The organism is Shinella sp. BE166, assembly GCF_051201095.1.
Taxonomy (GTDB): domain Bacteria; phylum Pseudomonadota; class Alphaproteobacteria; order Rhizobiales; family Rhizobiaceae; genus Shinella; species Shinella lacus.
In genome coordinates, this window is record NZ_JBPEHL010000011.1 from 111076 (window position 1) to 166964 (window position 55889).

Here is a 55889-nt window from a genome sequence, read left to right on the forward strand (position 1 = left end):
GAGCACCATCCTCACTGGCCTCGCCGGCGCCCGCCGTGCGGGTCGTCCCTATGGCATCGCCTCCATCTGCTCCGCCCATCCGACCGTGCTGCGCGCCGCCCTGCGCCGTGCCGCCAAGAACGGCGGGCCGGTGCTGATCGAGGCGACCTGCAACCAGGTCAACCAGTTCGGCGGTTATACCGGCATGACGCCGGCCGATTTCATCGCCTTCGTCGAGAGCATCGCCCGCGAGGAGGGCGTCGCACGCGAGCAGATCCTGTTCGGAGGCGATCATCTCGGCCCCAATCCGTGGCGCAAGGAGCCGGCGGAGATCGCGTTGAAAAAGGCTGCAGACATGGTGGATGCCTACGTCGCGGCCGGTTTCACAAAAATCCATCTCGACGCCTCGATGGGCTGCGCGGGCGAGCCCGTAGCCCTCGACGACGGCACCGTGGCCGAGCGCGCCGCAGCCCTTTGCGCTGTCGCCGAAAAAGCGGCCGCACGGGCAGGTCTCGCTCCGCCCGTCTATATCCTCGGCACCGAAGTGCCGGTGCCCGGCGGCGCCGACCATGCGCTTTCGACGGTCGAGCCGACATCGCCCGCCGCCGCCCGCGAAACCATCGCCGTGCACCGCGCCGCCTTCGCCAAGGCAGGGCTCGACGCGGCCTTCGCCCGGGTCATTGCCTTCGTCGTGCAGCCCGGCGTGGAATTCGGCAGCGACAATGTCATCGCCTACGATCCACCGCGCGCCGCCGCCTTGAGCGCCTTGCTTAGCGAGGAGCCCGCGCTGGTCTTCGAGGCCCATTCCACCGATTACCAGACGGAGGCGGCGCTCGCCGCCCTCGTGCACGACGGCTATCCCATCCTGAAAGTCGGCCCCGGCCTGACCTTCGCCTATCGGGAGGCGCTCTATGCCCTCGACCTCGTCGCCTCAGACCTCGTGCCCGGCTACGGCGACCGTCCGCTCGCCAAGGCGATGGAGGCGCTGATGACGGCGGCGCCCGGCTATTGGAGCGGCTACTACCACGGTGACGAGACCGCGCTACGCATCCAGCGCCATTTCAGCTACAGCGACCGCATCCGCTATTACTGGACGCGCCCCGAGGCGGAAGCCGCCGTCGCGGCGCTGATGACGGCGCTTGAGGGCGTGCGCATTCCCGAAACGGTGCTGCACCAGTACCTGCCGCAGGTCGAGGGCACCAATGCCGGCGACATCCTCGTCGCCGCCGTGGACAGGGTGCTCGCCGTCTATGACGGTGCCTGCCGTCCGTAAAGCGCCAAACGTTGAACATGAAAAAGGGCGGCCGATTGGCCGCCCTTTTGCTGTTCGTTCCTACGTGTCGCCCGTCAGTGATGCGCGACCGCGGCGACCTTGGGCTCATCGCCTTCCATCGTCGACTTGCCGTGCTGCACCAACGGGCGGTTGCCCGTCAGGCGCCGCATCAGCACGTAGAAGACCGGCGTCATGAAGATGCCGAAGAAGGTGACGCCGATCATGCCGGAGAACACGGCAAGACCCATGGCGGCGCGCATTTCGGCACCGGCACCCGTCGACAGGACCAGCGGCACGACACCCATGATGAAGGCCATGGAGGTCATCAGGATCGGGCGCAGACGCAGGCGGCTGGCCTCGATTGCGGCCTGGACCGGCGTCCTCCCCTCGAATTCCAGCTCGCGCGCGAATTCGACGATGAGGATGGCGTTCTTCGCCGATAGTCCCACCAGCACCACGAGGCCGATCTGGGTAAAGACGTTGTTGTCCCCGCCCGTGTACCAGACCCCGGCCAAGGCCGCGAGCACGCCCATCGGCACGATCATGATGATGGCGATCGGCAGCGTCAGGCTTTCATACTGGGCAGCCAGAACCAGGTAGACCAGCAGCAGCGCCAGCGGGAAGACGAAGATGCTCGAATTGCCGGCAAGGATCTGCTGGTAGGTCAGGTCCGTCCACTCGAAATCGATGCCCGCAGGCAGCGTTTCGGCGGCGATCTTTTCGACCGCGGCCTGCGCCTGGCCGGAGGAGAAGCCCGGCGCCGGCCCGCCATTGATGTCGGCGGCGAGGAAGCCGTTGTAGCGCGTGGTGCGCTCCGGCCCCGTCGTGGCGTCGACCTTGAGGAGGGCCGCAAGCGGAATCATCTCGCCCGATTGCGACCGCACCTTCAACTGGCCGATGTCTTCCGGCTTGGCGCGGAAGGCGGAGTCCGCCTGCACACGCACGCTGTAGGTCCGACCGAAGGCATTGAAGTCGTTGACGTAGAGCGAACCCAGATAGATCTGCAGCGTCTCGAAGACATCCGTCACCCGCACACCGAGCTGTTGCGCCTTGGAGCGGTCGAGGTCGGCATAGAGCTGCGGCACGTTGATCTGGAAGCTGGAGAACAGGCCCGCCAGCTCCGGCGTCTGGTAGGCTTTCGCCAGGAAGGCCTGCGTTGCTTCATTGAGCGCGCCGTAACCGAGACCGGCGCGGTCTTCGATCTGGAGCTTGAAGCCGCCCGTCGTGCCGAGGCCGTTGACCGGCGGCGGCGGGAACATGGCGATGAAGGCGTCCTGGATGCCGGCGAACTTCTGGTTCAGCTGCATGGCGATCGCGCCGCCGGACAGTTCCGGCGTCGTGCGCTCCTCGAAGGGGGCGAGTGCTGCGAAGACGATGCCCGAGTTGGAGCCGATGGTGAAGCCGTTGATCGACAGGCCCGGGAAGGCGATGGCGTGCTCGACGCCCGGCTGTTCCAGCGCGATTTCGCTCATCTTCTTGATGACCTCTTCCGTGCGGTCGAGGGTCGCGCCGTCCGGAAGCTGGGCAAAGCCGATGAGGTACTGCTTGTCCTGTGCCGGCACGAAGCCGCCCGGCACCGCATTGAACACCGTGTAGGTGGCGCCGACGAGGGCAAGGTAGACGATCATGACCAGCGACTTGCGCGAGACGAGCCCGCCGACGCTGCGGCCGTAACCATTGGAGGCAGCACCGAAGAACCGGTTGAAGCCGCGGAAGAACCAGCCGAACAGGCCGTCCATGAAGCGCGTCAGCCAATCCTTCGGCGCATTGTGCTCCTTCAAGAGGAGGGCGGCGAGTGCCGGCGAGAGCGTCAGCGAGTTGATCGCCGAGATGACGGTCGAAATCGCGATGGTCAGCGCGAACTGCCGGTAGAACTGACCGGACAGGCCGCTGATGAAGGCGAGCGGCACGAAGACCGCGACGAGCACCAGCGCGATCGCGATGATCGGGCCGGACACTTCGCGCATCGCCCGATAGGTGGCTTCGCGCGGGGTGAGCCCGTTCTCGATGTTGCGCTCGACATTTTCGACGACGACGATCGCGTCGTCCACCACGATGCCGATCGCCAGCACGAGGCCGAAGAGCGTCAAGGCGTTCACCGAGAAGCCGAAGGCATACATCACCGCGAAGGTGCCGATGATGGAGACCGGGACGGCGAGCAGCGGGATGATCGAGGCGCGCCAGGTCTGGAGGAAGACGATGACGACGAGCACCACCAGCGCGATGGCTTCAAGCAGCGTATCGACGACCTTTTCGATCGAGGCGCGCACGAATTCCGTCGTGTCGTAGACGATCTCGTATTTCACGCCTTCCGGCATGGCGATCTGCAACTGGTCCATCGTGGCGCGGACATTGTCGGCGATCTCGATGGCGTTGGAGCCCGGCGCCTGGAGCACGGCGATGGCGACGGCCGGCTCGCCGTCGAGCAGCGAACGCAGCGTGTAGTCGGCTGCACCCAGTTCGATGCGCGCGACGTCGCGAAGGCGGGTGATCTGGCCTTCCGCGCCGGTCTTGACGATGATGTTGCCGAATTCCTCCGCCGTGCGCAGGCGCCCCTGGGCGTTCACGTTGAGCTGGAGGTCGACGCCGGTCGGCGTCGGCGAGGCGCCGATGATGCCGGCGGCGGCCTGCACGTTCTGCTCGCGGATGGCGTTGGAAATGTCGCTGGCGGCGAGCGCATGTTCGGCCGCCTTCTGCGGATCGATCCACACGCGCATCGCATAGTCGCCCGCGCCAAAAACCTGGACCTGGCCGACGCCCTCGATGCGGGCGAGGCGGTCCTTGATGTTCAGCGTCGCGTAGTTGCGCAGATAGGTGATGTCATAGCGGTCCGTCGTCGAGACGAGGTTGACCACCATGATGAAGTCCGGCGAGCTCTTGACCGTGGTGACGCCGAGCGCACGCACTTCCGCGGGCAGGCGGGGTTCGGCCTGCGACACGCGGTTCTGCACGAGCTGCTGGGCCTTGTCCGGGTCGGTGCCGAGCTTGAAGGTCACCGTCAGCGTCAGCACGCCGTCGGAGGTCGCCTGGCTGTTCATGTAGAGCATGTCCTCGACGCCGTTGATCTGCTCTTCAAGCGGCGTCGCGACGGTCTCGGAAATGACGACGGGGTTGGCACCCGGATAGGTGGCGCGCACGACGATCGACGGCGGCACCACCTCGGGATACTCGGAGATCGGGAGCGCCCGCATGCCGATCAGGCCTGCGACCACGATGAGGATCGACAGCACCCCGGCGAAGACCGGGCGATCGATGAAGAAACGGGAGATGTTCATGACTATACCCCTCTCCAGGGATGAACGGGCCTATCCGGCGGCGAACGCGCCGCCGGCAGGCATTGAAGTGTTGATTGTTTCTTTATGGCAGGGCGCCTTCAGCGCCCCGCCTGCTTCCACTTACTTCGCGGAGGCGACGTTTTCCTGGATCTGCGGGTCGACGACGACGCCCGGGCGCACGCGCTGCAGGCCGTTGACGACGATGCGGTCACCGCCGGCCAGGCCGCTTTCGACGACGCGGTCGCTGCCGGCAAGGCTGCCCAGAACGATCGGGCGGTAGGTCACCTTGTTGTCCTTGTCGACGACGAAGACGAACTTCTTGTCCTGGTCGGTGCCGATCGCCTTCTCGCTGACGAGGATCTTGCTTTCGGCCTTCGGCTCGCCCATGCGGATGCGCACGAACTGGCCGGGGATCAGCCTGCCGCCCGGATTGTCGAAGACGGCACGCACGGTGATCGTGCCGCTCGCCGCATCGACCTCGTTGCCGATGAGCTGGAGCTTGCCGCGGATCGGCGTGCCCTCGTCGGCCAGCGTGCCGACCTCGACCGGGATCTGCTCGATCGGCGGCAGCGCGCCGTCGGAGACCGGCAGGGTGGCGAGCGCCTTGGCGACGATCTCCTCGCTGACATTGAAGCCGGCATAGATCGGATCGACCGAGACCAGCGTCGTCAGCGCCGGCGAGGTCGAGCCGCCAGCGACGAGGTTGCCCGTCGTGATCTCGACACGGCCGGCGCGGCCGGAAACCGGGGCGCGCACTTCGGTGTAGCCGAGTTCCAGCTTGGCGGCGTGCAGCGTGGCTTCCGCCGTCTTCAGCGCAGCGCGGGCTTCGGCAAGCGCGTTCTGGCGCGTGTCGACGTCGCTCTGCGAGATGCTGTTGCTCTTGGCGAGGCGTTCGCCGCGCTCAAGCTCGGTGGTGGCGAGCTTCACCCGGGCTTCCGCCGAGGCGTACTGGCCTTCGGCCTGCGTCACCGCGGTCTTGAAGGGCTCCTGGTCGATGGTGAACAGCAGGTCGCCGGCCTTCACCAGCGCACCTTCACGAAAATTCACCGACTGGATGGCACCGGCGACGCGCGAGCGGATCTGCACGCGGTCGATCGCCTCCAGGCGGCCGGAAAATTCCTGCCAGGTCACCACGTCGCGGTTCTCGACCACGGTGACGGTGACCGGTACGGCCGGCACTTCCGCGGTCACGGTTGCTTCGGCCTGGGCGACGTTGCCCGGCAGTTGGAAGATCAGGGCTGCGGCGGAAACGGACACAGCTAGTCCCAGGCCGGCGCCCGTCAGGGCCCAGCGTTTGCGCTTCGACATCATGTTCTCTTCTCCTTGTGGCCTTCCAGGCCACGCTCTATCGGCTTGTTCTCAATTTAAATTAGTGAATGCTTATGTTATGAACGAAATCGGAAAAATGGCCGGCCAGACAGTCCTTCCATTCCCCGGTTACATCGGATTTTCCGCTGTAGATGGAAGACCAGCCTGTCCCAGCGGGCAGAACATGCTGCTGAACTTTCACGCCCGATGCCTTCAGGCGGTCGGCATAACCCTGCGCTTCGTCGAGCAGCGGATCGTCCGCCGCCGACAGCACGAGTGCGGGGGCCAGGCCCGAAAGGCGCGAACAGAGGCTGGGGGCCGCATAGGGGTGGCACACACCGCCGCTCAGATAGTGGCTCCAGCCATCGGACCAGCGCTCGCGCATGCCGATCGCATCGGCATTGCGGAAGGATGTGGTGCCCATGAAGGGATCGAGCAGCGGCGAGATAAGCACCTGGCCGTCAAGCTCGTTGGCAAAGTGGTCGCGCGCCTTGAGCGCCACGCCGGCTGCGATATTGCCGCCGGCTTCCTCGCCGCCGATGAGCAGCGCCGACTTGCGGTCGCCGAGGCCGGCGCGCTTCTTGGCGAGATAGGAAAACACCTCGAAGCCCACTTCCAGCGGTTGCGGGAAGACGCCGCCACCCGGCGCGTTGTAATCCGGCACGGCAACGATGGCGCCGGTCGCAGCCAAGGTTTCGGCAAGCGGGCAATGAACGATGCCGGAGGTCAGGAAGGCGCCGCCGTGGAAATAGAGCAGGATCGGCGCGCCCTTGGCGAATTCCGCACCCTGATAGACGCGCACCGACACGGGGCCGCTGGCCACCTTGTCGAACGTCATATCCTTGATTTCTACGGGCATCGTTTTCGTCCTTGCCCCGGCTTGGAAATACAATGGGGCCTCACCATTTATATCGTAATTGATTTCACCCAGATAAGTGTGGGAAAACTGACTTCACTATCCAAATTTTCGAACAATAGTGCCTTACAACGTGGGAATGTTCCATGGATCAGCTTTCAGCAATGCGTGCCTTCCTCCGCGTGGTGGAGATGGGCAATTTCACCCGCGCCTCCTCCGCGCTCGGCATGCCCAAGGCGACGGTCAGCAATCTCATCCAGAATCTGGAGACCCACCTCCAGACCAAGCTCCTGAACCGCACCACCCGGCGCGTGATGGTGACGACCGACGGCGCTCTCTATTATGAGCGGGCGATCCAGATCGTCACCGAGATCGACGAGCTGGACGGTAGCCTCTCCCATTCGCGCACCAATCCGAGCGGCCGGCTGCGCGTCGAGATGGCCGGCGCCTTCGCCGACCTGCTGGTCATTCCGGCGCTCGGTGACTTCCACGACAGCTACCCCGATATCCATATCGACCTCGGCGTCGGCGACCGGACGGTAGATTATCTGGCGGAAAACGTCGACTGCGCGTTGCGCGGGGGGGCGCCCGGCGACCAGTCGCTGATCGCCCGCCGCATCGCCGAGATCGACGTCACGACCTGCGCGGCCCCCAGTTATATAGAGACCTTCGGCATGCCGCAGCACCCCTCGGAGCTCGAATCGGTCCACCATTGCGTGAATTATTTCCTGGCGCAGACCAACCGCACCATGGCCTTCGAATTCGAGCGGGACGGCGAGAAGGTCGAGATCAACAGCCGCTACCTGCTGGCCGTCAACGACGCGCGCAGCTACCTCGCCGCCGCGCTCTCCGGCCTCGGCATCGCCCCCCTGCCACGCTTCATGGCGACGGAAGCGCTTGCCAGCGGCCAGCTCGTGCCGGTGCTGCCCGGCTGGCGCTCGGAGCCGATCCCGCTCTACATCGTCTACCCCCCGAACCGCCACCTCTCCAACAAGGTCCGCGTCTTCGTGGATTGGCTCGTGCGGCTGTTGGCGCGAACGGAGTTGGGTGCGCCGGCGGTGAAGGGTGCCCGGCAGTAGGTTGCGGGTGTGGCTCACCCCCCTCTGTCCTGCCGGACATCTCCCCCACAAGGGGGGAGATTGAATCGCGGCTATGTCCCGCCTATCGCTACGTTGCAAATGAAGAGATGCGCGTGCCCCAAACCAATCTCCCCCCTTGTGGGGGAGATGTCCGGCAGGACAGAGGGGGGTGCAGCGTGCACCCCGCTCAAGACGCCCCGTTCACCGATTCCGTATAATACTCGTCATAAAGCTGCCGATACTTTTCCGCCCCGCCAAAGTCGCTGTAGCGCGGCAGCACGGCCATGTCGGTCTTGTTGAGCACCACGCCGAGCACCTTTGCCTCGATGCGGTTTTCCGCGGCGAGCAGGTCACGCACCAGCGCGGAGGGGGTCCGGCCCCATTCCACCACGAAGACGAAACCATCGGCCAGCGGCTCGAAGGCCTTGGCATCGACGACGGGGCCGAGTGGTGCGAGATCGACGATGACATAGTCGAAGGCCTTGCGGACCTCGGCGATGAGCCGCTTCATGCCGGGCGAGGAGACCAGTTCATTGGTGTGGTGCAGCGCGCCGCCGCTGGAGCGCAGCGCGATCGGCAGCACGGCGAGCTTGGTCTGGCGGTCGATCTTGATCGCCTGGTTCCAGGGGATTTCGCCCAGAATCGTCTCGACGAGGCCGGCCTGCGGGGTGGGCTTCAGCATGGCGCTGAGGCTCGGCTTGCGCAGGTCCGCGTCGATCAGCAGCGTACGCTTGCCGCTTGCCGCGAGCAGTGCCGCGAAATTGGTCGCGACGGTGGATTTGCCCTCGCCCGGCAGCGCCGAGACGACGCCGATCACCCGGCTTTCCAGGCCTTGCAGCATCACATCGCTGGCGAGCTTGGCATTGCGCAGCGTCTCGGCAAAGGCCGAGCGCGGCGCATCCAGCACAATGCGCGTCATGCGTTCGAGGGGGATGACCTCCTCTTCCTCCGGCGGCCCGTGTTCGGTCTTGACCACCTTGGCGCCGATCATCGCCGGCTTGCGCTTCTTCTGCCCGCCGACCAGCGGCAGGTAGCCAAGCGGCTTCAGCCCGAGAACGGTGCGGATATCGCCCTCGACGCGGAAGTAGCGCTCCCGCATTTCCTGCACGAAGGTCAGCGCGCCGCCCGCCATTAGGCCCAGCACCAGCGACAGGCCGATCACCATCGTCCGGCTGGGGCTCGACGGCGAGACGGGCACGCCGGCGTCCGAAATGACACGCGCCTTGGCGATGGGGAAGGACTGTTGCTGCGAGGCCTGCTCGTAGCGGCTGAGATAGGATTCCGACAGCACCTTCAGCGCCGTCGCCTTCTGCTCCAGTTCGCGCAGTCGCACCAGCGAGCGGTTGGCCACCGCATTGTTGCCGGCAACCTTCTCGATGCTATCACGCAGCGAATCCTCGCGCGAGCGCGCGACCTCGTATTCGTTACGGTAGCTCGCGGTCAGCTGCTGAAGCTCCTGGAAAATCTGCCGGGTAAGGTCGGCCTTGTCGGTGCGAAGGGCGGCCGCCTGCGGATGGTCCGCGCCAAAATTCTGGGTGATCTCCTGCTCTCGCTTGACGACGGAGATGTAGCGGCTGCGCAGGTCCTGGATCAGCGAATTGTCGGTGGTCTTCGTCGGGATCGTCGCATTGTCGACGGCCTTTTCGGCGCCCTGCTCGATGATCGCCTTGAACTGGTTGTAGCGCGCCGAGGCGCTGGCCGTATCGGCCTGGGCGACGATGAGCTGGCTGTTGAGATCGGAAAGCTGCTGTTCCGACATCAGCTCGCCGCGCGCCGAGGTCAGCCCGTTGTCGTTCCTGTAGCGCTCCACTTCAAGGGCGGCCGCCTGGGCGCGGCCCTGCAGGTCCGTCAGGCGCTCCTGCAGCCAGATCGTCGCCTGTTCGGTCGCGTCGAAATTGGCGTTGAGCTGGTCTTCCAGATAGGCGTCGGCATATTTCTTGGTGATACCGGCGGCAAGCTGCGGATCGGACGAACGGAAGGAGACGGCGACGACGGAGGAACGCGCCACGCGCTCGACGGTCAGCGCCTGCTGCAAGAGTGCGGCCGCCTTCTGGCGCCGGCCGTTCAGCAACGCTTCTTCCGAGGGTGCCGGCGAGGTCGAGACGAGCGAGGTCAGCGACTTCACCCAGCCCTTGGCGATCGACACGGGCGATTGCGGCGGGTTGAGGATGATCTCGTTGTCGGCAAGGTTCAGGTCGTCCACCACGCGCAGCGCCATGCGCCCCGATTTCAGGATCTCGACGGCGCTCGAAATGCGCATGTCCGCCTGCTGGCTGCTCTGCGGCGAGGGTTCGGTGTCCTCGGCATAACGCGACAGGTCCTCATCGAGCAGCACCTGCGTCTGCGAGGTGTAGATCGGCGTCGCGAAGACGAGATAGGTCACGCCCAGCGCCACGGCGAGCGCGACGGAAAGCGCGATCAGCCGGGCATGGCGGGCGAGAATGGCCAGCAGGCGATTGAGGTCGATGAAGGAATCGGACGGATCCGGTTCCCTTCTGAAAACACTGCTGTGCGGCACGGTGCGTTGATGCATGGGGCTCCGTTCTGCCTTTCGGCTCGGTGGGTGCTTGCGTCCTCCCGCAGGCGAGGATGCCGGGTCGAGCCGTATCGGCCCGGCATCCCTAATGTCAGGCGGCGCGCACGCCGCCCTCATGGGCCATCACCAGGTCGCGCAGCGACTGGTAGACGGCGGCGCCGATATCCGGCCGCGACAGCGCGAAGGCGACATTGGCTTCGATGAAGCCGTGCTTCGAGCCGCAATCATAGGTCCGCCCCTCATAGACATGGGCGTGGAAGGGCTGGGCCTGCGAGAGCTTCAGCATGCTGTCGGTGAGCTGGATCTCGTTGCCCGCGCCGCGCTGCTGGCGGGCGAGGTGATCAAAGACCTGCGGCTGGAGGATGTAGCGGCCGTTGAGGAAGAAGTTCGACGGCGCCTCTCCCGCCCGCGGCTTCTCCACCATATGAGTGACGGCAAAACCGTGGCGCACGGCGTCCCCCTTGCCGACGATGCCATATTGCGAGGTGTCTTCCGGCGCGCATTGCTCCACGCCCACCACATTGCCGCCGACCTCGTTGTAGAGGTCCATCAGGCCGGACAGGCAGCCGCGCGGGCCAAAGGAGATCATGTCAGGCAAAAGCAGCGCGAAGGGCTCGTCGCCGATCACGTCCCGCGCGCACCACACCGCATGGCCAAGGCCTAACGGCGCCTGCTGGCGGGTGAAGCTCACGGAGCCCGCCGCCGGCAAGAGCCGGCCGAGTTCGCTCACCTTGTCGTCCTTGCCGGATTTCTCCAGCGAGGAGATCAGTTCCGGCGTGTCGTCGAAATGGTCCTCGATGACCTGCTTGTTGCGGCTCGTGACGAAGACGACATGTTCGATGCCGGCCTCGCGGGCCTCGTCGAGGGCATATTGCACGACCGGGCGGTCGACGATGGTCAGCATTTCCTTCGGCATGGCCTTGGTGGCCGGCAGGAAACGCGTTCCATTGCCGGCAACGGGGATGACGGCCTTGCGGACGGTCTTGGTTCGCTCCATGGCATTTTATCCTTTGTTCTTGAGCGCCAGGTCTTGCGCTGTCGATGGGGAGGGAGCCGCGCGGGGCGCGGCCATCGTGCGATGGGACGATGGGGCCGTGAGACGGCGCCATCGGGCGGCGATCGGCATCTTCAGATGCCGGAGCGCGACGGGATCGCCGAGCGCCACCTTGAGGGCAGGCCCGAACGAACGATTCTTGAGGTGCTGGATGAGCGCCAGGAAGGCGCGCGTTTCTTCCAGATTGCGCGTGCGGCGGCGCTGTGCGGCGGCATCCGCCCCTTCGAGTTCAAAGCGCGCGAGAAACCGCCCGTCGCCGGCCAGCATGGCATCGACATGGTGAGGGTGCAGCACGCGCGAAATCGAGCCTTCGCGGATGTGATAGGTGTAGCCCACTTCCGGCGCGACCACGCATTTGCCGCCGGCGGCAAGCGTCGAGGCGAGCAGCAGGTAGTCCTCGCCGATGCGCAGCGCCGTATCGAAGGAGAGCTGGTTTTCCTCCAGGAAGGCCCGGCGGAACATCGGCTTCATGTAGCCGAAATTGTGCGTGCTCTGGAAAATCAGGTTGGAATCGATGAAGTCGGCGAGCGTCAGGTAGGGCGTGCGGGCAAGCAGGTCTTCCGCAAACATCCGCTCCACTTGGCCATCGAGGGTGAGCACGTCGAGATTGTCGACGGCGACGGCGGCATCCTCGCGCTCGGCGAGATCGACGAGGCGGCGAAGCCGGTCTGGCCGGATCGTGTCGTCGGAATCGAGCACCGCGATCCATTTTCCGCGCGCCGCGGCAAAACCCGCATTGCGCGCGCCGCCGGGGCCGAGATTGCGATTGAGCGCGATGAGCTGCACGGCGGGCTCAACCAGCGAGGCGACGACCGCGCGTGTCTCGTCGGTGGAAAAATCGTCGACGACGAGGATCTCCACCGCCACGTCGCGCTGGGCGAGCGCGCTTTGGATGGCGCGTTCGATCGTGTCGGCCGCATTGTAAGCGGCGATGACGACGCTGACCTCGGGCATTTCCATCATCGGGCGGTTGCCTCCACGGTTCCATAAGGTTCGATAGCGCGGGCGCCGAACAGGCCGCCGACAGCGCCGGCATGCAGCAGGCCGCGCAGGACAAAACGATTGCGCCGCACCGGCAGGAGAACGAGGGCCGCCGCGCCGGCAAAGCAGATGGCGCATTTCGCCGCCGCCAGCGCCGCCGCGGTAAGGCGCGCAAGACCTTCATGCCGTTCGGCGAGGAGGCGGCCATGGGTCTGGCCCATGCGCAGCCGGCGCTGGGCGAGCCAGGCGAAACGGGCGCGATTGGCGGGCACCGGCTCCTGCACCCAGGCCTCTTCGGCAAAGGCGATGCGGCCGCCGCCGGCATGCACTGCGTCGAAGAAGGCGGTGTCCTCGCCGCCGCTGCGCCCCAGCGCCAGGTCGAAGCGCCGGCCGGCGAGCGACGGCGCGGCAAGGCGCATCAGCACGTTGCAGGTGTAGCCGGTGCGGATCTCGCCACCGACCCAGACGGGCAGGGTGGAATGAAAGTCGCCGCGCCGCATCCAGCTTGGCGCATCGGCGGCGTAAACCGCCCGGACCGGCCCCAGCACCACGTCGGCACCGCTCTTTTCCGCCTCGGCGAGCAGCCGGTCGAGCCATTGCGGCTCCACCGTCTCGTCGTCGTCGACGAAGGCGATGAAATCGGCATCCGCATGATCGAGGCAGGCATTGCGGGCAATGGAAATATTGCCGGCCGGGCAATGCACATAGGCGATGTCCATCGGCAATTGCGCTTCCGCGACGCGGGCACGCGCGCTCGGCTCGACGTCGTTGTCGGCGACAATGGCGCGCAGTTGCACGCCCTGCGGCACGGTCAGTCGGGCGAGCGAGGCCAAGGTCTCGCTCAACGCCTCGCGCCGGAAGGTGCAGACGGCGATGTCGATGCGCGTCATGTCGCGACCCTCCGCTGGCGGATATCCAGGAGTTCGCGCCAGAAACCGGCGGACCAGGCGAAATGCATGATCATCGCCGAGACGGCGGCGAGCGGGCCATAGGGGTTGCGCTGGCCGAGCGCCATCCACGCGCCATAACCCAGGCAGGCCGCCGCCCACAGCACCACCGGCACCGCCGCCAGCCAGTTGATCGCCGCAAGCGCAGCACCCACGGCGACGGGCGCCACCATCAGCGGGATCATCTGCCGGATGCTCGGACGCGAACGATGTTTCAGGAAGTTGCGCGCCCGGCCGCGGCCGTAGCGGAAATATTGCTTGAAGAGCAGCGAGGCGCTGGCGCGCGGATAATAGATCATGCTGGTGCGCGCCGTCATCCAGATGCGGTAGCCGGCCTTGGCCAGGCGGAAATCGCATTCGGCGTCTTCATTGGCGTTGAACGTCTCGTCATAGCCGCCGACCGTGCGGAAGGCCGAGATGCGCATCAGCGCGTGGTGGCCGTGGTCCACCCAGTGGCTTTCGGCACCCACGCGGTGTTTCGCCCCGCCATTGCCGAGCACGGAATTCTGCGCCACGGCGGTCGCCTTCTGGAACAGGCCGAAGCCGACGGTCTGCATGGCGACGACGACGGAATCCGCCCCGGTCGCCATGGCCTCCTCGACCAGCACGCGGCAATAGTCCTCCGGATAGGTGCCATGCGCGTCGATGCGGATGAGGTAGTCGTGATCCATGCCGAAGGTCGCGACGGCGAGGTTGACGGCAGCACTCTGGATGCGCTTCGGATTGTCGATCACGCGCATGTTCGGCACGCTCGCGGCAAGGCTTGCGGCGATCTCCCGCGTGCCATCCGTGCTGCCGCCATCCACCACGACCAGCGTCGCGGAAAGCTCGTTCAGCGTCGGTTCGAGCTGGCGGACCAGCGGCTCCAGGTAACGGGCCTCGTTGAGGCACGGGATCACGATCAGGCAACGCACGGACGTTACAGCGTCAACGGTCATGGCAATCCACCTTGTCGATGTGGGAGGGGTTTGTGACGAGGGAGGGAATGGGATGCGCCACCGGCTGCACGCCCGGCTGGCGTAGAGCGGCGAGGCGCTGGACGAAGGCGGTGCAATCGGCGCGATCGACGATCCAGGGCCGGGGACCGAGGGCGACGAGATGGGCGTGCAGCGCCCGGTAGGCGCTGTCGTCGAAGGCCGAGAAGCGGGCGATCAGGGTTTCGAGCCGGGCATCGTCGAGCGTGATGGCGACGCCGCGCTCGCCTGCCAGCCGCGCCGTCTCGGTGCCGGACAGCACGATCGGCAGGGCGCCGTGGCGGCAGCCTTCGTAGAGCCGGTTGGGCAAAAGCCAGTGCGAATTCTGCCCCTCCTCGAAGAAATCGATCGCCCAGGCGAAATCGACCTCGGCATAGATGCCTGCGAGGTCTTCCGGGTTGCGATAGGGGCCTTCGAAGCGGATGAACGGTTCGCGGGCAACGAGCCCGTCGAAATCCTCGAATTCCGAACGCGCCGGCCGACCGCGCAGCACCACTTCGAAGCGCCCGTCCATGCGCCGGGTGAATTCGGAGAGCAGGGCGAGCGACTTGCGGCAGCGGATCGCGCCGAACCAGCCGATGCGCCAGGGCTGACCTTCCGTCCTTGTCCGGGCCGGCGGGCCGGCCTCGCTGCGGTCGAGCTCCAGCACCTGGTTTTCCAGCAGATGCGTCGGCGCGCGGATGCCGGAGAGCGGCTTGAAATAGTGTTCCACGAAGGCCGGCGAACTGGTGACAAGCAGTTTTGCCCGCCTGCCGAAATGGCTCTCCGCCGCCCGCAGCGCCCGGCCGACGGCATCTTTGCGCAGGAGCAGGCGATGCACATCGAGGCACTCATAGGCCACCGGCACCGCGCCGCCGAAATGCGCCGCCGCCCGGCCGGCAAGTGCCAGCATTTCGAGGTTGCGCGCGAGAATGACGTCCGGCCGCGCCATGCCGCCGAACCGCCGGCCGAGCGAGGCGGAAGCCCCCACCACCGCAAGCAGGCGCTGGGCAAACTGCGCGTCCTTGGTAGCGCCAAGCTCCACCGGCGCGATGCCCTCGATATCGGCCAGCCGGTTTTCACCGCGGCGGAAGCCGGCCAGCACCACCTCGGCGCCACCGGCCTGCAACATCAGCACCCGGCGGCGCACCGCCGGGTCGGAAAGGTCGTGGACGAGATACAGGACACGCAGCATCGGCACGATCCGATCAGTTCAGCAGGCAGGCGACGGAATCGGAAAACTGGCAGGCGTCCCCCTCCGCGGTGAAGGCCACGCGCTCGACTTCCAGCTTCGTCGGGCCGGCAAAAGCGAACTTGCCCATCCAGCCGGAGAGCGTGTCGGTGCCCCAGAGCGAGAGGAAAATCTTCTGGGCGTTGTCCGGCAGCGCCTTCGGGTCGGTCACCTCGTGCACCAGCGCGCCGTTGACGTAGTAGCGCAGGCGCTCCTTCTGCCAGACGAAGGCATAGTCGTTGAAATCGGCGTCCGCGCCGCCAGCCACATCCACCAGCTTCTCGTTGCCGCCCTTGCCGGCGACATACTGGTTGAGCTGCACGCGCGCCGTGTTCTTGCCGAGCACCTCGAAGTCGATCTCGTCATGCGCCTTCTTGTCGGCCGGGCCGATATAGCTGAAAAAGGCGGAGTTCAGGCCCGGCCCGGTGGCGGCTTTCATGCGCACCTCATAGGTGCCGTAGCCGAAGCGTTTTTTCGTCTGCACCTCGCCGCAGGCATAGTCGCGCTCGCCGAGTTTTTTGGCGTCGAACGAGAGCTCCAGCTTGCCGCCCGTGACGGCGACCTGGTCCTTCGACCAGGTGCAGTTCTGGTGCGCGCCGTTGTTCCAGCCGTCGGAGACATACCAGATCGCCTTGTCGAGCGTGTCGAACTCTTCCACGAAGGACGTGCCGTTGGCGCCTTCCTGCGCGGCGAGCGGGCCGGCGGCGGCAAGGGCCGCGATAAGCGCCGTGGCGCTGAGCGTGTGTTTCATGGGTCACCTCCGTTGCGCGATGGAGCCGGCAGGCTTCATCGGCGGGTGGGGCTCTGTGGCGAGCCGTTTCGGACCGCCGAGACGGCGTCCGGTGAGGATGGCGTGCAGCGACGGCAGAAAGCGCCGCGCCGCGGAATGGGTCGCGACGAGGATGGCGAGTGCGAGGATGGGGCTTGCGGCGTAGAACAGCGGGTAATCGGCAATGCCGAGCCGGTTCCAGACCATCCAGAACAGGATGAGGAGCGGATAGTGCCCGCAGAAGATCCAGAAGCTGAGACCGCCCATGCGCGACAGCGCCTGTCCCGCATTCGTGCGGATCAGCAAGGCCGAAAGCGCCCAGGCGCCGAAAATGCCGGCAATCGCGGCGAGGCTGCGCAGCATGTCGAGCCAGGCCGGGAATTCCGGACCGAAGGCATAGAGCGCCAGCGACAGGGCCACCGCCATGGCCAGAACCGCGGCCACGACCGGGGCGGCGAAGCGGTCGAGGCGCTTGATATCGACACGGTGCAGGGCCATCGCCACGCCGAAGCTGAAGCCGAACAGGATGGATTTTTTCAGGAAAATGCCGTTCGGCAGCGGCAGCACCGCATAGGCCAGCATCAGCGCCAGCACGGTGCGCGGATAGTGCCGGATGGCAAGCGCGATCAGCGGCGACAGCAGCAGGCAGAGCAGCAGGTCGCGCAGGAAATAGAGCGGGATGTTGATCGGCCAGGTCTCGATGGCAAGGGCGAGGTTCATCCAGTCGCGCGGCGTGGCGTTCACGACATCCGGCAGGTAGCCGAAGCCGATGCCACGCGACTGCGCGGCATAGACCAGCACGAGGAAGGCGGTATTCCACAGCAGGAACGGCACGAGGATGGTCGAGGCCTTGGTGCGCAGCGTCTTGCGATAATCGAAGGCCTGCCAGCCGCGGTGGAACAGCAGGAAGCCGGAGATCGCGCTGAGGCACGGCACGCCGATGCGAAACAGGCTGTCGGCCAGGAACACGCGCAGCCAGTCGAGCCCGCCGAACTGGCCGAGATAGGGACTGGTCGCGGGATCATAGGGAACATGCACGAAGATGATCCCGGTAATCAGCACGATGCGCATCATGTTGATGCGCGCGGAAACGGTCGCGTCGATATCCACGGTGTATGTCACCCCTCTAGTGGGCCGTTCCCCCCGGACGGCCATTCAAACAAGAGCAGACTCGAGCCTACGGGAACCGAGTGTGGGTGACGGTACGGAAGAAAATATGGCAACGCAGCAAATTTTCGTGATCGTTTGGTTGCATTGCAGCATAGGCGATGTGGACGGACGGTCCGGAAAAGTGTCGTGAACGGCGCCGCCGGGGAAGTTCAGGCGCTAGTCCACCAATACTTTGCATAACATTCGAATATACTGATCTATCTGCAATTGCTGGCTGCAAGGACCCCGAAACTTTTTTCGATCTGCTTAATCGATTTATGCGGCCGCGACGGTGAATCGGGCCGGGCGATGCCGAATTGGGGCAGGGTCAGGGCAATGCGGCAGCGGGCGCCGCCTTGGGACGGCGCACGAGATCGACGAGTTTTCTGATGAGCGGGCGTTCGGTCAGGAGCACGAGCACCGTGTAGATCACGCCGCCGAGCGCGATGCCGAGGCCGACCTGCAACACCGGGTGAAAATGCTGCGCGAGATAGTGCTCCAGCGCGTAGCGCACGGCGAGCGCCGTCAGGGCGGCGGTCAGCATCGGGCGGATCGAGCGGTAGAAGCCGGAGAGAAAAGGCGTGCCGTCGGCGCGGAACACCACCCAGGAATAACCGACGAGGATCGCCGCATTGACCAGGCAGAGCGCCACCATCGCCTCGATCAGCGTGCCGTTATAGGCGCCATAGGCGACGGCGGCGGTGGTGACGATCGCGCGGCCGACCGCCCACCAGAACAGCGCGCCGCCATGGCCGGAACCCTTGAGATAGGGGATGAAGGTGCTGCACGGCGTGAGCAGCCCCTTGGAAAGCGCCAGCAGCCCGAGCACCGGCCAGGCGGCCGCCCATTGCGGGCCGAAGAGCAGCAGCATGGAGGGTTCCGCCAGCGCCCAGAGGCCGAACATCATCGGCGCCAGCAGCAGCGTCGTCACCTGCGTGCTCAGCATCAGCGCCTGCGAGCGGCGTTCGCGGTCGTGCATCATGGCGCTGAAGGCGGGGAAGAGCACGCCCATGACGCCCGACAGCACGACCTGGTTGGGAATGCTGGAAAAGCGGTTGGCGGCGGAATAGGCGCCGGCATCGGCAAGGCCGAGGAAACGCGAGATGACGACCATCGGCGACTGGAAGGTGACGAAATTGGCGATTTCCGAGCCCATCAGCCCCAGGCTGAAGCGCGCCAGCCGCACCACGCCGGCGAGGCGAAAACGAAAGCGCGGCAGGTAGCGCGACACGAAGAACAGGCCGGCAAGGCGGATGACGCCCGACACGAACAGCTGCGCGACGAGCGCCCAGACGCCGAAACCGGCAAGCGCCAGGATGACAGCGGCAATCGCCGCGATCGATTCGGAGATCATGCTCCACAGCGCATCCTTGCTGAACTGCATGCGCCGCGCGACCAGCGCATAGGCGACGTCGCCGGCAAGCTGCAAGGGGATGAGCAGGCACATCAGGCGCAGGAGATAGGCGGCGTCCGCCGCCCCGAACCAGCCGGCGAGCGGCTCGGCCCAGATGTAGAGCCCCGCCGCCATCAGGCAGGCGAAGGCGAGATTTGCCCAGAAAACCGAGTGGATCGTCTCCTCGTCCTCGTTCGGTTCGAGGATCAAGGCGGAGGCGAGACCGGCCCCGCCGATCATCGCCAGGAACTGCACGACGGCGAGCGCCACGGCCACCGCGCCGAACTCTTCGGGCGTCAACAGCCTTGCCAGAATGGGCACCGTGACAAATTTAAGCCCGAATGTACTTGTCTTGGATAGGACGCTCCAGCCGACGTTTCGGGTAACCGACTTCGCGTTGACGTGCTGGGACATGGCGGATTCCTGCTGCAAAAAGGAGCTTTGACGAGACCAAAAGCCTGCGCCGGAAACGGCCGCGCCCCGGTGGGAGGAGACCAGACGAAACTCTTTCTAGAGAAACCACAGGGACGAAAAGATGGCGAAGCTGACAGTTATCATCCCCTTCTACCAGAAGGAGCCGGGCATCCTCACGCGCGCGCTAGCCTCCGTGTTTGCCCAGGGATTCAAGGACTTCGACGTTATCGTCGTCGATGACGAATCGCCCTATCCGGCCGATGGCGACATCGTGACTTTTTCGGACGAAGAGCAGGCGCGCGTGCGAATCATCCGTCAGGAGAATGCCGGGCCGGGCGGCGCGCGCAACACCGGGCTCGACCATGTGTCGCCCGAAACCGACTGCGTCGCCTTCCTCGATTCGGACGATACGTTCACCCCGGACCACCTCGCCAACGCCCATGACGCGATGACGCGTTTCGGCGCCGATTGCTACTTCGCGTCGATCACCGGGGGCGATGCTTTCTACTACCATTTCGGCGTGGCGGACCTGGAAAAGACCGAAGCGGTCACGCGGCTGAACGACGATCCGCTGCTCATCGAAATCCCCGATCTCACCCAGGTCATGCTCAAGAACTGGAGTTTTCTCCATCTCTCCTGCATGGTCATCAGCCGGCCGCTCTTCGAAAAGGTGCGCTTCGATGCGGCCTTGCGGCTCGCGGCGGAGGACGTGCTGTTCTTCTGCGATTGCGTGCTGGCGTCGCGCCGCACGGTGCTGAGCGGCACGGCAGGTGCGGTGCGCGGCGAGGGGCTCAACATCTTCCACGGCGTCGATAATGATTCGCCGCAGTTCCTGCGCCAGCAGTTCAACACCTGGGTGGCGCTCGACCGGCTGGAATCGCGTTTTGCCGAACGGCCGGCCGAGGTGCAGTCGCTGCGCGCCTACAAGCAGACGGCCAGGCGGCAGGCGCTGTGGAGCCAGGCGCGGCTGCTCAAACGCCGCAAGCTGCCGCAATTCGACATGCTGGCGCGCTGGGCGATGCGCGATCCACGCATCCTCACCAGTGCCGTCGGCCTTGCCGTCGGCAAATTCTCCCGCTGACCATCAGCCTTTTCCCCATCAGCCCTTTCCAAGGAGCAGGACATGAAGCCCTATTACTGGGAATCGCAGCACGGCAATTTCGGTGACGACCTCAATCTCTGGCTCTGGGATTTCCTGCTGCCGGGTTTTCGGGATGTGCATCCGGACGTGCTTCTCGTCGGCGTCGGCACGGTGCTGAACAAGGCGCTGTTGCCGGAGGCGGGGCGAAAACTCGTGCTCGGCAGCGGCTTCGGCTATGGCGCGCTGCCGGATATGGGCGACCGCAGCCTGTGGGACATCCGCTGCGTGCGCGGGCCACTGACGGCCGAAAAGGTCGGCGTGCCGGAGTCGCTCGGCATCGTCGACCCGGCCGTGCTGGTTCCCGACATGCCGGAATTCAGGAACCTGCCGAAGCGCCACAAGCGCACCTTCGTGCCCCATTGGGAATCCGCGGTGGCGGGCCTCTGGCCGGTCACCTGCGCCACGGTCGGCATGCATTACATCGATCCGCGCGGCGAGGCGAAGGACGTGATCCGCGAGATCGCGCAGTCCGAGCTGATCGTCGCCGAATCCATGCATGGCGCCATCCTCGCCGATGCCTTTCGCGTGCCGTGGGTCGCCGTCGCGACGTCGGACAGCATCAACAGCTTCAAGTGGCGCGACTGGGCCGCGACCGTCGGCGTCGAACATCGCCCGCGCCGCATCCCGATTTCCAGCCGCGCGGAAGCGATCGTCAAGGGCGCCCGCTTCTGGGGCGTCGATTATGACCGGTCGAACGCCGCGGCACCGCGCAGACCCGACGAGGGCGATATCGCCGTGAAGGTGGAGGAGCAATCCGGCCTGCGCCTCGCCGCCAAGCAGGTGCTCGCCGCACCCTCGACGCTGGCGCTCTGGCAGGCCAGCCGCGCCACACCGCAACTCAGCAGCGATGCACGCCTCGCCGAGCGCAAGGCACGGCTTTACGCCGTTCTTGAGGATGTGCGGAGAGACTACCTCTAGTCAGTCGGCCGAGGGCGCGGGCAGCAGGTAGCGCAGCCCGTCGCCCGACGCCACGCGCTTGTCCGGCCGCACGCGCCGGCGTGCCGCGTCCAGCTTGTCGCGCAGGATGCCGCCGGCAATGGCCGGCATGGCGGCGGGGTTGGCGAAGGCATAGCCGAGAGCGGCACCGGCACCCGCCTCCCGCTTGCTGTCGAGGAAATGGCGCAGCGCATGGCGATCGGCGATCTGCCGGCAGTGCCGGCGCATCACGGCGGCAGCCTCGGAGGGCACGTCGCCCGTCGCAAGGATCGCGCGTTCCGCGTCGCGCAGCGCCTCCAGGTCCTTCGTGCGGTGCTGGCCGCTCAGCGAATTGGCGCGCACCACCGCGCCATAACCGCAGCTCTCGATCACCGTATAACGCGCACCGGCGACGAGGGCGCGCACATAGAGCTCGTAGTCCTCGCCAAGCCGCATCTCCTCGCGGTAGCGCAGTCCGTGCGTATCGAGGAAGGCCCGGCGCATGACCGGCTTCAGGAAGCCGAGTTCGCCGCGCGGCGCGCCGCGGCGCGAAATATTGCCGAGCACGAAGGTTTTCAGATCGAGCTTTTTCGGCCGGGGCGCAAACTGCGCCGGTTTTCGCGAAAGATCGGCCTTCTCCATGAAGGCGATGTTGTCGGCGATGAAATCCCAGCCCTCGCAGGCGAGCATCTGGCGGAAGCGGCCGGGAAAGAAGAAATCGTCCGCATCGAGAATGCTGATCAGCGGCGCACGGGAAATGGCGATCGCGTGGTTGCGGGCGGCAGATGGCCCGCGGTTGACCTTGAAGCGGATGAGCTCCAGACGGCCGCTGCCGTCTTCGGCGTCTCTCGCCGCGGCCAGCGTACCGTCGTTCGAGCCGTCGTCCACCACCACGACTTCCGCCACTTCGGGCTCCGCCAGCGCCGAGCGCACGGCCCGCCCGATCGTCTCTTCCGCATTCTTCGCGGCAATGATGACGCAGACCCTGTTGTCCTCGGTCACGATCATACCCCTTTCACGCGTTGAACATCGCAGTGCGGGCGAACCCACGCTGCAATGCAGCATGAAAGGCGAAAAGGGCACAAAAACGGCTTTGCGCAAAAGCGGCGCGCGCGATCAGAATTTCGAGTGGCCGGGCTCGTTCATCGTCACGGGCACTTTCGGCTTCGCCTTGTCGAGCTCCTGCTTGCCGTCGAGCTCGCTCTTGCGGGCCTTGGCTTCCTGCCGGACGAGGTAGAGCATGGTGAGGAAATAGCCGACCTGGATGAGCACCGCACAGACCAGCGTCTGGATGGCGGTCGTGGCGAAGGAGCCGGTGGCGAAATAGGTCACGACCGCAAAGGCGACGAGCGCAAGAAGCATGCTGAGGAAGAAGCGTGGCGCATAGGCCAGGCTATCCCGCGATTTGGTTTCGGGCGCGCGTTTCATCGGTGGGTCCGCCTTCTCCTCTGAGGCTCCGTCGGACTATAGGGTGCCATTTTGGTCCGTGCAATCATTGGTATTAACCAGTCGAATGCGGGACCGGTTCCGATCCTCGTTCATTTGTCTTGTGCTTCCGTTAAGGCGCCGGAAGAGGCCTCAGGCAGAATCGCCGCCATCTTCCTGCCCAGATTCAGCCATGCTTTCTGCCTCAAAAACCTGCGGTTACGCCGATGACGCGAGTTTGTCGATGAGGGTCGCACCCGATGGGTTGCGCGTTGGGGGGCTCCCGATCAACTTTTGTTACAATATCAGCAACGCTTCACGAAAAAATGTGCGCTGCAAAATAATATTGCAGTGCAAAAATTTACGCCCGTCGGAGGTATATGGCCCCGCATAGACGGACTGATTACATAGAAACACCGAAAATCCCTGTAACCACGCCGGGCGCCCGTCGTCAGAAGAAGTGATACAAAGTGTTATCCGGCGTATTTCGGCTGAAACATTTGCGTTTTGCTATCGCTATAGAAGCGCCGGCCACTCGCCTTTTCTCCAAAAGAACTTAAGATTAGGACATTCAAATCTTCTGATATACGCATTGCCTGTTTTTTGGTCGATTCTTCACGCTTCAAAAAACAAACTGTGACCATACACTCCGCATTGGATGTCAGAACGCGTCCGAAGGACCCGACCTAATCGCAAGCCAATGGAGCGACCTCTATGAAGTCCGCGAGTCGATCGGCCATCTCGCCGTTTTTTAGTTCTGTAACGACCGGTGCTCCACCGGTAGGGGGAATATCGAAAAGGAGCTTTGACATTCTGGTGGCGCTGGCCGCCCTTGTCGTGCTCAGCCCGATCTTCGTGCTGATCATGGCGCTCGTGAAATATTCGGATGGCGGCGGCAGCATCTTCTATGGCCACCGCCGCATCGGCTATAACGGCACGACCTTCCGGTGCCTGAAATTCCGCACCATGGCGGAAAACGGCGATGCCCTTCTGCACCAGTACCTTGAGCAGAATCCGGCGGCCTATGAGGAATGGCGCACGACGCGCAAGCTGCAACACGATCCCCGCGTTACCGTGGTGGGCACCGTGCTGCGCAAGCTGAGCCTCGACGAACTGCCCCAGCTCTTCAACATCCTCCGGGGTGAGATGAGCATCGTGGGACCGCGCCCGGTGGTCGAGGACGAGCTGGAGCTCTACGAGGCTTCCGCCGTCTACTATCTCCAGACGCGCCCGGGCCTGACGGGCCTCTGGCAGGTCAGCGGGCGCAACGACGTCTCCTACGAGAGCCGCGTCGCCTTCGACACCCATTATGTGCGCAACTGGTCGCTGGTCAGCGACCTGGTCATCGTTGCCCGCACCATCCCGGCCGTCTGCCTTTCACGGGGCAGCTACTGATCCTAGGCACGCCCGCGATCCACGAGGTGGCGGGCGGCCAGAGAGAGGGATTCCCATGAAGAGAATTTCGAACGCGGCCCGGGTGGCCGCGATTGCCTTGCCCATGCGGTTGTTCGCCCCGTTCTGCCTCGCTCTGACGCTGGCGGGAGGGCCGGCCTTCGCCGCGGAATACCGGCTGGGCGTGATGGACAAGCTGCGCATCCGCGTCGCGGAATGGCAGACGGCCGAGGGCGCCATCCGCGACTGGAGCGCCGTCAGCGGCGACTACAGCGTCGGCGCCGACGGCTCCGTCTCGCTGCCCTTCATCGGCCAGCTTCCGGCCGATGGCCGCACCTCCGGCGAACTTGCCGAGGAGATCGGCAAGAAGATGCAGATCCTGTTTGGCCTGCGCGATCGCCCCTCCGCTTCCGTGGAGATTGCCGAATACCGGCCGGTCTATCTGGCCGGCGAGGTGCAGACGCCGGGCGCCTATCCCTTTGCGCCGGGCCTCACGGTGCTGAAGGCCGTCAGCTTCGGCGGCGGGCTTCGCCGCGCGGAGGCCGGGCAGCGCTTCGCCCGCGATTTCCTGCGCTCGGAAGGCGATGCCGCCGTCTACCTCGCCGAGCGCAACCGCCTCCTGATCCGCCGCGCCCGCATCGTCGCCGAGATGAGCGGCGCCAAGGACATCGAGATGCCGAAGGAACTCGGCAAGGCGGATGAGGCGCGCGCCATCATGGCGAGCGAGACCGCGCTGATGACCTCGCGCGAAAAGCGGCTCCGGCTGCAATTGACGGCACTTGCCGACCTCAAGGCGCTGCTCGACAGCGAGATCACCTCGCTCGGCAAGAAAGCGGAAACCCAGACACGCCAGCTCGAACTGGTGCAGGGCGATCTCGACAAGGTCGATTCGCTCGCCGAAAAGGGCCTTGCCATCAGCTCAAGGCGGCTGGCGCTCGAACAGCGCACCGCCGACCTGCAAGCCGCCCTGCTCGACATCGACACATCGTCGCTAAAGGCCAAGCAGGACATCAACAAGGCGACCCAGGACGAGACCAACCTGCAGAACGACTGGGACGCCCAGCTGGCGCAGGAGCTGCAGAACACCGAGCAGGAGCTCGACACGCTGACGCTGAAGCTCGGCACGAGCCGCGACCTGATGTCGGAGGCGCTGATGCAGTCCGCCGATGCGGCGGCGCTGAAGGGCGGTCTTTCGGCCGATAATATCGGCTACTCGATCCTGCGCACGGTCGAAGGCAAGGCCGAGCTCATCCGCGCCACCGAGACGACGCCGGTCCTGCCGGGCGATATCGTCAAGGTGGAGATGAACCTCGGCACGCAGTGAGGCCCGCGTGAAGATCGCCAGGGCACGCCTGATCGGACCCATCGGCAACGAGGCCTATGCCGCGACCGCCGTCGCCTTGTCGTTCTTCGTCTTCGCCTATTCGTTCCGCTTCGGGCAGGTGTCGATCCTCGCCTATTATGCGCTGTGGCTGCCGCTCGTCGCCGTCGATTACCGGCGCGTGCTCGGCAATTACACGCGCTACGGCTGGATCTTCGCCTTCGCGATCTTCGCCTGCCTGTCGGTCTTCTGGTCGCAGGCACCCGGGGTCAGCGCGCGGGCCGGGCTGCAATATCTCTCGCATGTCGTCTGCGCGCTCATCGCCATGCGCGTCGTCGATACGAAGATGCTGGTGCGCGGCGGGTTGATCGGCACCGGGCTGGTGCTGCTCTTCTCGCTGGCCTTCGGCGTCTACCATCTCGATCCGCTCGACGGCACCTACAGTTTCGTCGGCGCCTTCGCGTCCAAGAACCAGCTCGGCTTCTATGCCTCGCTCGCCGTGCTCTTCGCCTTCGCCGCCCTCTTCCTCGGGGCGGAACGCGGCATCTGGAAGCTCGGGGCCGGCGGCTCGGTGCTGATCGCGCTCTATTGCCTGAAGGCCTCGCAATCGGCGACCTCGGTGCTCACCACCGTCGCCATTGCCGGCCTGTGCCTGGCGCTGCGCGCGCTGGAAATGCTGGCGCCGAAACAGCGCAAGACGCTGTTCATGGTGCTCGCCGTCACCGCCGTGCTGGTGCTGGTCGCCGGCGCCTATGGCGGCGGCTACGAGATGGTGCTCGGCGCCTTCGGCAAGGATGCGACGCTCACCGGCCGCACCTATCTCTGGCAGCAGGGCATCGAGGCAGCACACCAGGCGCCCGCCGTGGGCCTCGGCTACCAGGCCTTCTGGGTGCAGGGTTTCGCGGAAGCCGAACGGCTGTGGGATGCCTTCTTCATCGGCACCCGCAGCGGCTTCCACTTCCACAACACCTTCATCGCCGCCACCGTCGAGACGGGGCTGATCGGCTGCCTGCTGCTGACCATGGTGCTCCTCGTCACCATGGCCGGGCACCTGCGCCGGCTGCTTTCGACCGCGCACGACCTGGAGGCGCTGGTGCTCTTCACCGTCGCGGCCCTTCTGGCGGTGCGCACCTTCGTGGAGATCGATATCCTGAACCCCTATCACGTCGGCTCGTTCCTGCTCTATTTCGCCGCCGGCAAGCTGGCCGATACGCGCCGCAACCTCGCCCGCCATCCCGCGGGGTTGCGCCGCCATGAAGCCGTGCCCGCATGACGCTCTACGGCATCCAGTATCTGAGGGCGTTTGCCGCGCTCGCGGTCGTCGTCTTCCACGCCGCCGAGCGCAGCGGTTATGCCTTCGCCATCGGTGCGGCCGGCGTCGACGTGTTCTTCGTCATCAGCGGCTTCATCATGTGGGTCATCGTCGCGCGCCGCCCGGTCTCGCCCGGCCGGTTCCTGGCAGACCGCATCCGCCGCATCGTGCCCGTCTACTGGCTGGCAACCGCCGTCATGGTGGCGGGCGCACTGGCCGGCCTCTTTCCCAACCTGCTGCTGACGGCGCAGCATGTCGCCGCCTCGCTGTTCTTCGTGCCGTGGCGCTCGCCGAGCAGCGGCGAGATCTGGCCGGTGCTCGTGCAGGGCTGGACGCTCAACTACGAAATGTTCTTCTACGCCGTCTTCGCCGCCTGCCTCTTTTTGCCAGCGCGCCTGCGGCTGCCGGTGATGGCGACGGTCTTCCTATCCCTCGTCGCGGTTGGCTTCGCAATCGAGAGCGACAATCCGCTCTTCCTCACCTACACCCGCCCGATCATCCTGGAATTCGTCTCCGGCATGCTGATCGGCCGGCTCTCACTCGCCGGCCGGGTGCCGAACCGGCCCATGTCAATTGCCCTCATCGGCACGGCACTGGCGGGCTTCGCCGCGATTGGCATTTTACGCTTGCCCTTCGACGAATGGACCTGCGGCCCGCTCGCCATAGCCCTCGTCTACGGCACCGTCGCGCTGGAAAAACACGGGCGAATCGCCCGTTTCAGGCTCCCTGCGCTGCTCGGCGACGCCTCCTATTCGATCTATCTCTGGCACACGTTCGCGATTTCCGTCGCGGCCAAGGCGGGGGCCATGCTCGGCCTTCCCCCGCCGCTCGTCTTCGTCACGTCGATCGCCGTCGGCACGCTGGTCGGCCTGTGCGGCTATATCCTGATCGAGCGCCCGGCCGGCAAAGCCGGCAGGGCACCGAAGATCACCACTTATAGCCAAGCCGGGCGCTGATCTCGCGGCCGGGCGCATCGGTGGTGAAGGCATTGTCGACATAGCTGTAATGGCGCTTGTCGAAGAGGTTGGACACGTTGAGGGGAATATACCCGAGCAGCGTCAGCGACGTGTCCTCGTCCGGCTTCCAGGTCAGGCTCGGCGCGAGGAAGCGGTGGTCGTCGGGCTGGAAGTCGACCTGCGTGTCGGCGTTGCGGTTGACGCCCTCCAGCCGGTAGAGCAGCGTGCCGTCGGCATCGAGCGGACCGGGAATGTCGATCTGCTCCTGGATTCTGTCATGGCCGCCGACCTCCAGAACGACCTCGCCGCGCGCCTCCTCGGTCGGCCGCTTGCTGACGACATTCACCAGCCCGCCCGGCGAATTGGCGCCGTAGAGCACGGAAGCCGGGCCTTTCAGGATTTCCAGCCGCTCGAAATTATAGGGCTCGGGCTGGGGGAAGACCGCCCAGCCGCCATCGCCTAAATCTCCAGCCCCCTGCTGCAAATCGGCAACAAAGCCCGCGCGAGTAGGAAAACTTTATCCCGAAATGCGCGCATAGACGCGGTCGAGCGCCTCGGCCAGCGCCTGCGAGCCGCCGCCCTCGTCGAAATGGCGGAACACCTGCTCGTTGAGGCCGCCCTTGGTGGCGAACTCGTGGCTGAGGTCGATGAAGGCCGTGCCGTCACCAGCCGCAACCGCGGTCTGGCCAAGTTCGGCGAAGAGGGGGGCGAGATAGGCGCGGCCCTTCTCCTCCGGCAGGCCCTTTGCCGCAAGCCAGTCGGTCGTGCGCTGCATCAGGCCGAAATAGGTGGCCATCAGGGCGCTTGCGGCGGCCAGCAGGTCATATTCCTCCTTGGTGTCGCATTCGACGGCATTGCCGAGCACGTTGAAGAGTGCGGCGGTCGTCGGGTCCGGCGGATAGACCGCGGTGACGCCCTTGCGCCGCGCGACAAAGGGCAGCGGGACCGCCTGGATGAGGCGCACATCCGCGCCGATCCAGTCGAGGAGGGCAGGCCGCCCCGTCGCCGCCACGACGCTGATCACGCCCTGCCCATCGCGAAAGCGCAGCGGGCGGATGACCTCTTCGGCGATCTGCGGCCGGATCGCCAGCACGACCGTGTCGCAGCCGTCGACGATCGCCTGGTTGTCGCCGGCAACGAGCACGGCCGGGAAATCCGCGGCAAGCGCCGCTGAAATGTCGGCGCTGCGCATGGAGACCATGACATGCGGCACGGCGGCGGGTTTTGCGAGCAGGCCGCGCACCATGGCGTCGGTGATGGCGCCGGTGCCGATGAAACCGATTTTCTGGGGGAGGGACATCTTTTATTCCGCTGCAGCGAGGGGTCCGAAGGACACGTCGGTCGTGTAGTTTTCGCGCAGGAACGCGATGAAATTATCCTGGAACTGCCGCGTATGGGCATGCGCCAGCTCGTCGGCAAGCTCGACATTCTTCGCCCGGATCGCCTCCAGCATGGCGTCGTGCTCGTCGGTGAGGAGATAACCGTCGCCGGTGCGCTCCAGATATTCGAAATGAAGGTGCAGCATGCGCTGGCCCTGGTTGAGCAGCCGCTCGTAGAAGGCGGCGAGATAGGCGTTCTTGCCGGCATAGGCGACGGCCATGTGGAACTGCTTGTTGGCCTCCGACATCTTCAGGTGCTGGCCGGTCTTCACCGCCGCCTCGAATTCCTTCTGGCGCTTGGCGATGATCTTCAGGTCCGCATCGGTCCTCAGTGCCGCGGCCAGGCGCGTGTTCATGCGCTGGGCGACGTCGAGGGCCTCGACATATTTCGGAAAGCTCGCCACCTCGATCGGCGCGACGATGGTGCTGCGGTTCGACAGCGTCACCACCAGGTCCTCGCCGGCCAGCCGGATCAGCGCCTCGCGCACGGGGGAGCGCGACATGTCGAACCGCTCGGCCAGCGTCGTCTCGTCGAGCAATTGGCCCGGCGGCAGGGCCAGCGCGAGGATCTCCGTGCGCAGCGTGTCGTAGACGTTTTTCCAGCCGGTGCCGCGCACCCGTTTCATTTCAATTTCGTCAGACACTTACGTCCCTTTCCGTATTCCGTGGCCATTGGGCCAGAAAACCGACGGCACAGCAATCGTAAAATTTCCGCTTGACTTTGTCGACACGCAGACGACATAAATTTTCCAGTCGACACGGAGCCGACAGAAAAAGACCGAAAAACGGCCAAAGCCGACGGGTGGAACCGCGCTTTCCAAGCGCTCAAAAAAGAGGAACGCACATGCTTTCGAACTGGATGACGTCCGCACTGCGGGCGACGGCGGCGCTCGCCCTTATGGCAGGCCTTTCGGCCACCACCGCCTCGGCTCAGACCGCCGAAGGATATTGGCAGACCGTGCAGAAGAACGGCACGCTGCGCTGCGGCGCGGCCGTCGCACCGCCCTATGTGATGCGCGATCCGGCAAGCGGCGAATATTCCGGCTTCTTCGCCGATCTGTGCCGGGAATTCGCCGAGGTGCTGAAGGTGAAGCCGGAATTCGTCGACACGACCTGGGACAATATCGTCGCGGGCCTGCAGGCCGGCAAATGGGACGTGTCGCTGGCGCTGAACCGGACGGCGGCGCGCGCCATGGCCGTGCAGTTCTCCATTCCCGCGATGGAGTACCAGATCTCGCTTGCCTACAACAAGGAGAACCCGAAGATCCCGGCCAGCGCCGTCTCGGTCGCCGATATCGACAAGGCCGACGTCACGCTCGCCGTCATGTCCGGCACGGCACAGGACAAGGCGATCTCCGCCGCCGTCAAGAATGCCACGATCCTGCGCCTGCCCGGCAATGACGAGACGCGCCTTGCCGTCGTCTCGCGCCGCGCCGACATCCTGGTCGACGCCTCCGACACCAACCAGCTCTTCACCCAGTCGAACCCCGATTGGGCCGTCGCGCTGAACCCGACGCCGGCGCTCGCCAAACAGGGCGTCGCCTTCGGCCTGCCGCACCAGCTCTCGGCCTCGGATGTCGAGGTGGTCAACATCTTCCTCGAAGAACGGGTCGCCACCGGCCATGTCGACGCGCTGATCAAGAAGGCCGTCGACGACGTGCTGAAGGCTGCGCAGTAAAACGGCCTCCGCCCGTTTCGACCCCCTCTGCCCTGCCGGGCATCTCCCCCTCAAGGGGGGAGATTGGCAAGGGGCGAGGACCCGGCTCGAAAAGCACCCTTCGCGATGGGGCAGGGCGGCACCACGATTCGATCTCCCCCCTTGAGGGGGAGATGCCCGGCAGGGCAGAGGGGGGTGGCCGCGTGCTTTTCCCTCCCGTTCACAGGAAGCCCCATCAGGGAGGCATGTCATGACGTCCGCATCCGCTCCGCTCGTTTCCATCCAGTCGCTGCACAAGAGTTTCGGCCCGCATATCCAGGTGCTGAAGGGTCTCGATATCGAGATGAAGCCTGGCGAGCGCGTCGTCGTCATCGGCCCCTCCGGCGGCGGCAAGTCGACGCTTTTGCGCGTCATGATGGGCCTCGAAACCATCGACAGCGGCGCCATCACCTTCGGCGGCAAGCCCTATATTTCGTCCGCCAGTGCCGAGGCGAAGACGCTCATCGACACGGAAGTGCGCCGCTCGATCGGCATGGTCTTCCAGCACTACACGCTCTTCCCGCATCTGAGCGTCATCCAGAACCTCGTGCTCGCCCCCTGCAAGGTGCGCGGCGAGAAGAAGGCGAGCGCCACGCAGCGCGCACTCGCCCTGCTGGAGCGCTTCGGCCTCGCGGCCAAGGCAAACGCTTTCCCTGCCCAGCTTTCCGGCGGCCAGAAGCAGCGCGTCGCCATCGCTCGCGCGCTGATGCTCGATCCGAAGCTGATGCTGTTCGACGAGGTCACTTCGGCGCTCGATCCGGAACTGGTGGCGGAAGTCGAGCAGGTGATCCTCCAGCTCGCCCGGCAGGACATGCCGATGATGATCGTCACCCACGACATGTGGTTTGCCAAGAACATCGCCTCGCGCGTCATTTTTTGCGCCGGCGGCGTGGTGGTTGAAGACGGGCCGCCCGAGCAGGTTCTGTCGGCGCCGCGCGAGGAGCGCACGCGCGAATTCATCGACCGCGTCTTCCACATCAAACAATAGGGGCGGGCTGTGAACTATACGTTCGATTTCAACGCCGTCTCGCTTGGGCCGCTCATCGAGGGCCTGGTCGTCACGCTGGAGCTGACGATCGCGGCCAATCTCATCGGCGTGATCCTCGGCTTCCCGCTGGCCCTGCTCCTGATGAGCCGTATCGCCGTCATCCGCTGGCCGGCGACGCTCTTCGTCGAGTTCTTCCGCTGCACGCCGGCGATCGTGCAGATCGTCTGGTTCTTCTACTGCGTGCCCATGCTGTTCAACGTCTTCCTCGGCTCGATGACGATGGGCATCCTGGCACTCGGCCTGAACCTCATGGCCTTTAACGCGGAGGCCTACCGCGCCTCCATCCAGGCCGTGCCGCGCGAGCAGCTCGACGCCGGCATCGCGCTCGGCCTCAATCCCTTCCAGCGCGTGGTCCATATCGTGCTGCCCAATGCGCTGCGCGCCTCCATTCCGGTGTTGCTCACCAACGGCATCGTCATCTTCCAGCAGAGCGCGCTCGTCGCCATCGTCGCCGTGCAGGACCTCATGTACCAGGCGAAGACGCTGGCGACGGAGACGTATAGGCCGATCGAGACCTTCACCATCGCGGCGCTCATCTATTTCGCCGTGTCGTTTCCCGTCACCCAGGTCGTCGGCTGGCTCGAACGCCGCCGTCAGATCCTGACGAGCTAGGAGAGACCCATGGCGCTCGATTTCTCCGTCCTGCTGCGCTTCCAGGAAGCGCTGGCGCTGGGGCTCTGGACGACGGTCAAGCTGACGCTGATCTGCATGGTGCTCGGCTGCACGCTCGGCTTTTTCGTCGGTCTCGCCCGCACCGCGCCGAGCGTCATCCTGCGCGCCATTGCCAGCGTCTATGTGGAATTCTTCCGCGGCACGCCGGTGCTGATCCAGCTCTTCTGGATCTTCTTCTGCCTGCCGCTGATCCTCGGCGTCGAGCTTTCCAACCTCGCCTCCGGCGTCATCGCGCTGACGCTCTATATGGGCGCCATCACAAGCGAGACCTTTCGCGCCTCGCTGAAATCCATCGGCCGCGAACAGCTCGACGCCTGCGTCGCGCTCGGCCTGCCGCGTCGGGCGCAGATCCTCAACGTCGTCCTGCCGCAGGCGGTGCTGCGCGCCGTTCCGACGCTGCTGTCCAACTGCGTCAGCCTGTTCAAGGAAAGCGCGCTCGTCTCGGCCGTCGGCATGGCCGACCTGATGTTCGTCGGCCAGAACATTTCCAACAACACGGCCCGCCCCGTCGAGGTGCTGACCATCGTCGCGCTCATCTATTTCGCCATCGCCTTCCCGCTGACGCGCGCCGTCACGATCGTCGAAGGCCGTATCCTCAAGAAACTCGCCATCTAGGAGAAAGACCATGAAACTGTCCGGCGTCATGCCCGCCCTCGTCACCCCCTTCGACGCCAACAACCGGGTCGACTTCAAGGCCTTCGAAAAACACCTCGCCAACCTTCGCGCCGCCGGCGTCACCGGCTGGGTGCCGCTGGGCTCGACCGGCGAATATTTCTCCATGTCGACCGAAGAGCGCGAGGACGTGCTGAAATTCGTCAAGGACTTCGCCAAGGAAGGCGAGGCGCTGATCGCCGGCACCAATGCGCCCGCCACCCGCGAGGTGATCGAAAACACGTTGCGCGCAAAAGAAATCGGCTACGACACCGTGCTGCTCGCCACCCCCTTCTATACCCGCCCGACGCAGGACGAGCTTCTCGCCCATTACCGCGCGGTGCTGGATGCCGCCGACGTCAATCTGGTGATGTACAACTACCCGCCGAAGGACGGCATCGAGATCGGCTTCGAGCTGATGGATGCCCTGGCGGACGATCCGCGCGTCATCGCCATCAAGGAAAGTTCCGGCGTGCTGCAACGCGCCGTCGATATCCACGCGCGCTACAAGGGCCGCATCGACCTCATCTCCGGCTCGGACGATATCGCGCTCGACTTCATGTTCTGGGGCGCCGATTGCTGGATCTGCGGCCCGGCAAACTGCATGGCCGAGGCCTGCGTCGATCTCGACCGCACCTTCCGCTCCGGCGATCTCGCCGCCGCGCGCGACAAGATGACGGTGCTCTACCGCGCCATGAACATCCTGGAGAGCGGCAAGTTCGTGCAGAAGATCAAATATGGCTGCGAGCTCCAGGGCACGCCCGTCGGCACCTGCCGTGCGCCGCTCGGCGAACTGACCGCGCAGGAAAAGGCCGACTTCCGCGCCGCCATCGCGCCGATCCTCAACTAGAGCATTTCCAGCCGAAGCGGCACCGCTTCGGCGTCGGACAATGCGGCAAAAACAAAACCTAGAGCATTTCCGGTGAACCGGGGTTCACCGGAAATGCTCTGACGAGACCGAGCGCAGGAGAAAACCCCGTGTCATCCATCGCCGTCGTCGGCGCCGGCATCATCGGCACGACCATCGCCTATGCCCTCCAGCGTCGCGGGTTTACCGTGACGCTGGTCGACCGCGACGCGCCGGGCCGGGGCGCCTCCTACGGCAATATGGCAAGCATCGCGGTCACCGAATTCATGCCCGCCTCACGCCCCGGTGTCTGGGCGCAGATGCCGAAATGGCTGCTCGATCCCGAAGGCCCGGTGCGCATCCGCCCCGCCTATATGCCGAAACTCGTGCCGTGGTTCCTGCGCTTCCTCGCCGCCAGCCGCCCCTCGAAACTGCGCGAGCTGGAGGCGGCCGGAGCAGCCCTCTGCGCCCGTGCCCTTGAAGACTTCGGCGCCCTTCTGGCGGAAACCGGCCTGACGCCCACGCTGAGCGCCGAGGGCTGCCTCAGCCTCTATGCCGACGAGGCGGAATTTCGCGCCGACCGCGATCACATCGAAATCCTCGAACGTTTCGGCTTCCGCCACGAGATTCTCGGGCGCAATGCCATCCGCGATCTCGAACCGGCCCTGACGACGACGATCGCCAAGGCCGTGCTCTTCCCCGACAACCGCTCGGTGGCCGACCCGTACAAGCTGGTGACGGCGCTTGCGGAAAAATTCTTGGCGCTCGGCGGCGTCATCGAGACCGGCGAGGTCGCCGGCTTCGCGGAGGGCGAGGGCCGCGTCTCGGCGCTGCGGCTTGCCGATGGCCGCCGGCTGACGACGGACCGCGTGGTGCTGGCGGCCGGCGCCTTTACGGGACGGCTGTCGAAACTGCTCGGCGAGCCGATCCCGCTCGAAACCGAGCGCGGCTACCACACGCAGATCATGGCGCCCGGCATTTCCATGCGCCATTCCATCATCTGGCCCGCCCGCGCCTTCATGGTGACGCCGACGGCCGGCGGCATCCGCGTCGGCGGCACGGTGGAGATGGCCGGCCTCGATGCGCCCCCGGACTACCGCCGCGCCAAAGTGCTGGTGAAACGGGCGAAGGAGGCCTTGCCGGATCTGAAGGCCGAGCAGACGAGCGAATGGATGGGCCACCGCCCGGCGCTTCCGGATACCGTGCCCGTCATCGGCCCCTCGGCGACGCGCAAGAATGTCGTCTACGCCACCGGCCACGGCCATCTCGGCCTCACCTATGCCGCCACGACCGCCCGCCTGATCGCCGATCTCCTGACGGGCGCCACCCCGCCCGTCGATCTCAAGCCCTATCGCATCGACCGTTTCTGAAAGGACTTTTCATGCGCAGCGAACTCTATATTGACGGCTCGTGGAAACCCTCCTCCAACGGCGAAACCTTCGAGGTCATCAACCCGGCGACGGAAGAGGTGATCCACCACATCGCCGCCGCCACGGCCGAGGATGTCGATGCCGCCGTAAAGGCCGCCCGCCGCGCCTTCGACACGGACGGCTGGCCGCAGAAGACGGGCACCGAACGCGCAAAATACCTGCGCGCCATCGCAAACGGCATCCGCGCCCGGCAGGCCGAAATCGCCCGCCTCGAAGTGCTCGACAACGGCAAGCCCTTCCCGGAAGCCGACTGGGACATCGCCGATGCCGCCGGCTGCTTCGACTTCTATGCCGGCCTCGCCGAACAGCTCGACAGCAATCCGGAAGAAACGATCGCGCTTTCCGACGACCGCTTCACCTCCAAGGCGGTCAAGGAGCCGATCGGCGTCGCCGGCGCCATCATTCCGTGGAACTACCCGCTGCTGATGGCCTCGTGGAAGGTAGCCCCCGCACTTGCCGCCGGCTGCACCGTGGTGCTGAAACCCGCCGAAGTCACCTCGCTCACCGCGCTGGAACTCGCCGCGATTGCCGACGCGGCGGGCGTGCCGCCGGGCGTGCTGAACGTGGTCACCGGCGCGGGCTCCGTCGCCGGACAGGCGATCATCGATCACAAAGGCGTGGACAAGCTCGCCTTCACCGGCTCCGGCCCGGTCGGCTCGAAGATCATGGCGGCCGCCGCGCGCGACATCAAGCGCGTCAGCCTGGAACTCGGCGGCAAGTCGCCCTTCGTGGTCTTCGACGATGCCGAGATCGACAAGGCCGTCGAATGGATCTTGTTCGGCATCTTCTGGAACCAGGGCCAGGTCTGCTCGGCGACCTCGCGCGTGCTGGTGCAGGCGGGCATCTATGAAAAGCTGCTCGCCCGGTTGATCGAAGAGACGAACAGGATCACCATCGGCAACGGCCTCGACGAAGGCGTGCTGCTCGGCCCGCTTGTCTCCAGAAAGCAGCAAGAACAGGTCGTCGCCGCCATCGCGGCCGCTCAGGCTGCGGGCGCAACAGTGGCCTGCGGCGGCACACGGCCGGAGGGATTCGACAAGGGCTATTACCTCCGCCCCACGATCCTCACCGACGTGCCGCTCGACAGCGCCGCCTGGGTGGAGGAAATCTTCGGCCCGGTCGTCTGCCTGCGCCCCTTCGAGACGGAAGAGGAGGCGATCGCGCTTGCCAATGACAGCCGCTTCGGCCTCGCCGCCGCCGTCATGTCAAAGGACGATGCGCGGGCCGAGCGTGTCGCAAAGGCGTTTCGCGCCGGCATCGTCTGGATCAACTGCTCGCAGCCGACTTTCACCGAAGCGCCCTGGGGCGGCTACAAGGAATCCGGCATCGGCCGCGAGCTCGGCCGCTGGGGCCTCGACAACTATCTGGAGGTCAAGCAGATCACCCGCTACGTCAGCGAAGACCCCTGGGGCTGGTACATCAAATAGGAGCCGGCGCCATGCATTTCGAAAAATCCCTCGACCTGCTGCTCGTGCATTGCCAGGGCGAACTCGGCCATGTACTCGTCGGCGGCGCGCCGGACATTCCCGGCGCGACCATGCTCGACAAGATGAACCACATCAACATGGTGGACGACAGCCTGCGCCGCTTCGTCACCTTCGAGCCGCGCGCCAATGTCGCCATGTCGGTCAACCTGATCACCGCACCGACGCGGCCGGATGCGGATGCCGGTTTCATCGTGTTGCAGGCGGACCGGGCGCATCCGATGTCCGGCAGCAATTGCATCTGCGTCGTCACAGCGCTTCTGGAAAGCGGCCGGGTCACGATGCAGGAGCCGGAGACCCTGGTGCGGCTCGACACGCCCGCCGGGCTGATCGTGGCGCGGGCGCGGTGCGAAAACGGGCGCTGCCTCTCGGTCAGCCTCGACAATGTGCCGAGTTTCGCCGAACTGCTGGACCACGAAATCGACACGCCGGCCTGGGGCCGTATCAAGGTCGATATCGCCTTCGGCGGCGTCTATTATGCGCTGGTCGATGTCGGCCAGATCGGCCTGACCATCGCCCCGGAAAACGCCCGAGCGCTCGCCGAAGCCGGTATCGAACTCAAGCAGCTGCTGGCCGAGCGGGTGAAGGTGCAGCACCCCACGCTGCCCGGTGTGGACGAGATCGCCTATGTCATGTTCCGCGACCGGGAGCCGGACGGCGCGGTGCGCACCTGCACGACGCTCCAGCCGGGCCGGGTCGATCGCTCGCCCTGCGGCACCGGAAGCTCCGCCAATCTCGCCACTCTTTTTGCTCGTGGCGAGGTGTCGGTCGGCGATGCGCGCATCTCGCGCTCCATCATCGGCGGCGAGTTCCGTGCCGAGGCGATCGGCGAGACCGAGATCGGCGGGCGCCGCGCCGTGCTGCCGCGCATCACCGGGCGCGGTTATGTCTATGGCCGCTCGCAGCTGCGTCTCGACGCGGACGATCCCTTCGCCACCGGTTTTGCACTGTCCGATACATGGGGGCCGCAGGTCGGCCTGTTGAAATAGGAGTTTTCATGGACCTGCACGGACAGACCATCCTCGTCACCGGCGCCTCCGGCGGCATCGGCGCCGCCATCGTCAAACGCCTCGCGGCGGAAGGTGCGCGGCCGATCATCCATTACGGGCGGGACAAGGCCGGAGCCGAAAGCCTGCTGGCGCAGATCGGCGGCAACGGGTTTGTCGTGCAGGCCGATCTTTCCGCCGCGGCTGGTCCGTTCGAGCTGTGGGCGAAGGCCGTCGCGGCGGCGGGCCGCATCCACGGCCTCGTCAACAATGCCGGCATCCGCACGGAAATCTCCATCGAGGCCTCGCCCGAGGACTGGAAGGCGGCGTGGCAGCGGGAGTTCCAGGTCAATCTCTTCGCCGCCGCCGATCTCTGCAAGGAGGCGATCCGGCATTTCAAGGCGGCGGGCGGCGGGCGCATCGTCAACATGGCGAGCCGGGCCGGGCAGCGCGGTTATGCGGCGGATGCCATGCCCTATGGCGCCAGCAAGGCGGCGCTCACCAACCTCACGAAATCCATCGCCCGCAGTTTTGGCGCCGATGGCGTGACGGCCGTGGCGATCGCGCCGGGCTGGGTGCGCACCGACATGGCGGAGGACTTCATCGCCACCCATGGCAAGCAGGCGGCGGTGGCCGATATCCCGATCGGCGAGATGGCCTCGCCGCAGGAGGTGGCCGAGCTCGTCGCCTTCGTGCTGCGCCCCTCGCAGGCCTCGCTCAACGGCGCGACGCTCGATGTCAACGGCGGCAGCTATATCCGGTAATCTTGGAGGATTGTTCATGAAGCGTTTCGACAACAAGGTCGCCATCGTCACGGGTGCCGGCGGCGGCATCGGCTCGGCCATCGCGAGGCGGCTGGCGGAGGAGGGCGCGCTGGTGGTGGTGACAGATGTCAACCGCGAGGCGGCAGCCACGGTGGCAGGCGAGATCGAGGCCGCCGGCGGCAAGGCGGTGGCGATCGCTGCCGACATCGCGCAAAAGGACGCCTGCTTCGGCCTCGTCGAACAGGCGCTGGAGCTTGCAGGCCGCATCGACGTGCTGGTCAACAATGCCGGCATCAACCGGCGCGGCAATCTCCTCTCCCTTTCGGACGAGGACTGGGCCGTGAGCTTCGCCGTCAACCTCGATTCGATGTTCCATCTCTGCCGCGCCGTGCTGCCGCATATGATTTCGGCCGGCAGTGGCGCCATCGTCAACACCGCCTCGCAATGGGGCCTCTATCCGGCGCCAAACCACATCGCCTACAACACGACCAAGGCTGCGGTGGCCGCCTTCACGCAGAACCTCGCCCGCGACTACGCGCCGGACAAGGTGCGCGTCAACGCCGTCTGCCCCGGCGAAATCCACACGCCGATGCTGGAGGCGGGCGTCAAGCGTTCGGGCCGCACCATCTCCGATCTCGACAAGCTCGTGCCCTTCGGCCGCATCGGCAAGCCGGAGGAGGTCGCCGCCCTCGTCGCCTTCCTCGCCTCCGACGAGGCGGCCTTCATCTGCGGCTCGCTGGTCGAGATCACCGGGGCGCAGGCGGTGGCGTAACGCCCCGCTGTTGCCGCAATCGGCTGGTTGTTGGCGCCTCTTTGAACAGAAGGAGGCGCCTTTGATCCCCGTTCGCACTCTCGCCGTACTGGCGGTAGCCATTCTCGCCCTTGCCGGCTGCCAGAAGGAGCCCGAGGCCGTTGCCGCGGAGCCCGGCCTCTGCAAGACCGAGACCGTCGCCGCCCTCGTCGGCAAGGACAGGATTTCCGACGACGAGGCCAAACAACTGACCGGCGCGACGATCGTGCGCCAGATCAAGCCGGGCGATCCGGTGACGATGGATTTCCGCCAGGAGCGCGTCACCATCGAGACCGATGAGGCCACCGGCAAGATTATTCGCGCGATGTGTGGCTAGAGCATTTCCAGCCGAAGCGGCATCGCTTCGGCGTCGGACAATGCGGCAAAAACCTAGAGGCCAGCCTCCAGCATATCCACCAGCCGGGCGAGCATGGCATCGCAGCGCGCGAGCTGCTCGGCGCTGACGAATTCGTCGGGCTTGTGGCCCTGGTCCATGAAACCGGGGCCGCAGACGGCGGTGGAGATGCCGAGCGTCTCGTGAAACAGCCCGCCCTCCGTGCCGAAGGCGACCTTCAGCGTCGGGTCGTCGTGATCGAGGATGCGGCTCAGCAGGCGCACGACCGCGGCGTCGGAGGGGGTGGCGAGGCCCGGATAGCCGGAAACCTGCTCGATCTCGATGCAGGCCATGGGAAAGCGGTTGCGATAGGGGGCCGCGATGGTTTCGGCGTCGGCCGTGATGCCTTCGAGGATCTTCAACGGGTCGTCCTCGGCGATGTTACGGATCTCGAAGTCGATCTCGCAGCGGTTCGGCACGATGTTGAGTGCCGTGCCGCCGCGCATCATGCCGGCATGGATGGTGGAATAGGGGATGTCGTAATCGGCATCGCGCGCGCCCTTGAACGCCAACTCCTCCTGCCGCGCTTGCAGGGCGGTGACGAAGGCGGCACCGAGATGCAGCGCGTTCAGCGCATTGGGGGCGAGCGCCGAATGGCCCTCCTGTCCATGGCAGCAGGCCCTTAGCGCCAGCTTGCCCTTGTGGCCGGTGGCGATGCGCATGCCGGTCGGCTCGCCGACGATGCAGAGCGCCGGCCGCTCCGGCCGCGCCGAAAGAGCCTCGATCAGGCCGCGCACGCCGATGCAGCCGATTTCCTCGTCATAGGACAGCGCAAGATGCAGCGGTGTCTTCAGTGGCCGCTCGGCGGCAATGAGGGCAGCCCGCAGCGCCGCAGCGACAAACCCCTTCATATCCGCCGTGCCACGGCCATAGAACCGGCCGTCTCGCTCGACCAGCGTGAACGGATCGCCGCTCCAATCCTGCCCTTCGACCGGCACGACATCCGTATGCCCCGAAAGCACCACGCCCCCCGGCCCCTCCGGTCCGATGGTCGCCCAGAGATTGGCGCGGGTGCCATCCGGGTGGGCAAACCGCTCGATGCGCGCGCCGGCGGGGGCGAGCAGGGTTTCGACGTAGTCCAGCAGCGCGAGGTTGGAGGTGCGCGAGATGGTTGGCTCGGCGACGAGGCGGGCGAGGATTTCCGGGGTGGGTGGGATCATATGGCCGTCCGTTCGTGGAGATAGAATAGCAGGGCGATCAACCTACGGCGTTTCGCGACGTATCGAGGCAGCACCCCCCTCTGCCCTGCCGGGCATCTCCCCCTCAAGGGGGGAGATTGGATGGAGCAACGTTTCGCCAATCTTCAACGTTGCAGTTGAGCAGTGTCCTTCCATCTTGCCGATCTCCCCCCTTGAGGGGGAGATGCCCGGCAGGGCAGAGGGGGGTGCTGCGACGCATCCGAATCCTCGGACGCTGATTTTGCCGAACCGTCGCCACCCCCCTCTGTCGGCTTCGCCGACATCTCCCCACAAGGGGGGAGATCAGTGGGAGGTTGTCGCGCCGGTCTGCCTATACCCATATCGGAACAAGGCGTTTCAGCCGATCACAAATCCCCCGGCACCCCATAACTCGGCGCCCCGCTCGGGTTCAGCGCACGCGTGACATAAGCGTCCATCTCGTTGCGCCAGCGTTCCCACAGCGCCGCGCATTCCTCGATCGGGTCGCCTTCCGTCCAATCGACGCGCAGGTCCGCGACGTTCCATGACACCTTGTCGACCATGACGAGGCCCATCGAGTGCACCGGCCCCTCTTCGCCACCAGCGGCGATGGCGGCGCGCATGGCGGCGATCAGGCGGTCGCCGAGATGTTGGCCCTTCGTGGCCTCGAAGGCCTCGACCATTTTTTGCGGGATGTCGGTGGTCGTCAGCATGTTGCCGGCGGCAATCACGCCGTTACCCCTTGCGGTGGCGTGGGTGCCGAGCGTCTTCGCGCCGGAATAGGCGGCGGTGCCGCCCTGCGCGTCGACCAGCGCCAATTGGCGGTATTCGATGTGCGGGGCCTCGGCGATCAGGCGTTCCAGCGCGGCTTCGGCAGAGAGCCCGCCGGCCATCAGGTCGAGCCCCTTGGGGCCGAGGCGCGGGTCGGTGACGTTTTGGGTCGAGACGGCGCCGACGCCGGCGCGTACATGGGCGCAGCGCGCCGCGACGCTTGGCGAGGAGGAGGAGACGGCGATGCCGAACATGCCGGTTTCAGTGCAGCGGCCGGAGACGGAAAAGGTCATGGCGCCCTCCTCAGCCTTCGTCGGGAATGACGGCGGTCGCTTCGATCTCGACCAGCCATTCCGGCCGGGCGAGTGCGGAGACGACGAGGCCGGTCGAGACCGGGAAGACGCCCTGGAGATATTTGCCCATCTCGGTATAGACGGCCTCGCGGTAACGGATATCGATGAGATAGACGACGACGCGGCAGATATGGCTGAGGTCGGAGCCCGCCTCTTCCAGCAGCATTTTGATGTTTTCCATCGCCTTGCGCGCCTGCGCGCCGGCATCGCCGATATGCAGGCTTTCACGCGTATCGAGATCCTGCGCGATCTGCCCGCGCACGAAAACCGTCGCCCCCTTCGCCACCACCGCCTGGCAGAGATCGTTGTTCAGCTTCTGCTCCGGATAGGTTTCCTTGGTGTTGAACGGGCGGATGCGGGTGTGCACGGGCATGGATGTCTCCTTTGAGTGGTATGAATGGCGAGGCCGCGCCGCAGTGACCCGCGGCGCGACGGCGGGCTTACTGCAGAAGCTGCGTCCAGACGCGCGTCACCAGGTCCTGCGCGGCGGCCGAGCAGGTGCGCGAGAAGGTGATCGGCACTTCGGGATAGAGTTCCGGCGCCTTGTCCTTGGTGTAGACGACCTTGTCCTGGATGACCTTCATCGGCGAGGAATGGGCATAAAAATTCATCTGCTCGGTGGCGTTTTCCGTGGTCGACATGAACTCGATGAACTTGATCGCATTGTCGCGGTTGGGCGCGCCCTTGGGGATGACCAGGCTGTCCATCCAGCCGACGAGGCCTTCCTTCGTCATGGCGAGGCTGACCGGCGAACCTGCGACGCGGGCGCGCAGCGAATCGCCGTCCCACCAGAAATGGGCGGAGACTTCGCCGGAGGACAGGCGGCTGGCGATGTTGTCCGAAGAATAGACGGCGACCGAAGGCTTTTGCGCCATCAAGAGGTCCAGCACCTTCTTCATCTCGGCCTGGTCTTCCGAGCAGAAGGGTACGCCGAGATAGAGCTGGGCGGCGCCGATGATTTCGTCGGGATAGGAGAGCATGGCGATCTTGCCCTTCAGCTCGCCATCCGGCTCGAAGAAGTATTTGAAACTGTCGGTCGGGCCTTTGTACTGCGCGGTGTTCACCACGAAGCCGGCGGTGCCATAGGCCAGCGGAATGGAATATTCCTGTTTCTCGTCCCACCATTGATTGCGCCACTTCTCCTCGACATTCTCGAAGGCCTTCAGCTTGTTGGCCTCGAAATTCTCGATGATGCCCTCATCGATCATCACGCGCAGAAAGTGCTGCGAGGGCGTGGCGATGTCGTAGCCGGAAGAGCCGGCCTGCAACTTGGTCAGCAGGTCCTCGTTGGAGGTGAAGCTGTCGACATTGACCTTCACGTCGTTCTCCTTGGAGAACTTTTCGATCAGCGCAGGCGAGATGGATTCGGCCCAGGCGTAGATGTTGAGCTGGCCTTCCGCGTGCGCGGCGGTGGCGAAGCACAAAGCGAGTGCGGTGGCGGCTAGGTATTTTTTCATGGTCGTTCCTCTCTTTGATTATGGTTCTGGGATTATGGCTCAGGCAGTCTCTCGGGCGCCCCGCGCCGCAACCAGAAGGGCGACGGTGGCGAGGATGAGCGACGCCAGGATCAGCAGCGTCGCGATGGCGTTCAGCTCCGGCGAGGTGCCGGCGCGGATCAGCGAGAAGATGTAGACGGGCAGCGTGGTCGAGCCGCCGGTCGACAGCAGGTTCGAGGTGATGAAGTCGTCCATCGAGATCAGGAAGGCGAGCATCGCGCCGGAAAAGACGCCCGGGAAGATCAGCGGCAGCGTGACGCGGCGGAAGGTCGTCCAGCGGTCGGCGTAAAGGTCGGCGCTCGCTTCTTCGAAATCGAGCGACATGCCTTGCAGGCGGGCGCGGATCGGCAGGAAGGCGAAGGGCGTGCAGAAGGCGGAATGCGCGATGGTGAGACGCAGCATGCCGTTCTGCACGTCGATCAGCGAGAAGAGGATGAGGGTCGCGACGGCCAGCACGATTTCCGGCAAGAGCAGCGGCAGGTTGACCACGGTTTCGGAGAGCTTGCGGAAGCGCACGTTCTTGCCGCGGATGATGGCGAGCGCCGCGGAGAGCGCGATCAGCGTCGAGACGGTGGTGGCCACGGCGGCGACGATCAGCGAGGTTTCGAGCGCGTTCATCAGCGCGGCATTGTTGAGCGCGGAGGCGTACCATTGCGTCGAAAAACCGGTCCAGACGCCGGCAACCCGGTTGGCGTTGAAGGAATAGACGACGATGATGGCGAGCGGCGCGTAGAGATAGACGAAGAACAGCGCGGTGAGAGGGCCGAGGCCGGGATAGCGCTTGACGTCGTGGTGGGTGCTCATTGGGCGGCCTCCTTGCGGGCGGCGCGCAGCGCCGTGAAGACCAGGAAGAGCATGACGAGCGCCATTAGCGCCATGGCGATGGCTGCGCCAAACGGCCAGTTGCGGCCGCCGCCGAATTGCAGCTGGATCAGCGTGCCCATCATCATCTCCTTGCCGCCGCCCATCAGCGAGGGCTCCAGCACCGCGCCGAGCGAGGGCACGAAGACGAGGATGGCGCCGGCGATGATGCCGGGTGCGGTCAGCGGCAGGATGACCCGGCGCAGCGTCACCCAGCGGTTGCCGTAGAGATCGTGCGAGGCCTCGATCAGCGTGCCGTCGAGCTTTTCGATGGAGGCAAAGACCGGCAGCACCATCAGCGGCATATAGGTGTAGACCATGGCCGTCAGCGTCGCGCCGTCGTTGAACATGAAGCTCATGCCGGCGGGGAAACCGAGGAATTCCAGAGCTTTCGGCAGCGTGCCGTCCTTGCCGAGGATGATCATCCAGGCGTAGACGCGGAGAATCATCGAGACCCAGAAGGGCAGCGTCACGAGATAGACGAGGATGGCCTTGCGGCCCGGCGGCTGGCGGGAGATGAAATAGGCGACCGGCACGGCGAAGGCGAGGCAGATCAGCGTGGTGGCGCCAGCGAGCAGGAAGGTGCGGAAGATGATCAGCAGGTATTGCGGGGTGAATTCCAGTTCGCCCGTCCAGCCTTCGTTCCATAGGATCTGGCGATAGCCGGCGAGGTTGAAATCCCAGGCGAAGCCGCCATGGGCGCCGCGCGTGGCGACGGAGACGGCGGCGATGATGGCGATGGGCAGGATCAGCGCGAAACCCATCAGCAGCCAGGACGGCAGCAGGCCCCAGAAGGAAAGGTCATGCCAGAAACGGGCGCGGAGGGCGCTGTCCGTTCCGGCGGGGGCATGGAGGGCGGTGTCGGTCATGCCGCCAGCACCCGGGCGGAGCCGGCGACGAAACCGACGGGAACGGTGGCGCCGAGCGGGATCGTGTCGCCTTCGCGGGATGCATTGCGGCGCGAGGCGCGCAGTTCCGTGCCGGCGACGTCGAGCGTGTAATGGGTGTAGCCGCCCATATAGTTCTTGTTGGTGATGCGGCCCTCGAAGGTGATCCCCTGGGCCTGGTCGCCGAGATTGATCTTCTCCGGCCGCACGGAGAGCGTCGCGAGGCCCTTGGCGGCATGGCCGGGCGCCGGCACGGTGATCGCCATGCCGAAAGGCGTGCGGATGGTCGCCTGCCCCAAAGCGGTTTCCAGCACCTCGACATCGAGGAAATTGGTCTCGCCGACGAAATCGGCGACGAAGCGGTTGACCGGCTCCTCATAGATCTCCGTCGGCGTGCCGATCTGCTGCACCTCGCCGCCGCCGAGCACGGCGATGCGGTCGGACATGTCGAGCGCCTCTTCCTGGTCATGGGTGACGAAGACGAAGGTGATGCCGGTGTCGCGTTGCAGCGTGCGCAGCTCGTCGCGCATCGCCTGGCGCAGTTTCAGGTCGAGGGCGGAGAGCGGTTCGTCGAGCAGCAGCACCTCCGGCTCGGGCGCCAGCGCGCGGGCTAGCGCGATGCGCTGGCGTTGGCCACCGGAAAGCTGCCCAGGCTTGCGCGTCGCCATCGTGTTCATATGCACGCGCTCCAGCATCTCGCCGACGCGGTTTTTGATGCGCGCCTTGTCCCAGCCGAGGTTTTCCAGGCCATAGGCAACGTTCTGTTCCAGCGTCATGTGCGGGAAGAGCGCGTAGCTCTGGAACACCGTGTTGACGCGGCGCTTGTGCGGCGGGATGTCGACGACCTCCCGGCCGTTGAGCAGGATCGAGCCGCTGTTCGGGCTTTCGAAGCCGGCCAGCATGCGCAGAAGCGTGGTCTTGCCGCAGCCCGACGGGCCGAGCATCGTGAAGAACTCGTTGCCGCCAATGTCGAAGCTGACGGAATTCAGCGCCTGATAGGTCCCGAAACTTTTCGAGACCGATTTCACTTCGATGGCCTTGCTCATGACCCGTTCCTCATGCCGGTTCGAGTTGGGTGACTTCACGGCGGAACGGCAGGGCATCGCCGATATCGGGCGTGTCGAGCTCCCGCGCATACCGATGGCCGGCATAGGTCGCCCAGGCGATCGGCGCGGGTGCCGCGGCGTCGCCGATGATCTTTACGCTCTTGATGCCGGCATCCGCCCAGTCGCCTTGGCGGGCGAGGAGGTCATTATAGAGCGCATCTTCCGAAAGCCGCGAGGCGACCATGAGGACGGCGTCGCAGGCGATGGCCTTGCGGCGGCCGGTATAGGTGCAGTTCGTCTCGACTTCGCCGGCGCGGATGGCGGTGACGCCGCGGTTGAGGCGGATGTCGACGCCGAGATCGTCGAGGCGCACATGGATCGCGCCCTGTTCCAGCGTGTTGCGCGTCCAGTCGGAGACATAGGCGGAGGGTGTCACGAGGATGACCTTGGCGCCGGCCTTGGCCATCACCTCGGCCATGACGCCGCCCATGTAATAGTGGTCGTCATCATAGACCACGACGGTCTTGCCGGCGAGGTTTTCCGGGTGGACCTTGCCCATGATGTCGTCCGGCGTCCAGACGGTCATGCCCGGTTCGATCGGCATGGGCACGACATGCTGGCGGGCGACGCCGTCGCGGCGCCAGTGCGAGCCGGTGGCGATGGCGACATGTTCGAAGCCGAAGGCGAGCACATCCTCGGCGGTGAGCCGGCTGTCGAAATAGGTCTCGACATTGGTGCGCTGGGAAATCTGGTACTGGCGGTAATCGACGACGCGGCCCCAGGCGGAGAGGCCCGGCAGCAGCCGCTCGCGGGCAACACGGCCGCCGAGCGTGGTGGTGGCTTCGGCGAGCGTCACGTCATAGCCGCGCAGCGCCAGCGCGCGGGTGGCCTCCAGCCCGGCGGGGCCGGCGCCGACGACGAGCACGGTCTGGCTGTCGCCCTTCTCGTTCATGCGCTCGGGGTGCCAGCCCTTGCGCCATTCCTCCATGAAGGTCGAGTTCTGGGTGCAGCGGCTGATCGACATGGTCATGTCGCCGGTGATGCACATGTTGCAGCCGATGCACTCGCGGATGTCCTCGATGCGGCCTTCCTCGATCTTCCTCGGCAGGAAGGGATCGGCAATCGAGGGGCGGGCGCAGCCGATGAAATCCAGAATGCCCTGGCGGATCATGCGCGCCATCACATCCGGCGAGGTGAAGCGGCCGACGCCGACGACGGGGCGGGTCGAGAGTTCGCGGATGCCCTTGACCAGAATTTCCTGCGCGCCCTCCTCCTTGAAGCGGGAGGGGCCGGAACAGTCTTCCCAGGCGCCGTGCGCCAGGTCCCAGAGGTCGGGCAGGTCGGCGTTCATCTCGACGAATTCGCGCACCTCGGCATTGGAGAAACCGAGTTCGCCGATCGTCTCGTCGAGGCTGACGCGCATGGTGATCGCCGTCGTATCGCCGACCGCGTCGCGGATATCGGCAACGACTTCGCGGGCGAAGCGCGAGCGGTTTTCCAGGCTCCCGCCATATTCGTCGGTGCGCTGGTTGGTGGCGCGCGACAGGAAGTGCTGGAAGATGCCGAAGCCGTGCGCGCCGTAAAGACAGATCAGGTCGAAGCCGGCGATCTTCGAGCGTTTCGCCGCATTGACGAACCAGCGGCGCAGGTCGCGGATATCGGTCCTGTCCAGCGCGCGGGCCTGCACCGGATCGTTGGTAAAGGTGCGGATCGGCAGCGCGGAGGGGGCGAGCGGCACTTCCTTGGTATAAAAGTTCGGGCCGTTGATGCCGGAATAGGCGAGCTGGATGCCGGCGAGCGCGCCGTGCACCTTCATCGCGTCGGACATGCGGCGAAGGCCGGGAATGTCCTTGTCCTCCCACAGGCGCAGCTCGATGAAGGGCGTGATTTCCGAGGTGTGGTGCATCTCGGTCTGCTCGGTGAAGATGACGCCCCAGCCGCCCTCCGACTTGATGCCGCGCATGGCGGCCGCGGCAGAGGGGTCGCGGTATCCGCCGCCGTTGCAATGCGGCACCTGGTAGAACCGGTTCTTCGCGACGTGCGGGCCGATCGCGAGAGGTTCGAACAGGATATCGTATTTGGCGTCGCGCATGGCAGTCCTCGGGGTTTTACAGGGCCTATTGGATTGGGCGAAGGGGTCTTGGTAAATGACGCGTTCCGGAAACAGGGATTAGGTTCAGACTAATCAAGGGCTTCCGTGTGGTTGCGCCAGATTTCAATCCTGGCGCGAAAGGCTGGCCGCGCAAAAACGGCCGGAAAATTCTCTCGTCTTTTCAAGTCGTTGCGGCGAGGCGGATGTCGGTTCCCGATCGCATCTTCCGGCGCGTTCGGGAACCATTGCCTCATATGCTCACGCCATAGGCAGGGCCGTGCCACGGCACGGGCAGGTGCCTAGTATTTGACCCACACAGTTTTGAGCGCGCAATACTTGTCAAAGCTGTGCAGCGAGAGGTCGCGGCCGAAACCGGACTGTTTCATGCCGCCGAACGGCGTCATGGCGGAGAGGGCATCGACGGTGTTGACCGAGACCGTGCCGGCATTGAGCCGGTCGGACACGGAGAGCGCCCGCGAAAGATCCCGCGTCCAGACGGAGGCGGCGAGGCCGTATTCGCTGTCATTGGCGATGCGCAGCGCCTCCTCGTCCTGGTCGAAGGGCGTGATGGCGAGCACGGGGCCAAAAATTTCCTCCCGCGCGATGCGGGCGTCGGCAGGCACGTCGTTGAAGATGGTCGGCTGGATGTAGCAGTCCGAACCGTCGCGCGTCTCGCGCTCGCCGCCATGGGCGAGGCGGGCTTCCGTGCGGCCGATGTCGATATAGCCGGCCACGCGATCGGCATGGGTCTTTTCCACCAGCGGTCCCATGCGGGTTGCCGGGTCCAGCGGATCACCGAGCGGCCAGGCGGCGGTCGCAGCGATCAGTTTCTGCGTGAATTCTTCCTGCACGGAGCGGTGCACGAGCAGGCGGGAATTGGCGGAACACACTTCGCCGGAATTGAACAGGATGCCGAAGGCCGCCATCTCGGCCGCCTTGTCGAGATCGGCGTCGGCGAAGATCAGGTTCGGCGATTTGCCGCCGGTCTCCAGCCAGACCTGCTTCATGTTGCTTGTCCCGGCATAGGTCATGAAGAGCTTGCCGACCTTGGTGGAGCCGGTGAAGACCAGTGCATCGACATCCGGGTGCAGCCCGAGCGCGCGGCCGGCATCCTCGCCGAAGCCGGGCACGACGTTGAGCACGCCGTCCGGCAGGCCCGCCTCGGAGGCCAGTTCCGCCAGCATGAGGGCGGAGAGCGGCGATTGTTCGGCCGGCTTCAGCACCACGGAATTGCCGGTGGCGAGCGCCGGCGCGAGCTTCCAGGTCGCCATGTCGAGCGGAAAATTCCACGGCACGACGGCGCCGATGACGCCGAGCGGCACGCGGCGGATCAGCGCGAGGTCGCCGCGGCCGGTCGGCGCGATCTCGTCATAGAGCTTGTCGATCGCTTCCGCGTGCCACTGGAAGAAATGGGCTGAACCGGGCGCATCGATCGTCGTGCTGTCGCTGATCGGCTTGCCCATGTCGAGCGTGTCGAGCAGCGCCAGTTCCGGCACGTTCTCGCGGATGAGGGCGGCAAGGCGCAGCAGCACCTCCTTGCGCTCGGCGGGTGACTTTCCCGACCAGCGGCCATCGTTGAAGGCGCGCCGCGCCGAGGCGACGGCAGCGTCGATATCCTCCGCCGTGCCGCGCGCGACGGCGGTCAGCACCTGCGCGTTCGCCGGGTTCACCGTCTCGAACCGCCCGCCCTTTGCCGCCTCGCGAAAGCCGCCGTCGATATAGAGGCCGTTGCGAAATTTGAGGCTCGCGGCGCGGCTGCGCCAATCGGTCGTGGTCATGAAATGCCTTTCTGTTCCGGGGTGTCGCCGGCGGAAACCGGCAGGTCCATGCCCATGCCGAGGATCTTTTCGCCGCAGAAATCGATGAAGCGCCGCACCGTCAGCGGTGGGCTTGCGCCGCGCATGGCGATGATGCCCATGCGCATGGGCCGCAGGTTGCCGTTGAGCGAGACGAAGGAGAGTTTACCCCCATCCAGCGCATAGGTGGAGACCGGCCTTATATTGGCGATGGAATAGCCGAAGCGGTTGGCGACCATCGCCCGCATCACCGACATGTCGCGCGTGCGCTCGACGATATGCGGCGTAAGCCCCGCCTCGCGGAAGAGCGAGAGGAAATAGGCCGAGCTATAGGGCAGGTCGAGCAGGATCATCGGATGCGGCGCGAGATCCTCCACCGTCACGTCAGCGCGGCCGGCCAGCGGATGCTCCTCGTGCAGCACGGCATAGGGCGGCAGCACGGCAAGCTCGTGGAATTCCATGTCGGCGGGAATGTCGAGATCGTAGGAGAGCGCGATGTCGAAGCGCGCCATGCGCAGGCCTTCGAGGATGCGCGCATGGTCGCGCTCATACTGGAAGAAATCGACATCCGGATAAGTATCGGAAAAGGCACGCCGCAGCGACGGGATGACGGCCTGCGCGAAGGTGACGAGGCAGGCGACATGCAGCGGCCCGCGGATCTGCCCGGCCAGTTCGTTGGAGAGCGCATTGAGTTTCGCCGCCTCGCCGAGAATCTGGCGCGCCTGCTCCACGAAGGTGCGCCCGGCCTGCGTCAGCGACAGGCCATGCGCATGGCGGCGCACGAAGAGCGTGATGCCGAATTCGCGTTCCAGCTGGGAGATCGCGGCGGAGACGGAGGGGGCGGACACGTTCACCCGCTCGGCGGCTTCCGTAACCGAGCCGTACTCGCCGACCGCGACGAGATATTCCAGTTGCCGAAGCGTGAAGCGCAAGACCATGTCCGTATCCTTGTTGAGCCGCCAATTAAGGAACAGATTCATGCGCGGGGAAAGGGCAGCCTCGCTGCCGGAGGATGGAAAGGCAGGGACCTCGCGTGGATCTGGGTTGCGGATCATGGTCAACTCGCTTCCTGCTTGCGGCATGCCGCGCCCCGGCGGCCCGGGACGCAGCTTGATAGGGAGGACCGTCAGGCGCTCTTGCTGGCGCAGCTCGATTGCCCTTCGGCAATGTAGCCCGCGAGATAATCCGCATCGTGCCAGCAGCCCCAGATGAAGGAGGAGGCACGGCGCGACAGCCAGGGCAGGCCGACGAAATAGAGGCCCGGCACCTTGGAAACGCCACGCTCATGCACCGGCCGGCCCTTCTCGTCGAAGGCGTCGAGTTTTGCCCAGCCGAAATCCTGCGCATAGCCGGTCGCCCAGATGATGGCGGTGATGCCGGCCGCTTTCAGGTCGAGCGCCAGGATCGGGTCGGTGACGCATGCGGGGTCCGGCTCCATCCTGCGGGCGTCAGGCTCTTCCGGCAGGTCGAAGCCCTGCTGTTTGGCATAGGCGTCGGCCTGGTCGAGCAGCGAGAGATAGTTGGCGTCGCCGAGCGCGATGTTTTTTGCGAGGTCCGGCGCAAAACGCAGCTTGCCGTCCTCGAATGTCTCAGCCCGGCCGAGCAGCGTCATGCCGCGCGCGGCAAGGCGGCGGAAATCGACGGTGTTGCCGCCATAGGCGCCGGAAACGGCGATCGTCACATGTTCGGTGTTGGGGGCGGGCACCTTCAGGTCCCAGATGCCGAGCGCGCCCAGCCACCAGACGAAATCCTTGCCGCGATAGCGCCGCGGCGGGCGGTCATGCGGGCCGATGGAGAGGTAGACGGACTTGCCGGAGCGCAGCAGCTCGTCGGCGATCTGCGTGCCGGAGGAGCCGGCGCCAATCACCAGCACCGCGCCCTCGGGCAGCTGCGCGGGGTTGCGATAGGCATGCGAATGGATCTGCATGATGCCCGTTTCCGCCGGCACGACGGTGGGGATGATCGGCCGCTGGAAGGCGCCGGTGGCGGCGACCACGTTCCGCGCCTCGATTGCACCCTCGGACGTCTCGACGCGAAAAACGTCGCCGTCCTTGACGACCGATTTCACCTCGACGCCACAGCGGATCGGCGCCTTGATCTGTTCGGCATAGGCGACGAAATAGTCCGCGACCTTTTCCTTCGGCGCGAATTCATCCGGCTGGTATGAGTCGAAATTCATGCCGGGAAAGCGGTCGTGCCAGACGGGGCCATTCGCCACCAGCGAATCCCAGCGCGCGGTGCGCCAGCTTTCGGCGATGCGGTTCTTCTCCAAGACGAGATGCGGGACCCCGCGTTTGCCGAGATGTTCGCTCATCGCCACCCCGGCCTGGCCGGCGCCGATGACGAGCGTATCCACTTTTTCCACTGACATGCCGGCGTCCTTTTCGCTTTACCAGGGTGTTCAGCCCGCGCGGCTGATGCATGACCACAGGTGTAAAGCACGCCGGAAATGCTCGACATGAGCGTTTGCTTCAGCGCTGATTAGGTCGCGGCTAAAGCGATCTCCGAAAAAGCTGCGACCGGCCCCTCGCGGAACCGGTCGCATCATTGCATCTGGGAGGCTTATTTCGCCGGGTTCGGGCCGATGCGCTTGCCGTGGTGCACGCGTTCCTCGCCCTTGTGGACAATGGTCACGGCATAATCGATGCCCATGCCATAGGCGCCGGAATGTTCCTTCACCAGGCTGGTGACGGCGTCATAGGTCTCCTTGTGCGCCCAGTCGCGCTGCCATTCCAGCAGCACCTGCTGCCAGGTCACCGGCACGACGCCGGCCTGCACCATGCGGTCCATGGCATATTTGTGGGCGTCGATGGAGGTGCCGCCGGAGGCATCCGCCACCATGTAGATCTCGTAGTCGGTGTCATGCATGGCCGACAGCGCGAAGGTGGTGTTGCAGACTTCCGTCCAGAGGCCGGAGACGACAATCTTCTTGCGGCCGTTTGCGGCGTTCTTCGCCAGCGCATCGCGCACGTTTTGGTCGTCCCAGGAGTTCATCGAGGTGCGTTCGAGAATGTCGTTTTCCGGGAAGACGGCGAGCAGTTCGGGATAGGTGTGGCCGGAAAACGAGCCGGTCTCGACCGTGGTGATGGTGGTCGGGATGTCGAAGATCCTGCCCGCCTTGGCAAGGCCGACGACATTGTTCTTCAGCGTCTGGCGGTCGATCGACTGCACGCCGAAGGCCATCTGCGGCTGCTGGTCGATGAAGATGAGCTGGCTGTTGTTCGGGGTCAGGACTTCGAGTTTGCCGGACATGGTGTTCTCCTCTCTCGGGTTGGTGCGCCGTGGCGCCGCTGTCTATGGAGATGAAGCTACCGGAGTTGATTGGACCACGGAATTGCAATAATAATTCCGATTGAATTGCGATTTATGGAATAATCGAGATGAACGACACCAAGGCCCTGCGCATCTTCCTCCTCGCCGCCGAAAAGCGCAACTTCGCCCAGGTGGCGCGCGAGCTCGACATGGCGCCCGCCGCCATCACCCGGGCGATTGCGGCACTGGAAGAAGACCTCGGCATCCAGCTCTTCGTGCGCACGACGCGGCAGGTGTCGCTGACGACGGACGGCGCGATCTTCGCCGCCCAGGTCCAGCCCGCCATGCAGGCGCTGGAGACGGCGCGCAAGGACGTGATCAACGCCAACAAGGCGGACCAGGGGCGGCTTCGGATCAGCGCGCCGACCTGGTTCGGCAAGACCGCGCTGCCGGGCGTGCTCTCGGGTTTCCGCACGCTCTACCCGAAGATCAATTTCGAGATCTCGCTCGCCGACGGTTTCGTCAACATCCTCGACCAGGATTTCGACCTCGCCATCCGCATCTCGGCCGCCCCCTCCGACAAGTTCACCATCTGGCGCAAGGTCTGCCTGATCCGCCGCGTGCTGGTCGCTGCCCCCGGCAGCCGCTTTGCGGGCATGGCGCATCCGGGCGAGCTGACGCCGGATGCGTGCCTCGCCTATAACGGCGAGAGCCGGCGCGAGGCCTGGCTGTTGACGGACGGCAGCGCCAGCGTGGAAATCTCCGCCGGCCGCGCCTTCAGCGCCAACAATGGCGACCTGCTCGCCGACATGGCGGCGGAAGGGGCGGGCGTGGCGCTGCTGCCGCATTTCCACATCGCCGAGCACCTCGCAACCGGCCGGCTCGTGCACGTCTTCCCGCAATGGTCGCCGCCCGACCTGTGGCTGACCCTCTACTACCCGCCCTACCAGGCGCTGCCACCCCGCATTGCCACCTTCTCGAAATATTTCGAAGAGCACGTCCCGGCCCTCATGGACGCGCTGCAATAGGAAGGCGGGGCACGGTGCCGGTTATCTTGCCAGCCAGTTTTCCACATCGAGGCCCCGGATGCGGCTGAATTCGCGGGTATTGTCCGTCACCAATGTCAGATTGAGCGCCTGGGCGTGGGCGGCGATCAGCAAATCGTTGAGACCGATGATCTGCCCGGCCATCTCCAGTTCCGCACGAATGACGCCATAGCCGGCATCGACCGGCACATCCAGCGGCAGAACCGGAATCGTCCCAAGCACGCCCTCGACCTTTTCAAGCAGCCTGGCCGAACCCTTCTTCGCGCAACCGTAGCGCAGTTCGGCCGCGACGACGATGCTGGTGCAGATGTCCCGCGGCCCGATCTCTTCGATGCGCCGCGCCGCCGGCCCGAATGGATTGCGGATGATGTCGCTGATGATGTTGGTGTCGAGCATATAGCCGCTCAAAAGATATCCTCGGGCTTTGCGGGCATATCCTCGATATCCGGGAACTGGTCCTCCGGCCCGAGCGGCGCTTCCTTCTTCCACTGGGCCAGCAGTTCCACGATGTTGGCCGGCCCGGTGACGGGCTCGATGATGAGTTTCATGCCCTCGCGACGAATCAACACGCGATCCCCCGGCAACTCGAATTCCACGGGAATCCGCACCGCCTGGCTGCGGTTGTTGCGAAACAGCTTGGCCTCTTTGGGCTTCGATGAGGGTGATCGGATGGGCATGGCGTCGGCTCCCATGTATATGCAATATGTATATGCCAACTGCGGGCGCGTCAAGCCGACAGGCTTTGCGCCATACGCTCCAGACTGGTCGCAAGCACGCCGAGGAAGAGCGCGAAGAAGCCGCGCGGCGTCTGCGGGTCGGCCTGCCTGTCGCCAAAGACCTCGGCCAGGAAGCGGTAGGCGTGCAGGTTTTCACGCGAAATATAAAGGGGCGCCTGCGCCGGAGACTGGCGCAGGCTATACCAGTCGACGATGAGGTCGAGCAGCGGGCAGGCCTGCATCCAGACGGCATCCACCCCGAACGCCGCGGCCTTCTGTTCCAGCTCGGCACCGGCCATCAACAGGCCGAGATCCCACAGTGTCATGCGTCGCGCGCGCGCCGCCATGTCAGCCGGCCATTCCTTCGGCAGGAAGCGTTCCAGCACCAGCGGCCGCATGTGGCGGTGGAGGAAGGTGCCATAGTCTGGCGCCGCCATTGCCGGGTCGGGCGCGAGGCCGGCGCGGGCGTGTTCGGCGCGGTAGAGCGCGAGGAGATCGGCATCGAGCGGTTCTTCGGCGAGCGACACGCTCTCCACCACAGGGGCGCCACCTTCCGCATGCACGACGACGAAGCCGGCCGGGAAGGCGACGAGCGAGGGCACAGCGATATTGGTGA

General features: G+C 65.3%; 53 protein-coding genes (3 of these 53 cut by a window edge). 21 read left to right on the forward strand and 32 right to left on the reverse strand.

The features are described from left to right. Positions 1-2: a 2-nt sliver of a tagatose kinase gene (locus J2Y63_RS23880; RefSeq protein WP_435268118.1), read on the forward strand. Its footprint begins 988 nt before the window's first position; just 2 of its 990 coding nucleotides fall inside the window; its start codon lies beyond the left edge, outside the window; its stop codon straddles the left edge of the window (only 2 of its three bases are visible, at positions 1-2). After that, a protein-coding gene (locus J2Y63_RS23885) for a D-tagatose-bisphosphate aldolase, class II, non-catalytic subunit (protein WP_435268119.1) crosses the window boundary here: on the forward strand, positions 1-1252 show its 3' portion. The gene continues 2 nt to the left of window position 1, outside the view; only the last 1252 of its 1254 coding nucleotides appear in the window; its start codon straddles the left edge of the window (only 1 of its three bases is visible, at position 1); its stop codon occupies positions 1250-1252. The genes J2Y63_RS23880 and J2Y63_RS23885 overlap by 4 nt, the downstream gene beginning before the upstream one ends. Positions 1253-1326: 74 nt before the next feature. Here the strand turns inward: J2Y63_RS23885 and J2Y63_RS23890 are convergent, their stop codons facing one another. The 3 genes from J2Y63_RS23890 to J2Y63_RS23900 form a co-directional block, all read right to left on the reverse strand. After that, positions 1327-4527, reverse strand: a complete 3201-nt coding sequence (locus J2Y63_RS23890; protein WP_435268120.1) for an efflux RND transporter permease subunit — start codon at positions 4525-4527, stop codon at positions 1327-1329. 120 nt (positions 4528-4647) lie between these two features. Further along, a complete protein-coding gene (locus tag J2Y63_RS23895; protein ID WP_435268121.1) occupies positions 4648-5838 on the reverse strand; it encodes an efflux RND transporter periplasmic adaptor subunit in 1191 nt (396 codons plus the stop codon). Between the two features lie 58 nt (positions 5839-5896). Then, entirely contained in the window at positions 5897-6694 is a 798-nt protein-coding gene (locus J2Y63_RS23900) for an alpha/beta hydrolase fold domain-containing protein (protein ID WP_435268122.1), read from the reverse strand. Positions 6695-6837: 143 nt separating this feature from the next. Between J2Y63_RS23900 and J2Y63_RS23905 the strand changes: the two genes are divergently transcribed. Continuing rightward, entirely contained in the window at positions 6838-7770 is a 933-nt protein-coding gene (locus J2Y63_RS23905) for a LysR family transcriptional regulator (protein WP_435268123.1), read from the forward strand. Positions 7771-7957: 187 nt separating this feature from the next. Here J2Y63_RS23905 and J2Y63_RS23910 read toward each other — a convergent pair whose 3' ends face one another. The 9 genes from J2Y63_RS23910 to J2Y63_RS23950 form a co-directional block, all read right to left on the reverse strand. After that, on the reverse strand, positions 7958-10303 hold the full coding sequence (locus tag J2Y63_RS23910; protein WP_435268124.1) for a polysaccharide biosynthesis tyrosine autokinase: 2346 nt from the start codon (positions 10301-10303) through the stop codon (positions 7958-7960). A 94-nt stretch (positions 10304-10397) separates the two neighbouring features. Then, positions 10398-11303: a UTP--glucose-1-phosphate uridylyltransferase gene (locus J2Y63_RS23915; protein WP_435268125.1), complete on the reverse strand. Its 906-nt coding sequence runs from the start codon at positions 11301-11303 to the stop codon at positions 10398-10400. A gap of 6 nt (positions 11304-11309) precedes the next feature. Next, a complete protein-coding gene (locus tag J2Y63_RS23920; RefSeq protein ID WP_435268126.1) occupies positions 11310-12323 on the reverse strand; it encodes a glycosyltransferase family 2 protein in 1014 nt (337 codons plus the stop codon). After that, entirely contained in the window at positions 12320-13231 is a 912-nt protein-coding gene (locus tag J2Y63_RS23925) for a glycosyltransferase family 2 protein (protein WP_435268127.1), read from the reverse strand. The genes J2Y63_RS23920 and J2Y63_RS23925 overlap by 4 nt, the downstream gene beginning before the upstream one ends. Next, positions 13228-14226, reverse strand: coding sequence for a glycosyltransferase family 2 protein (locus J2Y63_RS23930; RefSeq protein WP_435268128.1), 999 nt, complete (start codon positions 14224-14226; stop codon positions 13228-13230). Before J2Y63_RS23930 ends, J2Y63_RS23925 begins: the two co-directional genes overlap by 4 nt. After that, positions 14216-15436 carry a glycosyltransferase gene (locus tag J2Y63_RS23935; protein WP_435268129.1) on the reverse strand — a complete coding sequence of 407 codons (1221 nt, stop codon included), beginning with the start codon at positions 15434-15436 and terminating at the stop codon, positions 14216-14218. The genes J2Y63_RS23930 and J2Y63_RS23935 overlap by 11 nt, the downstream gene beginning before the upstream one ends. A 13-nt stretch (positions 15437-15449) precedes the next feature. Then, positions 15450-16223 (reverse strand): glycoside hydrolase family 16 protein, encoded by a 774-nt coding sequence (locus J2Y63_RS23940; RefSeq protein WP_435268130.1) that lies wholly within the window; start codon positions 16221-16223, stop codon positions 15450-15452. Positions 16224-16226: 3 nt separating this feature from the next. Then, positions 16227-17345, reverse strand: a complete 1119-nt coding sequence (locus tag J2Y63_RS23945) for an acyltransferase family protein (protein WP_435268222.1) — start codon at positions 17343-17345, stop codon at positions 16227-16229. Positions 17346-17718: 373 nt separating this feature from the next. Then, the gene (locus J2Y63_RS23950; protein ID WP_435268131.1) at positions 17719-19197 is read right to left on the reverse strand and encodes a lipopolysaccharide biosynthesis protein; all 1479 of its coding nucleotides are present in this window, start codon (positions 19195-19197) and stop codon (positions 17719-17721) included. Positions 19198-19318: 121 nt separating this feature from the next. On the opposite strand from J2Y63_RS23950, the gene J2Y63_RS23955 reads away from it, so the two are divergent. Then, complete coding sequence (locus J2Y63_RS23955; RefSeq protein ID WP_435268132.1) at positions 19319-20278, forward strand: glycosyltransferase family 2 protein; 960 nt, start codon at positions 19319-19321, stop codon at positions 20276-20278. 42 nt (positions 20279-20320) lie between these two features. Next, positions 20321-21256: a polysaccharide pyruvyl transferase family protein gene (locus J2Y63_RS23960; RefSeq protein ID WP_435268133.1), complete on the forward strand. Its 936-nt coding sequence runs from the start codon at positions 20321-20323 to the stop codon at positions 21254-21256. Here the strand turns inward: J2Y63_RS23960 and J2Y63_RS23965 are convergent, their stop codons facing one another. Then, on the reverse strand, positions 21257-22261 hold the full coding sequence (locus J2Y63_RS23965; protein ID WP_435268134.1) for a glycosyltransferase family 2 protein: 1005 nt from the start codon (positions 22259-22261) through the stop codon (positions 21257-21259). 108 nt (positions 22262-22369) lie between these two features. Next, on the reverse strand, positions 22370-22681 hold the full coding sequence (locus J2Y63_RS23970; protein ID WP_435268135.1) for an exopolysaccharide production repressor protein: 312 nt from the start codon (positions 22679-22681) through the stop codon (positions 22370-22372). 711 nt (positions 22682-23392) lie between these two features. Between J2Y63_RS23970 and J2Y63_RS23975 the strand changes: the two genes are divergently transcribed. The 4 genes from J2Y63_RS23975 to J2Y63_RS23990 all read left to right on the forward strand — a co-directional run bounded on the left by J2Y63_RS23975 (position 23393) and on the right by J2Y63_RS23990 (position 27659). Continuing rightward, positions 23393-24073: a sugar transferase gene (locus tag J2Y63_RS23975; protein ID WP_435268136.1), complete on the forward strand. Its 681-nt coding sequence runs from the start codon at positions 23393-23395 to the stop codon at positions 24071-24073. A 103-nt stretch (positions 24074-24176) separates the two neighbouring features. After that, on the forward strand, positions 24177-25394 hold the full coding sequence (locus J2Y63_RS23980; RefSeq protein ID WP_435268223.1) for a polysaccharide biosynthesis/export family protein: 1218 nt from the start codon (positions 24177-24179) through the stop codon (positions 25392-25394). Between the two features lie 7 nt (positions 25395-25401). Beyond that, positions 25402-26664, forward strand: coding sequence for an O-antigen ligase family protein (locus J2Y63_RS23985; RefSeq protein ID WP_435268137.1), 1263 nt, complete (start codon positions 25402-25404; stop codon positions 26662-26664). Beyond that, on the forward strand, positions 26661-27659 hold the full coding sequence (locus J2Y63_RS23990) for an acyltransferase family protein (protein ID WP_435268138.1): 999 nt from the start codon (positions 26661-26663) through the stop codon (positions 27657-27659). Before J2Y63_RS23985 ends, J2Y63_RS23990 begins: the two co-directional genes overlap by 4 nt. On the opposite strand, the gene J2Y63_RS23995 is transcribed toward J2Y63_RS23990, so the two are convergent. The 3 genes from J2Y63_RS23995 to J2Y63_RS24005 are packed head-to-tail and all read right to left on the reverse strand — an operon-like array spanning position 27631 to position 29682. Next, positions 27631-28143 (reverse strand): TonB-dependent receptor plug domain-containing protein, encoded by a 513-nt coding sequence (locus tag J2Y63_RS23995; RefSeq protein ID WP_435268139.1) that lies wholly within the window; start codon positions 28141-28143, stop codon positions 27631-27633. The genes J2Y63_RS23990 and J2Y63_RS23995 overlap by 29 nt on opposite strands. Before the next feature lie 33 nt (positions 28144-28176). Beyond that, a complete protein-coding gene (locus tag J2Y63_RS24000; protein WP_435268140.1) occupies positions 28177-28959 on the reverse strand; it encodes a pyrroline-5-carboxylate reductase in 783 nt (260 codons plus the stop codon). Positions 28960-28962: 3 nt separating this feature from the next. Then, the gene (locus J2Y63_RS24005) at positions 28963-29682 is read right to left on the reverse strand and encodes a GntR family transcriptional regulator (RefSeq protein ID WP_327508993.1); all 720 of its coding nucleotides are present in this window, start codon (positions 29680-29682) and stop codon (positions 28963-28965) included. Between the two features lie 200 nt (positions 29683-29882). Here J2Y63_RS24005 and J2Y63_RS24010 point away from each other — a divergent pair, with 200 nt between their 5' ends. The 11 genes from J2Y63_RS24010 to J2Y63_RS24060 all read left to right on the forward strand — a co-directional run bounded on the left by J2Y63_RS24010 (position 29883) and on the right by J2Y63_RS24060 (position 39743). Then, positions 29883-30716 (forward strand): substrate-binding periplasmic protein, encoded by an 834-nt coding sequence (locus J2Y63_RS24010; RefSeq protein ID WP_435268141.1) that lies wholly within the window; start codon positions 29883-29885, stop codon positions 30714-30716. A gap of 229 nt (positions 30717-30945) precedes the next feature. Beyond that, entirely contained in the window at positions 30946-31722 is a 777-nt protein-coding gene (locus J2Y63_RS24015; RefSeq protein WP_435268142.1) for an amino acid ABC transporter ATP-binding protein, read from the forward strand. A 9-nt stretch (positions 31723-31731) separates the two neighbouring features. After that, positions 31732-32394, forward strand: a complete 663-nt coding sequence (locus tag J2Y63_RS24020) for an amino acid ABC transporter permease (protein ID WP_435268143.1) — start codon at positions 31732-31734, stop codon at positions 32392-32394. A gap of 9 nt (positions 32395-32403) precedes the next feature. After that, positions 32404-33069 carry an amino acid ABC transporter permease gene (locus J2Y63_RS24025; RefSeq protein WP_435268144.1) on the forward strand — a complete coding sequence of 222 codons (666 nt, stop codon included), beginning with the start codon at positions 32404-32406 and terminating at the stop codon, positions 33067-33069. 10 nt (positions 33070-33079) lie between these two features. Further along, positions 33080-33955 carry a dihydrodipicolinate synthase family protein gene (locus tag J2Y63_RS24030; RefSeq protein WP_435268145.1) on the forward strand — a complete coding sequence of 292 codons (876 nt, stop codon included), beginning with the start codon at positions 33080-33082 and terminating at the stop codon, positions 33953-33955. A gap of 128 nt (positions 33956-34083) precedes the next feature. Next, positions 34084-35322: an NAD(P)/FAD-dependent oxidoreductase gene (locus J2Y63_RS24035; RefSeq protein ID WP_435268146.1), complete on the forward strand. Its 1239-nt coding sequence runs from the start codon at positions 34084-34086 to the stop codon at positions 35320-35322. A gap of 11 nt (positions 35323-35333) precedes the next feature. Then, positions 35334-36809, forward strand: coding sequence for an aldehyde dehydrogenase family protein (locus J2Y63_RS24040; protein WP_435268147.1), 1476 nt, complete (start codon positions 35334-35336; stop codon positions 36807-36809). Between the two features lie 11 nt (positions 36810-36820). Further along, positions 36821-37855: a proline racemase family protein gene (locus J2Y63_RS24045; protein WP_435268148.1), complete on the forward strand. Its 1035-nt coding sequence runs from the start codon at positions 36821-36823 to the stop codon at positions 37853-37855. Positions 37856-37863: 8 nt separating this feature from the next. Further along, the gene (locus J2Y63_RS24050) at positions 37864-38616 is read left to right on the forward strand and encodes an SDR family NAD(P)-dependent oxidoreductase (RefSeq protein WP_435268149.1); all 753 of its coding nucleotides are present in this window, start codon (positions 37864-37866) and stop codon (positions 38614-38616) included. Positions 38617-38632: 16 nt separating this feature from the next. Further along, on the forward strand, positions 38633-39388 hold the full coding sequence (locus J2Y63_RS24055; protein WP_435268150.1) for an SDR family NAD(P)-dependent oxidoreductase: 756 nt from the start codon (positions 38633-38635) through the stop codon (positions 39386-39388). Between the two features lie 61 nt (positions 39389-39449). Further along, a complete protein-coding gene (locus tag J2Y63_RS24060) occupies positions 39450-39743 on the forward strand; it encodes an I78 family peptidase inhibitor (RefSeq protein ID WP_435268151.1) in 294 nt (97 codons plus the stop codon). A 53-nt stretch (positions 39744-39796) separates the two neighbouring features. On the opposite strand, the gene argE is transcribed toward J2Y63_RS24060, so the two are convergent. From argE to J2Y63_RS24120, 12 genes are all read right to left on the reverse strand, one after another. Beyond that, on the reverse strand, positions 39797-40960 hold the full coding sequence (argE, locus tag J2Y63_RS24065; RefSeq protein WP_435268152.1) for an acetylornithine deacetylase: 1164 nt from the start codon (positions 40958-40960) through the stop codon (positions 39797-39799). Between the two features lie 383 nt (positions 40961-41343). Continuing rightward, positions 41344-42021 (reverse strand): DUF1028 domain-containing protein, encoded by a 678-nt coding sequence (locus J2Y63_RS24070; protein ID WP_435268153.1) that lies wholly within the window; start codon positions 42019-42021, stop codon positions 41344-41346. 10 nt (positions 42022-42031) lie between these two features. After that, positions 42032-42454: a RidA family protein gene (locus tag J2Y63_RS24075; protein ID WP_319316115.1), complete on the reverse strand. Its 423-nt coding sequence runs from the start codon at positions 42452-42454 to the stop codon at positions 42032-42034. 67 nt (positions 42455-42521) lie between these two features. Then, a complete protein-coding gene (locus J2Y63_RS24080; protein ID WP_435268154.1) occupies positions 42522-43538 on the reverse strand; it encodes an extracellular solute-binding protein in 1017 nt (338 codons plus the stop codon). A 39-nt stretch (positions 43539-43577) separates the two neighbouring features. Then, positions 43578-44381, reverse strand: a complete 804-nt coding sequence (locus tag J2Y63_RS24085) for an ABC transporter permease (RefSeq protein WP_435268155.1) — start codon at positions 44379-44381, stop codon at positions 43578-43580. Further along, complete coding sequence (locus J2Y63_RS24090; protein ID WP_435268156.1) at positions 44378-45307, reverse strand: ABC transporter permease; 930 nt, start codon at positions 45305-45307, stop codon at positions 44378-44380. The genes J2Y63_RS24085 and J2Y63_RS24090 overlap by 4 nt, the downstream gene beginning before the upstream one ends. Beyond that, entirely contained in the window at positions 45304-46371 is a 1068-nt protein-coding gene (locus J2Y63_RS24095) for an ABC transporter ATP-binding protein (RefSeq protein ID WP_435268157.1), read from the reverse strand. Before J2Y63_RS24095 ends, J2Y63_RS24090 begins: the two co-directional genes overlap by 4 nt. A gap of 10 nt (positions 46372-46381) precedes the next feature. Next, entirely contained in the window at positions 46382-48463 is a 2082-nt protein-coding gene (locus J2Y63_RS24100; protein ID WP_435268158.1) for an FAD-dependent oxidoreductase, read from the reverse strand. A gap of 299 nt (positions 48464-48762) precedes the next feature. Then, positions 48763-50241 (reverse strand): aldehyde dehydrogenase, encoded by a 1479-nt coding sequence (locus J2Y63_RS24105; RefSeq protein WP_435268159.1) that lies wholly within the window; start codon positions 50239-50241, stop codon positions 48763-48765. After that, a complete protein-coding gene (locus tag J2Y63_RS24110; RefSeq protein ID WP_435268160.1) occupies positions 50238-51197 on the reverse strand; it encodes a LysR family transcriptional regulator in 960 nt (319 codons plus the stop codon). The genes J2Y63_RS24105 and J2Y63_RS24110 overlap by 4 nt, the downstream gene beginning before the upstream one ends. 188 nt (positions 51198-51385) lie before the next feature. Then, positions 51386-52630, reverse strand: a complete 1245-nt coding sequence (locus tag J2Y63_RS24115) for a flavin-containing monooxygenase (RefSeq protein WP_435268161.1) — start codon at positions 52628-52630, stop codon at positions 51386-51388. 191 nt (positions 52631-52821) lie between these two features. Then, positions 52822-53511, reverse strand: coding sequence for a hydrolase (locus J2Y63_RS24120; RefSeq protein WP_435268162.1), 690 nt, complete (start codon positions 53509-53511; stop codon positions 52822-52824). A 128-nt stretch (positions 53512-53639) separates the two neighbouring features. Here J2Y63_RS24120 and J2Y63_RS24125 point away from each other — a divergent pair, with 128 nt between their 5' ends. Next, positions 53640-54539 carry a LysR family transcriptional regulator gene (locus J2Y63_RS24125; protein ID WP_435268163.1) on the forward strand — a complete coding sequence of 300 codons (900 nt, stop codon included), beginning with the start codon at positions 53640-53642 and terminating at the stop codon, positions 54537-54539. 21 nt (positions 54540-54560) lie between these two features. Here the strand turns inward: J2Y63_RS24125 and J2Y63_RS24130 are convergent, their stop codons facing one another. The 3 genes in view from J2Y63_RS24130 to J2Y63_RS24140 are tightly spaced (at most 50 nt apart) and all read right to left on the reverse strand, a layout consistent with a single transcriptional unit that may run on beyond the window. Next, on the reverse strand, positions 54561-54965 hold the full coding sequence (locus tag J2Y63_RS24130; RefSeq protein WP_435268164.1) for a type II toxin-antitoxin system VapC family toxin: 405 nt from the start codon (positions 54963-54965) through the stop codon (positions 54561-54563). Continuing rightward, the gene (locus J2Y63_RS24135; protein ID WP_327509050.1) at positions 54962-55234 is read right to left on the reverse strand and encodes an antitoxin; all 273 of its coding nucleotides are present in this window, start codon (positions 55232-55234) and stop codon (positions 54962-54964) included. Before J2Y63_RS24135 ends, J2Y63_RS24130 begins: the two co-directional genes overlap by 4 nt. A gap of 50 nt (positions 55235-55284) precedes the next feature. Next, on the reverse strand, positions 55285-55889 hold the end of the coding sequence (locus J2Y63_RS24140; RefSeq protein WP_435268165.1) for a metallophosphoesterase family protein. It continues 1033 nt past the right edge of the window; the window shows 605 of its 1638 coding nt (coding positions 1034-1638); its start codon lies beyond the right edge, outside the window — the gene reads right to left on this strand; it ends in the stop codon at positions 55285-55287.

What these genes read in the sequence shown, in the direction of transcription:
- J2Y63_RS24100 (WP_435268158.1), bottom strand. Translation starts at nt 48,463, where the DNA reads ATGCGCGACGCCAAATACGATATCCTGTTCGAACCTCTCGCGATCGGC.
- J2Y63_RS24115 (WP_435268161.1), bottom strand. Translation starts at nt 52,630, where the DNA reads ATGTCAGTGGAAAAAGTGGATACGCTCGTCATCGGCGCCGGCCAGGCC.
- J2Y63_RS23970 (WP_435268135.1), bottom strand. Translation starts at nt 22,681, where the DNA reads ATGAAACGCGCGCCCGAAACCAAATCGCGGGATAGCCTGGCCTATGCG.
- J2Y63_RS23960 (WP_435268133.1), top strand. Translation starts at nt 20,321, where the DNA reads ATGAAGCCCTATTACTGGGAATCGCAGCACGGCAATTTCGGTGACGAC.
- J2Y63_RS24110 (WP_435268160.1), bottom strand. Translation starts at nt 51,197, where the DNA reads ATGGTCTTGCGCTTCACGCTTCGGCAACTGGAATATCTCGTCGCGGTC.
- J2Y63_RS24135 (WP_327509050.1), bottom strand. Translation starts at nt 55,234, where the DNA reads ATGCCCATCCGATCACCCTCATCGAAGCCCAAAGAGGCCAAGCTGTTT.
- J2Y63_RS24085 (WP_435268155.1), bottom strand. Translation starts at nt 44,381, where the DNA reads ATGAGCACCCACCACGACGTCAAGCGCTATCCCGGCCTCGGCCCTCTC.
- J2Y63_RS23895 (WP_435268121.1), bottom strand. Translation starts at nt 5,838, where the DNA reads ATGATGTCGAAGCGCAAACGCTGGGCCCTGACGGGCGCCGGCCTGGGA.
- J2Y63_RS24090 (WP_435268156.1), bottom strand. Translation starts at nt 45,307, where the DNA reads ATGACCGACACCGCCCTCCATGCCCCCGCCGGAACGGACAGCGCCCTC.
- J2Y63_RS24050 (WP_435268149.1), top strand. Translation starts at nt 37,864, where the DNA reads ATGGACCTGCACGGACAGACCATCCTCGTCACCGGCGCCTCCGGCGGC.
- J2Y63_RS23955 (WP_435268132.1), top strand. Translation starts at nt 19,319, where the DNA reads ATGGCGAAGCTGACAGTTATCATCCCCTTCTACCAGAAGGAGCCGGGC.
- J2Y63_RS24055 (WP_435268150.1), top strand. Translation starts at nt 38,633, where the DNA reads ATGAAGCGTTTCGACAACAAGGTCGCCATCGTCACGGGTGCCGGCGGC.
- J2Y63_RS23930 (WP_435268128.1), bottom strand. Translation starts at nt 14,226, where the DNA reads ATGACCGTTGACGCTGTAACGTCCGTGCGTTGCCTGATCGTGATCCCG.
- J2Y63_RS23890 (WP_435268120.1), bottom strand. Translation starts at nt 4,527, where the DNA reads ATGAACATCTCCCGTTTCTTCATCGATCGCCCGGTCTTCGCCGGGGTG.
- J2Y63_RS24120 (WP_435268162.1), bottom strand. Translation starts at nt 53,511, where the DNA reads ATGTCCGGCAAACTCGAAGTCCTGACCCCGAACAACAGCCAGCTCATC.
- J2Y63_RS24105 (WP_435268159.1), bottom strand. Translation starts at nt 50,241, where the DNA reads ATGACCACGACCGATTGGCGCAGCCGCGCCGCGAGCCTCAAATTTCGC.
- J2Y63_RS24030 (WP_435268145.1), top strand. Translation starts at nt 33,080, where the DNA reads ATGAAACTGTCCGGCGTCATGCCCGCCCTCGTCACCCCCTTCGACGCC.
- argE (WP_435268152.1), bottom strand. Translation starts at nt 40,960, where the DNA reads ATGATCCCACCCACCCCGGAAATCCTCGCCCGCCTCGTCGCCGAGCCA.
- J2Y63_RS24075 (WP_319316115.1), bottom strand. Translation starts at nt 42,454, where the DNA reads ATGCCCGTGCACACCCGCATCCGCCCGTTCAACACCAAGGAAACCTAT.
- J2Y63_RS23900 (WP_435268122.1), bottom strand. Translation starts at nt 6,694, where the DNA reads ATGCCCGTAGAAATCAAGGATATGACGTTCGACAAGGTGGCCAGCGGC.
- J2Y63_RS24070 (WP_435268153.1), bottom strand. Translation starts at nt 42,021, where the DNA reads ATGACCTTTTCCGTCTCCGGCCGCTGCACTGAAACCGGCATGTTCGGC.
- J2Y63_RS23990 (WP_435268138.1), top strand. Translation starts at nt 26,661, where the DNA reads ATGACGCTCTACGGCATCCAGTATCTGAGGGCGTTTGCCGCGCTCGCG.
- J2Y63_RS24040 (WP_435268147.1), top strand. Translation starts at nt 35,334, where the DNA reads ATGCGCAGCGAACTCTATATTGACGGCTCGTGGAAACCCTCCTCCAAC.
- J2Y63_RS24025 (WP_435268144.1), top strand. Translation starts at nt 32,404, where the DNA reads ATGGCGCTCGATTTCTCCGTCCTGCTGCGCTTCCAGGAAGCGCTGGCG.
- J2Y63_RS24010 (WP_435268141.1), top strand. Translation starts at nt 29,883, where the DNA reads ATGCTTTCGAACTGGATGACGTCCGCACTGCGGGCGACGGCGGCGCTC.
- J2Y63_RS23910 (WP_435268124.1), bottom strand. Translation starts at nt 10,303, where the DNA reads ATGCATCAACGCACCGTGCCGCACAGCAGTGTTTTCAGAAGGGAACCG.
- J2Y63_RS23950 (WP_435268131.1), bottom strand. Translation starts at nt 19,197, where the DNA reads ATGTCCCAGCACGTCAACGCGAAGTCGGTTACCCGAAACGTCGGCTGG.
- J2Y63_RS24000 (WP_435268140.1), bottom strand. Translation starts at nt 28,959, where the DNA reads ATGTCCCTCCCCCAGAAAATCGGTTTCATCGGCACCGGCGCCATCACC.
- J2Y63_RS23975 (WP_435268136.1), top strand. Translation starts at nt 23,393, where the DNA reads ATGAAGTCCGCGAGTCGATCGGCCATCTCGCCGTTTTTTAGTTCTGTA.
- J2Y63_RS24080 (WP_435268154.1), bottom strand. Translation starts at nt 43,538, where the DNA reads ATGAAAAAATACCTAGCCGCCACCGCACTCGCTTTGTGCTTCGCCACC.
- J2Y63_RS24095 (WP_435268157.1), bottom strand. Translation starts at nt 46,371, where the DNA reads ATGAGCAAGGCCATCGAAGTGAAATCGGTCTCGAAAAGTTTCGGGACC.
- J2Y63_RS23915 (WP_435268125.1), bottom strand. Translation starts at nt 11,303, where the DNA reads ATGGAGCGAACCAAGACCGTCCGCAAGGCCGTCATCCCCGTTGCCGGC.
- J2Y63_RS23965 (WP_435268134.1), bottom strand. Translation starts at nt 22,261, where the DNA reads ATGATCGTGACCGAGGACAACAGGGTCTGCGTCATCATTGCCGCGAAG.
- J2Y63_RS24125 (WP_435268163.1), top strand. Translation starts at nt 53,640, where the DNA reads ATGAACGACACCAAGGCCCTGCGCATCTTCCTCCTCGCCGCCGAAAAG.
- J2Y63_RS23940 (WP_435268130.1), bottom strand. Translation starts at nt 16,223, where the DNA reads ATGAAACACACGCTCAGCGCCACGGCGCTTATCGCGGCCCTTGCCGCC.
- J2Y63_RS23925 (WP_435268127.1), bottom strand. Translation starts at nt 13,231, where the DNA reads ATGACGCGCATCGACATCGCCGTCTGCACCTTCCGGCGCGAGGCGTTG.
- J2Y63_RS23980 (WP_435268223.1), top strand. Translation starts at nt 24,177, where the DNA reads ATGCGGTTGTTCGCCCCGTTCTGCCTCGCTCTGACGCTGGCGGGAGGG.
- J2Y63_RS24015 (WP_435268142.1), top strand. Translation starts at nt 30,946, where the DNA reads ATGACGTCCGCATCCGCTCCGCTCGTTTCCATCCAGTCGCTGCACAAG.
- J2Y63_RS24045 (WP_435268148.1), top strand. Translation starts at nt 36,821, where the DNA reads ATGCATTTCGAAAAATCCCTCGACCTGCTGCTCGTGCATTGCCAGGGC.
- J2Y63_RS23920 (WP_435268126.1), bottom strand. Translation starts at nt 12,323, where the DNA reads ATGATGGAAATGCCCGAGGTCAGCGTCGTCATCGCCGCTTACAATGCG.
- J2Y63_RS23935 (WP_435268129.1), bottom strand. Translation starts at nt 15,436, where the DNA reads ATGCTGCGTGTCCTGTATCTCGTCCACGACCTTTCCGACCCGGCGGTG.
- J2Y63_RS23905 (WP_435268123.1), top strand. Translation starts at nt 6,838, where the DNA reads ATGGATCAGCTTTCAGCAATGCGTGCCTTCCTCCGCGTGGTGGAGATG.